At 60.2% G+C, this 55,690-nt stretch carries 55 protein-coding genes and 1 pseudogene (1 of these 56 only partly in view); 28 read left to right on the top strand and 28 right to left on the bottom strand.

Annotated elements, in window-relative coordinates; translation table 11 throughout:
* The 3 genes from MIC97_RS06055 to MIC97_RS06045 all read right to left on the bottom strand — a co-directional run.
* Positions 1 to 358, bottom strand: the 5' portion of a protein-coding gene (locus MIC97_RS06055) for a BA14K family protein (protein WP_239799279.1). It extends 92 nt beyond the left edge of the window; only the first 358 of its 450 coding nucleotides appear in the window; the start codon lies at positions 356 to 358; the stop codon falls past the left edge of the window.
* Positions 359 to 498: 140 nt separating this feature from the next.
* Positions 499 to 711, bottom strand: coding sequence for a cold-shock protein (locus MIC97_RS06050; RefSeq protein ID WP_056105658.1), 213 nt, complete (start codon positions 709 to 711; stop codon positions 499 to 501).
* A 199-nt stretch (positions 712 to 910) separates the two neighbouring features.
* Complete coding sequence (locus tag MIC97_RS06045; protein WP_183832580.1) at positions 911 to 1,123, bottom strand: cold-shock protein; 213 nt, start codon at positions 1,121 to 1,123, stop codon at positions 911 to 913.
* Positions 1,124 to 1,482: 359 nt separating this feature from the next.
* On the opposite strand from MIC97_RS06045, the gene MIC97_RS06040 reads away from it, so the two are divergent.
* A complete protein-coding gene (locus MIC97_RS06040) occupies positions 1,483 to 1,944 on the top strand; it encodes a Kazal-type serine protease inhibitor domain-containing protein (protein ID WP_239799278.1) in 462 nt (153 codons plus the stop codon).
* A 65-nt stretch (positions 1,945 to 2,009) separates the two neighbouring features.
* Here MIC97_RS06040 and MIC97_RS06035 read toward each other — a convergent pair whose 3' ends face one another.
* From MIC97_RS06035 to MIC97_RS06020, 4 genes and pseudogenes are all read right to left on the bottom strand, one after another.
* Entirely contained in the window at positions 2,010 to 2,597 is a 588-nt protein-coding gene (locus tag MIC97_RS06035; protein WP_239799277.1) for an IS630 family transposase, read from the bottom strand.
* Between the two features lie 358 nt (positions 2,598 to 2,955).
* Positions 2,956 to 3,336 (bottom strand): annotated as a pseudogene (locus MIC97_RS06030) (VOC family protein); the annotation flags it as partial.
* Positions 3,337 to 3,426: 90 nt separating this feature from the next.
* Positions 3,427 to 6,399 (bottom strand): excinuclease ABC subunit UvrB, encoded by a 2,973-nt coding sequence (uvrB, locus tag MIC97_RS06025; protein ID WP_239799276.1) that lies wholly within the window; start codon positions 6,397 to 6,399, stop codon positions 3,427 to 3,429.
* 97 nt (positions 6,400 to 6,496) lie between these two features.
* Positions 6,497 to 6,754, bottom strand: coding sequence for a SemiSWEET transporter (locus MIC97_RS06020; RefSeq protein ID WP_239799275.1), 258 nt, complete (start codon positions 6,752 to 6,754; stop codon positions 6,497 to 6,499).
* Between the two features lie 412 nt (positions 6,755 to 7,166).
* Between MIC97_RS06020 and MIC97_RS06015 the strand changes: the two genes are divergently transcribed.
* Both MIC97_RS06015 and MIC97_RS06010 read left to right on the top strand, forming a co-directional pair.
* Entirely contained in the window at positions 7,167 to 7,409 is a 243-nt protein-coding gene (locus MIC97_RS06015; protein ID WP_239799274.1) for a DUF1344 domain-containing protein, read from the top strand.
* Between the two features lie 294 nt (positions 7,410 to 7,703).
* On the top strand, positions 7,704 to 8,096 hold the full coding sequence (locus MIC97_RS06010; protein ID WP_183832575.1) for an acyl-CoA thioesterase: 393 nt from the start codon (positions 7,704 to 7,706) through the stop codon (positions 8,094 to 8,096).
* 14 nt (positions 8,097 to 8,110) lie between these two features.
* Here the strand turns inward: MIC97_RS06010 and MIC97_RS06005 are convergent, their stop codons facing one another.
* The gene (locus MIC97_RS06005) at positions 8,111 to 8,479 is read right to left on the bottom strand and encodes a helix-turn-helix domain-containing protein (RefSeq protein WP_239799273.1); all 369 of its coding nucleotides are present in this window, start codon (positions 8,477 to 8,479) and stop codon (positions 8,111 to 8,113) included.
* Positions 8,480 to 8,563: 84 nt separating this feature from the next.
* On the opposite strand from MIC97_RS06005, the gene MIC97_RS06000 reads away from it, so the two are divergent.
* The gene (locus MIC97_RS06000; protein ID WP_183832573.1) at positions 8,564 to 9,163 is read left to right on the top strand and encodes an NAD(P)H-dependent oxidoreductase; all 600 of its coding nucleotides are present in this window, start codon (positions 8,564 to 8,566) and stop codon (positions 9,161 to 9,163) included.
* Positions 9,164 to 9,219: 56 nt separating this feature from the next.
* Here the strand turns inward: MIC97_RS06000 and MIC97_RS05995 are convergent, their stop codons facing one another.
* The 4 genes from MIC97_RS05995 to MIC97_RS05980 all read right to left on the bottom strand — a co-directional run bounded on the left by MIC97_RS05995 (position 9,220) and on the right by MIC97_RS05980 (position 13,221).
* The gene (locus MIC97_RS05995) at positions 9,220 to 10,518 is read right to left on the bottom strand and encodes a hemolysin family protein (protein ID WP_239799272.1); all 1,299 of its coding nucleotides are present in this window, start codon (positions 10,516 to 10,518) and stop codon (positions 9,220 to 9,222) included.
* 81 nt (positions 10,519 to 10,599) lie between these two features.
* Positions 10,600 to 11,415, bottom strand: coding sequence for an extensin family protein (locus MIC97_RS05990; RefSeq protein ID WP_239799271.1), 816 nt, complete (start codon positions 11,413 to 11,415; stop codon positions 10,600 to 10,602).
* A gap of 101 nt (positions 11,416 to 11,516) precedes the next feature.
* Positions 11,517 to 12,368 (bottom strand): extensin family protein, encoded by an 852-nt coding sequence (locus MIC97_RS05985; protein ID WP_239799270.1) that lies wholly within the window; start codon positions 12,366 to 12,368, stop codon positions 11,517 to 11,519.
* Positions 12,369 to 12,528: 160 nt separating this feature from the next.
* Positions 12,529 to 13,221, bottom strand: coding sequence for an MOSC domain-containing protein (locus tag MIC97_RS05980; RefSeq protein WP_239799269.1), 693 nt, complete (start codon positions 13,219 to 13,221; stop codon positions 12,529 to 12,531).
* A gap of 274 nt (positions 13,222 to 13,495) precedes the next feature.
* Between MIC97_RS05980 and MIC97_RS05975 the strand changes: the two genes are divergently transcribed.
* The 9 genes from MIC97_RS05975 (at position 13,496) to MIC97_RS05935 (ending at position 21,561) form a co-directional block, all read left to right on the top strand.
* Positions 13,496 to 13,846, top strand: coding sequence for a DMT family protein (locus MIC97_RS05975; RefSeq protein ID WP_239801046.1), 351 nt, complete (start codon positions 13,496 to 13,498; stop codon positions 13,844 to 13,846).
* A gap of 167 nt (positions 13,847 to 14,013) precedes the next feature.
* Positions 14,014 to 14,487 carry a transcription elongation factor GreA gene (greA, locus tag MIC97_RS05970; protein ID WP_183832569.1) on the top strand — a complete coding sequence of 158 codons (474 nt, stop codon included), beginning with the start codon at positions 14,014 to 14,016 and terminating at the stop codon, positions 14,485 to 14,487.
* Between the two features lie 41 nt (positions 14,488 to 14,528).
* Positions 14,529 to 15,581: a glycosyltransferase family 4 protein gene (locus MIC97_RS05965; protein WP_239801045.1), complete on the top strand. Its 1,053-nt coding sequence runs from the start codon at positions 14,529 to 14,531 to the stop codon at positions 15,579 to 15,581.
* A 62-nt stretch (positions 15,582 to 15,643) separates the two neighbouring features.
* On the top strand, positions 15,644 to 16,465 hold the full coding sequence (locus MIC97_RS05960) for a glycosyltransferase (protein ID WP_239799268.1): 822 nt from the start codon (positions 15,644 to 15,646) through the stop codon (positions 16,463 to 16,465).
* Positions 16,466 to 17,281, top strand: a complete 816-nt coding sequence (locus MIC97_RS05955) for a glycosyltransferase family 25 protein (protein ID WP_239799267.1) — start codon at positions 16,466 to 16,468, stop codon at positions 17,279 to 17,281.
* A gap of 8 nt (positions 17,282 to 17,289) precedes the next feature.
* On the top strand, positions 17,290 to 18,135 hold the full coding sequence (locus tag MIC97_RS05950; RefSeq protein ID WP_239799266.1) for a glycosyltransferase family 25 protein: 846 nt from the start codon (positions 17,290 to 17,292) through the stop codon (positions 18,133 to 18,135).
* Between the two features lie 268 nt (positions 18,136 to 18,403).
* On the top strand, positions 18,404 to 19,207 hold the full coding sequence (locus MIC97_RS05945) for a hypothetical protein (protein WP_239799265.1): 804 nt from the start codon (positions 18,404 to 18,406) through the stop codon (positions 19,205 to 19,207).
* A complete protein-coding gene (locus MIC97_RS05940) occupies positions 19,204 to 20,328 on the top strand; it encodes a glycosyltransferase (RefSeq protein WP_239799264.1) in 1,125 nt (374 codons plus the stop codon). Before MIC97_RS05945 ends, MIC97_RS05940 begins: the two co-directional genes overlap by 4 nt.
* Before the next feature lie 133 nt (positions 20,329 to 20,461).
* Positions 20,462 to 21,561 (top strand): IS3 family transposase gene (locus MIC97_RS05935; RefSeq protein WP_239799263.1). Its coding sequence is split into 2 segments (ribosomal slippage): positions 20,462 to 20,714 and positions 20,714 to 21,561, totalling 1,101 coding nucleotides; the frame shifts between segments, so codons are not numbered across the junction.
* Positions 21,562 to 21,628: 67 nt separating this feature from the next.
* On the opposite strand, the gene MIC97_RS05930 is transcribed toward MIC97_RS05935, so the two are convergent.
* Positions 21,629 to 22,102: an Lrp/AsnC family transcriptional regulator gene (locus tag MIC97_RS05930; RefSeq protein ID WP_183832566.1), complete on the bottom strand. Its 474-nt coding sequence runs from the start codon at positions 22,100 to 22,102 to the stop codon at positions 21,629 to 21,631.
* Positions 22,103 to 22,333: 231 nt separating this feature from the next.
* Between MIC97_RS05930 and trxB the strand changes: the two genes are divergently transcribed.
* Both trxB and MIC97_RS05920 read left to right on the top strand, forming a co-directional pair.
* Positions 22,334 to 23,308, top strand: coding sequence for a thioredoxin-disulfide reductase (gene trxB, locus MIC97_RS05925; RefSeq protein ID WP_239799262.1), 975 nt, complete (start codon positions 22,334 to 22,336; stop codon positions 23,306 to 23,308).
* 52 nt (positions 23,309 to 23,360) lie between these two features.
* Complete coding sequence (locus tag MIC97_RS05920; RefSeq protein ID WP_183832564.1) at positions 23,361 to 24,257, top strand: LysR family transcriptional regulator; 897 nt, start codon at positions 23,361 to 23,363, stop codon at positions 24,255 to 24,257.
* An 855-nt stretch (positions 24,258 to 25,112) separates the two neighbouring features.
* Here the strand turns inward: MIC97_RS05920 and MIC97_RS05915 are convergent.
* Together MIC97_RS05915 and MIC97_RS05910 are read right to left on the bottom strand one after the other, a co-directional pair.
* Positions 25,113 to 27,167 (bottom strand): elongation factor G, encoded by a 2,055-nt coding sequence (locus MIC97_RS05915; protein WP_239799261.1) that lies wholly within the window; start codon positions 27,165 to 27,167, stop codon positions 25,113 to 25,115.
* A gap of 223 nt (positions 27,168 to 27,390) precedes the next feature.
* Positions 27,391 to 28,593: a pyridoxal phosphate-dependent aminotransferase gene (locus MIC97_RS05910; RefSeq protein WP_239799260.1), complete on the bottom strand. Its 1,203-nt coding sequence runs from the start codon at positions 28,591 to 28,593 to the stop codon at positions 27,391 to 27,393.
* Positions 28,594 to 28,798: 205 nt separating this feature from the next.
* Between MIC97_RS05910 and MIC97_RS05905 the strand changes: the two genes are divergently transcribed.
* From MIC97_RS05905 to MIC97_RS05895, 3 genes are all read left to right on the top strand, one after another.
* The gene (locus MIC97_RS05905) at positions 28,799 to 29,686 is read left to right on the top strand and encodes an EAL domain-containing protein (RefSeq protein ID WP_239799259.1); all 888 of its coding nucleotides are present in this window, start codon (positions 28,799 to 28,801) and stop codon (positions 29,684 to 29,686) included.
* Positions 29,683 to 30,540 (top strand): EAL domain-containing protein, encoded by an 858-nt coding sequence (locus MIC97_RS05900; protein ID WP_239799258.1) that lies wholly within the window; start codon positions 29,683 to 29,685, stop codon positions 30,538 to 30,540. Before MIC97_RS05905 ends, MIC97_RS05900 begins: the two co-directional genes overlap by 4 nt.
* A gap of 72 nt (positions 30,541 to 30,612) precedes the next feature.
* Entirely contained in the window at positions 30,613 to 31,230 is a 618-nt protein-coding gene (locus tag MIC97_RS05895) for a glutathione S-transferase family protein (protein ID WP_239799257.1), read from the top strand.
* Positions 31,231 to 31,248: 18 nt separating this feature from the next.
* Here the strand turns inward: MIC97_RS05895 and MIC97_RS05890 are convergent, their stop codons facing one another.
* Entirely contained in the window at positions 31,249 to 32,001 is a 753-nt protein-coding gene (locus tag MIC97_RS05890; protein ID WP_183832558.1) for a hypothetical protein, read from the bottom strand.
* A gap of 255 nt (positions 32,002 to 32,256) precedes the next feature.
* Entirely contained in the window at positions 32,257 to 32,466 is a 210-nt protein-coding gene (locus MIC97_RS05885) for a cold-shock protein (protein WP_183832557.1), read from the bottom strand.
* Between the two features lie 244 nt (positions 32,467 to 32,710).
* Between MIC97_RS05885 and MIC97_RS05880 the strand changes: the two genes are divergently transcribed.
* Positions 32,711 to 33,055: a hypothetical protein gene (locus tag MIC97_RS05880; protein WP_239799256.1), complete on the top strand. Its 345-nt coding sequence runs from the start codon at positions 32,711 to 32,713 to the stop codon at positions 33,053 to 33,055.
* Positions 33,056 to 33,082: 27 nt separating this feature from the next.
* Here the strand turns inward: MIC97_RS05880 and MIC97_RS05875 are convergent, their stop codons facing one another.
* Positions 33,083 to 33,670 (bottom strand): methylated-DNA--[protein]-cysteine S-methyltransferase, encoded by a 588-nt coding sequence (locus tag MIC97_RS05875; RefSeq protein ID WP_239799255.1) that lies wholly within the window; start codon positions 33,668 to 33,670, stop codon positions 33,083 to 33,085.
* A gap of 114 nt (positions 33,671 to 33,784) precedes the next feature.
* Between MIC97_RS05875 and MIC97_RS05870 the strand changes: the two genes are divergently transcribed.
* Positions 33,785 to 34,612, top strand: coding sequence for a lytic transglycosylase domain-containing protein (locus MIC97_RS05870; protein WP_239799254.1), 828 nt, complete (start codon positions 33,785 to 33,787; stop codon positions 34,610 to 34,612).
* Between the two features lie 826 nt (positions 34,613 to 35,438).
* On the top strand, positions 35,439 to 35,696 hold the full coding sequence (locus MIC97_RS05865; RefSeq protein ID WP_239799253.1) for a hypothetical protein: 258 nt from the start codon (positions 35,439 to 35,441) through the stop codon (positions 35,694 to 35,696).
* A 135-nt stretch (positions 35,697 to 35,831) separates the two neighbouring features.
* Here the strand turns inward: MIC97_RS05865 and sugE are convergent, their stop codons facing one another.
* The 5 genes from sugE to MIC97_RS05840 form a co-directional block, all read right to left on the bottom strand.
* Positions 35,832 to 36,155, bottom strand: coding sequence for a quaternary ammonium compound efflux SMR transporter SugE (gene sugE, locus MIC97_RS05860; protein ID WP_239799252.1), 324 nt, complete (start codon positions 36,153 to 36,155; stop codon positions 35,832 to 35,834).
* Between the two features lie 99 nt (positions 36,156 to 36,254).
* Positions 36,255 to 37,001, bottom strand: coding sequence for a F0F1 ATP synthase subunit A (locus tag MIC97_RS05855; RefSeq protein WP_239799251.1), 747 nt, complete (start codon positions 36,999 to 37,001; stop codon positions 36,255 to 36,257).
* A gap of 204 nt (positions 37,002 to 37,205) precedes the next feature.
* Positions 37,206 to 37,649: an SRPBCC family protein gene (locus MIC97_RS05850; protein ID WP_239799250.1), complete on the bottom strand. Its 444-nt coding sequence runs from the start codon at positions 37,647 to 37,649 to the stop codon at positions 37,206 to 37,208.
* 25 nt (positions 37,650 to 37,674) lie between these two features.
* The gene (locus MIC97_RS05845; RefSeq protein WP_239799249.1) at positions 37,675 to 38,301 is read right to left on the bottom strand and encodes a TetR/AcrR family transcriptional regulator; all 627 of its coding nucleotides are present in this window, start codon (positions 38,299 to 38,301) and stop codon (positions 37,675 to 37,677) included.
* Between the two features lie 796 nt (positions 38,302 to 39,097).
* A complete protein-coding gene (locus MIC97_RS05840; RefSeq protein WP_239799248.1) occupies positions 39,098 to 40,129 on the bottom strand; it encodes an AraC family transcriptional regulator in 1,032 nt (343 codons plus the stop codon).
* Positions 40,130 to 40,267: 138 nt separating this feature from the next.
* Here MIC97_RS05840 and MIC97_RS05835 point away from each other — a divergent pair, with 138 nt between their 5' ends.
* Both MIC97_RS05835 and MIC97_RS05830 read left to right on the top strand, forming a co-directional pair.
* Complete coding sequence (locus MIC97_RS05835) at positions 40,268 to 41,365, top strand: CocE/NonD family hydrolase (protein ID WP_239799247.1); 1,098 nt, start codon at positions 40,268 to 40,270, stop codon at positions 41,363 to 41,365.
* 232 nt (positions 41,366 to 41,597) lie between these two features.
* Entirely contained in the window at positions 41,598 to 41,981 is a 384-nt protein-coding gene (locus MIC97_RS05830; protein ID WP_239799246.1) for a glyoxalase superfamily protein, read from the top strand.
* Between the two features lie 67 nt (positions 41,982 to 42,048).
* On the opposite strand, the gene carB is transcribed toward MIC97_RS05830, so the two are convergent.
* Positions 42,049 to 45,534 (bottom strand): carbamoyl-phosphate synthase large subunit, encoded by a 3,486-nt coding sequence (carB, locus tag MIC97_RS05825; RefSeq protein WP_239799245.1) that lies wholly within the window; start codon positions 45,532 to 45,534, stop codon positions 42,049 to 42,051.
* A 352-nt stretch (positions 45,535 to 45,886) separates the two neighbouring features.
* On the opposite strand from carB, the gene MIC97_RS05820 reads away from it, so the two are divergent.
* The 3 genes from MIC97_RS05820 to MIC97_RS05810 all read left to right on the top strand — a co-directional run bounded on the left by MIC97_RS05820 (position 45,887) and on the right by MIC97_RS05810 (position 49,179).
* The gene (locus tag MIC97_RS05820; RefSeq protein ID WP_239799244.1) at positions 45,887 to 46,831 is read left to right on the top strand and encodes a neutral zinc metallopeptidase; all 945 of its coding nucleotides are present in this window, start codon (positions 45,887 to 45,889) and stop codon (positions 46,829 to 46,831) included.
* 203 nt (positions 46,832 to 47,034) lie between these two features.
* Positions 47,035 to 47,847, top strand: a complete 813-nt coding sequence (locus MIC97_RS05815) for a sulfite exporter TauE/SafE family protein (protein WP_239799243.1) — start codon at positions 47,035 to 47,037, stop codon at positions 47,845 to 47,847.
* Between the two features lie 78 nt (positions 47,848 to 47,925).
* A complete protein-coding gene (locus MIC97_RS05810) occupies positions 47,926 to 49,179 on the top strand; it encodes a TCR/Tet family MFS transporter (RefSeq protein ID WP_239799242.1) in 1,254 nt (417 codons plus the stop codon).
* 18 nt (positions 49,180 to 49,197) lie between these two features.
* On the opposite strand, the gene carA is transcribed toward MIC97_RS05810, so the two are convergent.
* Positions 49,198 to 50,400, bottom strand: a complete 1,203-nt coding sequence (gene carA / locus MIC97_RS05805) for a glutamine-hydrolyzing carbamoyl-phosphate synthase small subunit (protein WP_239799241.1) — start codon at positions 50,398 to 50,400, stop codon at positions 49,198 to 49,200.
* Positions 50,401 to 50,678: 278 nt separating this feature from the next.
* Here carA and MIC97_RS05800 point away from each other — a divergent pair, with 278 nt between their 5' ends.
* Positions 50,679 to 51,131: a GatB/YqeY domain-containing protein gene (locus tag MIC97_RS05800; RefSeq protein ID WP_183832639.1), complete on the top strand. Its 453-nt coding sequence runs from the start codon at positions 50,679 to 50,681 to the stop codon at positions 51,129 to 51,131.
* A gap of 20 nt (positions 51,132 to 51,151) precedes the next feature.
* Here MIC97_RS05800 and MIC97_RS05795 read toward each other — a convergent pair whose 3' ends face one another.
* The 3 genes from MIC97_RS05795 to MIC97_RS05785 form a co-directional block, all read right to left on the bottom strand.
* Positions 51,152 to 52,084 carry an NAD(P)/FAD-dependent oxidoreductase gene (locus MIC97_RS05795; protein WP_239799240.1) on the bottom strand — a complete coding sequence of 311 codons (933 nt, stop codon included), beginning with the start codon at positions 52,082 to 52,084 and terminating at the stop codon, positions 51,152 to 51,154.
* Positions 52,074 to 52,538 carry an Rrf2 family transcriptional regulator gene (locus MIC97_RS05790; protein ID WP_239799239.1) on the bottom strand — a complete coding sequence of 155 codons (465 nt, stop codon included), beginning with the start codon at positions 52,536 to 52,538 and terminating at the stop codon, positions 52,074 to 52,076. The genes MIC97_RS05795 and MIC97_RS05790 overlap by 11 nt, the downstream gene beginning before the upstream one ends.
* A 638-nt stretch (positions 52,539 to 53,176) precedes the next feature.
* Positions 53,177 to 54,838, bottom strand: a complete 1,662-nt coding sequence (locus tag MIC97_RS05785) for a Na/Pi cotransporter family protein (protein ID WP_239799238.1) — start codon at positions 54,836 to 54,838, stop codon at positions 53,177 to 53,179.
* 384 nt (positions 54,839 to 55,222) lie between these two features.
* Between MIC97_RS05785 and MIC97_RS05780 the strand changes: the two genes are divergently transcribed.
* Entirely contained in the window at positions 55,223 to 55,669 is a 447-nt protein-coding gene (locus MIC97_RS05780; protein ID WP_239799237.1) for an RcnB family protein, read from the top strand.
* Positions 55,670 to 55,690: the final 21 nt, after the last annotated feature.

Below are 55,690 nucleotides of genomic sequence, written 5' to 3'. Positions count from 1 at the left end.
TGTACCATTGCGGGCTCCAGGGCTCGTAGGATGCACGATAGGTGTCGTTACGATATGTGGTGCGGTACGGAGCCGGTCGCGGTTCGCGGATAACGTAGGTAGGTTCTGGCTCGTAGTAGCGAGGCTGTGAAGCCAGTGCACCACCGATCAGCGCGCCAGCGGCGAGCCCGATAACGCCAGCTGCTACAGCGTCACCCCTGGAGCGCTTGTGGTGGCGATTGTAGTCATGGCCATAATAGCCCCCGTGACCACCATAACCACCGCGCCGCCAGTCACGAGCCTCGGCGGCGGGCAGGGCGCTTAATGTGGTTGCGACAACTGCCGTCGACAGCACGCAAGCCTTGAAAAATCTGTTCATGACGGTCTCCTGTTCGAAGCCCACCGCCGTTACCGGTTCGATGTTGCCCCGAGAGATAAGGGACCGTGCCTGAACGGCGGCTGAACGAAACGGTGTATTGTCCGTTAAACGTAACCGCCGGCCAGATGTTCCGCCGTGTATCAGCCGACGGTAAGATTGACCGCCTTGGGTCCCTTGCCGCGCTTGTCCGGCTCGGTCTCGAAGGTAACTTTCTGTCCGTCCTCAAGACCGGGAAGGCCCGAAGCCTGAACGGCAGAGATGTGGACGAAGACGTCCTTGGCACCATCGTCAGGCGTGATGAAACCGAAGCCTTTGGCGTGATTGAAGAATTTTACGGTGCCGGTCTGCGGCATGGGATGCTCCCTTATAAGTCCCACAGTCTTTATATCGGGATTGTAAAATACCCGAGGACGGAATTTGTCCTTTATTTTCACTTCAACGGCAACAGAAACTTTGAGTCTTTCGCCTCTTCATCATAGTTTCCGGCCATGAAACAGAAAAGGCGCGACCTTTGTTGTCGCGCCTCTGTCTTAACTGCATTTGCAGCCGGAATCACGCAGCGCGAAGATTGACAGCCTTGGGGCCTTTGCCCATGCGGTCAGGCTCAACATCGAAAGTAACCTTCTGGCCATCAACCAGAGTACGCAAGCCGGAGGCCTCGATCGCAGAAATATGGACGAAAACGTCCTTGGCGCCGCCATCGGGCGTGATGAAGCCGAAGCCTTTGGTGCTGTTGAAGAATTTTACAGTTCCGGTCTGGGACATTGGGAGAACTCCTTCGCCCTATCGTCATTCAGAACCTCGTTTGCCAGGGCAGTCAGAGGTCCGGTGGTTGCTCGGCGGTCATGCATTCGCGCACGGGTAACCCCCCGCCAGAACGGGGTTGTCAGAGATTCACGATATCGGGAAAAGAGTCGTCCAAAACGTTCCATTCTCCGGGATGCAAATACCCGAACATTGAACTTATCGCACGGATTTGTGACTGTGGCAAGACCGCGCCTTTTCAAAGCCAGGGCAGGGCACTCTCAGGTTAATGGGATTCAACGGCTTGCGGGCAGCATCCGGAACTGTAAGCCTTGTCACGCGTTGTTGGCGCTGCCACTAGCACACAGGAGAGGGAATTGATGAGATTCAGAAGTGTTTTTCTGTCGGGAGCTGCAGTGTTGCTGGCGTCCGGCATGCTGGCGGCTTGTGTGGCTGTCGATGATGGGGCCGGCTACAGGCCTCCGCCACCACGCCCGCGCCCGCCGGCACAGGCATGTACCATGGAATACGCACCGGTTTGCGGCGTGCGTGGCTCTGAAAGCCGGACTTTCGGCAACAGCTGCCAGGCAAGAACCAACGGATACAGGATCAGCCATGAGGGCGCTTGCAGGTCCGGTGGAAACAGGCCCGGCTGGGATGGTCGCCCCGGTTCCGATCGGCCCGGGACGCGGCCAGAACGGCCCGGCCGTCCGCAAGGAGCCTGCACACGTGAATACGCTCCAGTGTGTGCATCCAGTCGCGGACAGCTGCGCACCTTCCCGAATGCCTGCGAAGCAAGGGCAGCAGATTGGCGGATCGTCGGCAACGGCAGCTGCCGTTGATCTTTTACGATTTGAAAGGGGCGGGTCAAAAAAGGTCCGCCCCTTTCTTCTAAAGCGTGTCGCACTTAATCATCCTCATACCCTGCCGCTTTGAAGAAGTTTCGACACTGGGTTGGGTCGAAGAGTTGGCAGATGTCGCCGAGCGCATCGCACAAGGTGTCGAAGGTTCTGGCTGCCTTCTTGCGCAGCAGCGCCTTGAGTTTTGAGAACGCCATCTCGATCGGGTTGAGGTCTGGTGAATATGGCGGCAGGAACAGCAACCATGCGCCGCGCTTTCGCACCAGTTCGGCGGCGCGCTCGCTCTTGTGGAAAGCGACATTGTCGAGGATGACGACGTCGCCGGGCTGAAGTTCAGGAGCCAGTTGCGTCTCGATCCAGGTCTCGAAGCGGCGGGCGTTCATCGGCGCATTGACGATCCACGGCGCGACCATCCCGTGGCAGCGCAGGCCGGCGATGAAGGTCTGGCTGTGCCATTGGCCAAAGGGGGCGTGCGTGCGGTAGCGCTCGCCCTTCGGTGACCAGCCGGTGCGCTTGGTCAGTTTGGCGTTGGTCGACGTCTCATCGATGAAGATCAGGCGCGGCAAGGCTTTGGCGAAGAAGCGCTTTCGCCTGCCCATCCACAACTGGCGCGCCTCACGGATGTCGGGACGCACCTGCTCGCTGGCTTGAAGCGTTTTTTTTGTGGCTGAGCCCAAGACGGTGCAGCAGGCGACAGACGCTGGAGCGGTGGACGATCACGTCGCGCGCCGCAAGCTCGATGCACAGTTCGTCCAGAGTCAGTTCGCCTGAAGCCGCCATCCGCTCGCGCACAAAGGCGCTGTGCGGCGCAAGCTTGCCCCAGCCCGGAGAATGACCCTGCCGGCGCGGCGCAAGCGAACCCGTCTCGCGACGAAGCTTCATCAACTCGTTCACGAAGCGAGGCGAAACCCGGAAATGCCGGGCCGCCTCCCGGTGGCCATGACCTTCGTCCACATACACGGCAACACGTTCGCGCAACGCAATCGGTAGCGGTTTGCCCCAGCGATCACCCCAGAACATCACGTCAAGCGGCATCACAACTTCGCACCCGGTGTCGACAGCACGCTTCCACCACGAGTCGATGTTTTCTGCCGTCAGATGAAGTTGCATGGTGCAGCCCTGAACCGGCTGATGCGGATGCCCGTGTTCCGGATAGGCGTCACACAGCATCAGGCTGGAGCCGTTGACGTAGAGATGAACGTGCATGGTCCGGCCCTGCTCGTCGGGTGGCACGGCATACACCAGTTCTGCGCCAAAGGCTCTCCGGTAGAATTCAGCGGCCTTCAGTGCCCCGTCCACCTGGAGGTAAGGGGTGAGGCCGCCGAGCGCCTTCGGCATGGGCGGGGTCTGGGTTTTCGCCTCTGCATCGTTCATGTGCTTCTCCCGGGTTTGACATTGCGAGCCCCCCACAGGACGTATGACGACGACGAGCTACGGGTGGCGGAGGTACCCGCCACCACGAGGTTATTTCCCCGGCTTCCCGGTCTTGGAAGGACGGCGCCGGCTTTTCGCGATATCGGCCGCGTCCTCGTATGAGCCGATGCCGATACGCTCTCGCCTGACGGGTTTCACATCATCCGGCTTTGCCGGTTTTCTGCCGTCAACGGGCTTTTCGGTGCGCCCTACCGTCATTTCGTCGAGCGTGTTCTTTCGGAACAGGGACTTGTCACCATCCGGGAGGCCGAAATCTGAACCATGAGCTTCCTGCGCCGACTGTTTCTTGAACAGAGACCGTGAAACTGCTCCTGCCGGGGTCGGCATGTCGGTTCCAGGCCCCATATCGTCCAGTGAAGGCTTGGAGAACAGGGAGGTGTTTTCAGGCCCATCTTCCACAGTCTTATGCCGCGCGCGCCCCTTGTTATGCTTGCCCTTTTCCCGCCCCGAGACCGGGCTCTCGGATTCGGCGTATTTCGCCAGCGGGTCGTCGGAAATCTGAAGCTCCAGCTCCGTGAGGCGCTTGACCTCGTCGCGAAGACGGGCTGCTTCCTCGAAATTGAGGTCGGCAGCGGCATCCCGCATTTTCTTCTGCAAATGCTCCAGATGCGCCTTGAGATTGTTGCCCATCATCTGGCCGGCATCGTCTGTGAACTGAGAGATGTCGGCGCGGACATGATCCTTCTCGTAGACCGATTCAAGAATATCCGCGATGCGCGACTTGACCGATTCCGGGGTGATGCCGTTTGCCTTGTTGTACTCGAGCTGCTTCTCGCGGCGGCGGTTTGTTTCCGCCATGGCGCGCTCCATCGAGCCGGTGATCTGGTCGGCGTAGAGAATGACCTTGCCGTCTACATTGCGCGCAGCGCGGCCGATGGTCTGGATCAATGAGGTTTCAGAGCGCAGGAAACCTTCCTTGTCCGCGTCGAGGATGGCCACGAATCCGCATTCGGGAATGTCGAGCCCTTCGCGCAGGAGGTTGATGCCGACCAGAACGTCAAAGGCTCCGAGGCGCAGGTCGCGCAGGATTTCGATGCGCTCCAGCGTATCGATGTCGGAATGCATGTAACGCACGCGAATGCCCTGCTCATGCAAATATTCCGTAAGGTCCTCGGCCATGCGCTTGGTCAGCACCGTCACCAGCGTGCGATAGCCTTTTTTCGTCGTCTCACGGATTTCTCCGAGAACGTCGTCGACCTGCGATTTTGCCGGACGAACCTCGACAGGCGGGTCGATCAGCCCGGTGGGGCGAATGACCTGCTCGGCGAATACACCGCCGGCCTGTTCCATTTCCCAACCGCCCGGCGTTGCCGACACCGCCACGCTGAGCGGGCGCATTGCATCCCATTCCTCGAAGCGCAGGGGCCGGTTATCCATGCAGGACGGCAAACGGAAGCCATACTCCGCCAGTGTTGCCTTGCGGCGGAAGTCGCCGCGGTACATGCCGCCGATCTGGGGGATGGTGACATGGCTCTCGTCGATGAAGACCAGCGCATTGTCCGGCACATATTCGAACAAGGTCGGCGGCGGGTCGCCCGGCGCACGGCCGGTAAGATAGCGCGAATAGTTCTCGATGCCGGCGCATGAACCCGTGGCTTCCAGCATTTCGAGGTCGAAGCGCGTGCGCTGCTCCAGCCTTTGCGCCTCCAGCAGACGCCCAGCCTTTTCAAGCTCTTGCAGGCGCTGCTGCAATTCTTCCTTGATGGACTTAATAGCCTGATTCAAGGTCGGGCGCGGCGTGACATAGTGCGAATTCGCATAGATTTTCACGCTCTTCAGGTCGCCGGTCTTGTTGCCGGTGAGCGGATCGAACTCGGTGATCGCGTCGATCTCGTCTCCGAACAGGGAGACGCGCCAGGCACGATCCTCAAGGTGAGCCGGGAAAATCTCGATTGTGTCGCCGCGCACCCGGAAGGAACCACGCACGAAATTCGCGTCCTGCCGCTTGTATTGCTGGGCGACAAGATCAGCCAGCAACTGTCGCTGGTCGAGCCGGTCGCCAACCTGCATCTGGAAGGTCATGGCCGTATAGGTTTCGACCGAGCCGATACCATAGATGCACGAAACCGAAGCGACGATGATGACGTCGTCGCGCTCCAGCAGCGACCGCGTGGCCGAGTGGCGCATGCGGTCGATCTGCTCGTTGATGGAGGATTCCTTTTCGATATAGGTGTCCGTGCGCGGCACATAGGCCTCGGGCTGGTAGTAGTCGTAGTACGAGACGAAATACTCCACCGCATTGTTCGGGAAGAATTTCCTGAACTCCGCATAGAGCTGGGCTGCCAGCGTCTTGTTGGGTGCCAGGATCAGGGCAGGGCGCTGCGTCTCCTCGATCACCTTCGCCATGGTGAAGGTCTTGCCGGAACCGGTCACGCCAAGCAGGACCTGCGTGCGGTCGTCGTTGGCAATGCCCTCGACCAGATCCCTGATAGCCGTCGGCTGGTCGCCGGCGGGCTGGAAGTCGGATTCCATGCTTATCGGAATGCCGCCTTCAGATTTTTCCGGCCGGGCAGGGCGGTGCGGGGTCCAGATCTTGCCGTTCTTGTGCAGCGGATTGCCGCTTTCGATCAGGTCGGACAAGGCCTGTACCGTTGCGGTAACCGCGGACTTGGGCAGGGAAGCGGCATCTTCCAGCGAGATGTCGAGGCCCGCCACGGGGTTCAGACCCGCTGCAGCGCGATCTTTAGCGGAAGCCGCCCCACCCATCGAGGTGCCACGCGCAGTGCGCGTAGGCGAGGCGGAGCGCGGTGCGACTTTCTTCGCTGGTTTGCCAGAGGCTTTATCGGTACCGTTGCCTTGAGTTGCAGATAATCGCTGCTGTTCGGCTTCCTGCGAAATCTGCTCCGCCCAATCCGCTATTGAGCCAGACAGAGGCGCTCCCGAAAAATCGCTCTGCGGTGCTTCGGCGAAGCCGCCGTCGCGCAGCGGTTCGCTGGCGTCATGAAAGTCGGTAAGCGGGCTGCGCCGCTGGGGCTGCGCCGGTTTCGGGGAGGATTTGGACATAGGCCGAATATGGGTGGACTCACCGCAAATGGAAAGGGGCAGCGGAACACAAGTCCGCTGTCCGGATGATCTGCTGACAGCAGGTTGTCAGCAGACTTCAACCAAAGCGCAATTTCATGAGCACGATGGCGCCGACGAAAAGAAGCGTGAGTATGTTGGCGATAATAACCGGCCAGGAGCCGATGAGAACGCCGTAGACGGCCCAAAGGGCGACACCTGCGGCTATGGCGCTCGTGGCTGCCAGCGAAATATCGTCCGCCTTGCGCTCGCGGGCAAGCTTGACGACCTGCGGAACCCAGCCGAGCGTCGTGATGAGCGCGGCACACGCGCCTATGGCTTCGATCCAGTAAAACAAGGTGAAGGCTCCGATAAGCGCCACTGCCGATATGGCAGATTTGCTTCTCGCTGGAAAGCTGGTTCAGCGGCTGGACCAATGAAACAAAATGTGTTCGCAGGCGTTTTTTCGCCAGCGCGCTGTGATCGGCTCGGGCTCTGCAATCGGGCACCGGTGCGGCTGTTATGTTTTGTGTCCGGTGGGGTGCAACCGATTCCTTTTGAAGGCAAAGACCTGTCACACGTAGCCGATGGGCAAGATGCTGAATGCCCGGCAAAGGCGCCAATGTGTCAGAATTAAGTCGCTGATAATGTTTGGAAAAGTTATCTTTCGTGATTTGAAATCGGGATCGGGTCACATAGCTTCCGGGTGTCGCAGGGCAGTTCGCATGCCGGGTTGCCTGAGGAAAACCGCCAAAAACGGAGTATCCGACATGAAAAAGACACTCGCCACCGCCGCTGCCCTTCTCGCACTTCTTAGCACCGCTTACGCGGCAACCGTGCAGGGCACGATCCAGGCGGTCGACCCGGAAACCAAATCGATCACGCTGGATGACGGCAAGATCTATCAGTTGCCACCGGAAGCCGCGGTCGACCAGTTGTCGGTGGGCGCCAATGTCGTGGTGACCGTAGACGATACGACAGGGTTGGTGACGTCGATCGAATCTGCTTCGTAAGAAACCAGTTCAGACAACGAGTTTCAGCCGGTCCCCGCAGGGGCCGGCTTTTTCATTACCTGCATGATGAGCGTGTTCAATGTGGAAAGGAATTGCTGCCGTCACGGCCGTAGTCCGGTGACGGCGGGTGAAGCAGCTTGTGATACGCAGGCTGAGACATCGATACGCTCTTCTGGCAAATCGATTCCGGAAAATACTGCAATCACTTGATTTTGCGCAGGGTTTTCTTCCGACTGTTGACGTGTCGCCGTTGGATGGCTACGCCATGAAAGCGAAAAATTCCGGAGGTCAGGCATGGTGCAATATGTGAACGGCGCGCCGCAGGGGGAGCTCACGCTGCGCACGTTGGCCATGCCCGCCGACGCCAATGCGGCCGGCGATATCTTCGGCGGCTGGGTGATGGCACAGATGGATCTTGCCTGCGGCATCAGAGCAGCCGAACGCGCGCGTGGCCGTGTGGTGACGGCGGCTGTGAAGGAAATGTCCTTCGCAAAGCCGGTCAAGATCGGCGATACGCTGTGCATCTATACTCGCATAGAGCGCGTTGGACGCAGTTCCATGACGCTGAAAGTGGAGGCCTGGGCCCAGCGCTACCTGTCCGAACTCATGGAAATGGTCACGCATGCCGATTTCGTCATGGTGGCGCTGGATGACGAAGGCAAGCCGACCCGTGTTCCGGGCGAGTAACTCGCCTCCACCTGTCATTTAACGGTTGTATCGAAGCGCACCCGGGCCTTGTTGATCCGCTCGGTGTTGGCGCGGGCCCATTCGCTGAGTGCGGTTACGGGAACCAGGAGCTCGCGACCCAGATCCGTCAGCTCATAATCCACCCTCGGCGGTATGGTGGGAAAAACGGTGCGCGTGGCGAAGCCGTCGCGTTCCAGGCTGCGCAGAGTGGTCGTCAGCATCTTCTGCGAAATGCCGCCAATTGCATGTCTCAGCTCGCTGAAGCGCATCGGTCCTTTGCCGAGTGTCGTCACGACCAGCACAGTCCATTTGTCGCCGACACGTTGCAGGAGCGCGCTGATGGCGCGGCAATCCTCACTGCGGTGATCGTGCCTTGGTTTCAAAAAAGTGCCTCCTTGCGTTGATGCTCCAAGGTTACATAAATAGTGTCGGTTTCTTTTTTATACCATTCTTAACGGAGAATATGCATGCCGTCTTCCAAAGTCAGGCTCGCCGTCGTCATCGGCTCCATCCGGGAAAAGCGCTTTGCCGAAAAGCCTGCTCGCTGGATCGCCGATCTCATCAATCAGAGGGACGATGCAGAAGCCGAAATCGTCGACCTCAGGGATTATCCGATGGCATTGTTCGCGGAGGATGCGTCACCGCTGTGGGCGCCTTCGAAGGACGAGCATGCCCGCCGCTGGCAGGAAAAGCTGGAAGAGTTCGATGGCTATGTTTTCACGGCAGCCGAATACAACCATGCGCCGACTGGTGTGCTCAAGAACGCCTTCGACTATGCCGGGGCGCAGGTGTTTCGCAAGCCTGCCGGTTTCGTCGGCTATGGCGGCGTGGGTGGGGCGAGGGCGGTGGAGCACCTGCGGCAGATCGCAGTCGAGATGCAGATGGCTCCCGTCCGCGCGGCCGTCCATATCCTGCGCAACGATTTCGTCGCAATCCTGCAGGGACAGGACATTGCGGATCTGGCCCATCTGAAGGAAGGCGCGGATGCGCTTCTGGAGGATATGGTATGGTGGGCCAGGGCGTTGCGCGCCGCGCGCGTGGCCGAAGCGCAGGTCAAGGCAGCCTGACGGTATCGGCAGGAAAAAGAGGGCCTCGGTTGTTTCCGGGGCCCTTTTCTTCGGTTTCAGCTCGCAGCTTGCAGTTTGGTAGCCAGAACCTTGTCTATGCGGCGGCCGTCGAGATCGACCACCTCGAAACGCCAGCCCTGTGCATCGACCGTTTCGCCCGTGGCCGGCAAATGATGCATATGTGACAGAACATATCCGGCAACGGTTTCGTAGTCGCGATTTTCCGGCAGATCGATACCGATCATGTCAGCCATTTCATCGGCCTGCATGTAGCCGGCCAGAAGCCATGAGCCGTCCTCACGCTGGAACGCGGTTTCGTCGGAATCGTCCTCATCCAGATCGGAGCGGAAGACGCCGGTGATTGCTTCCAGAATATCCGCTGGCGTCACCACGCCTTCAAAGTGGCCGTATTCATCATGCACGAGCGCCATCGGCATGTCGGCTTCCTTGAGCTTTGCAAGCACATCGAGCGCGTCGGCCTGATCGTGGACGATTGGCGCCTGCTGCACATGCTTGCGCGTATCGAGCGGTTTGCCGGCGAGCAGAGTCGCGAGGATATCGCGTGTCTGCACCACGCCTATCATGTCGTCGACATTGCCGTCGGCGGCGGGGAGGCGCGAGTGCGGACTTTCCATCAGCACCCGGCGAATCGTGGCCTCGTCAGACTGGACGTTAAGCCAGTCGACATCCGTGCGTGGGGTCATGACCGCGCGCACCGCCCGGTCACCCAATCGCATCACACCGGCGATCATGCGCCGCTCGTCGGATTCGATGGTGCCCTGATGCTCGGCCTCGGCGACGATCATCTTGATCTCTTCGTCGGTGACCTTCTCCTCGCTTTCGCCACGCTGGCCAAGCAGCCACAGCACCGACCGTCCTGAAAGGTCCAGCAGCCATACCAGAGGAGCGCAAACCGTCGCCAGAACGGACATCGGCCCGGCGACCTTCGAAGCGATGCGCTCGGGATCGCGAAGCGCGATCTGCTTCGGCACGAGCTCGCCGATGATGAGCGAGGCATAGGTGATGAGCGCTACCACGATGCCGACGCCGAGCGGCTGCGCAACTCCGGCCGACATGCCTGAAGCAGCAAGAAGCTTGGAGAGGCGGTCGCCCAAAGTGGCACCGGAGAAGGCACCCGAGAGCACGCCCACGAGCGTAATGCCGATCTGGACGGTCGACAGGAACTTGCCCGGGTTGGCGCCCAGTTCCAGCGCGCGCGCTGCGCCGCGGATATTTCGGTCGACCATCGTCTTGAGGCGCGCCGGGCGAGACGAGACGATCGCCAGTTCCGACATGGCCAGCAGGCCGTTCACGCAGATGAGGACGACCACGATGGCGATTTCAGTGTATAGCATGAATGCTCATTAGCACCCAGGAGCCCCTCTAGAAAAGAGAGCAAATCAGCCGCACTGATTGTTATGCGCATCAACGATGCGTTATCTGCAGGCCCGGTAGCCGTTTCTGCGGTTTTTTATGTCGAAATGAAAATGGTCGCGGTGATCGTAGTTGTAGCCGGGACCAAGAACCGTGGTGAAATACGAACAACCGTCGGCGCGCACGGTGTTGAGCAGGCCGCGCTCGCGGAACGCGAACAGACCAGGTTTGCGGACGTCGATGAGCTTGCCATTGTTCAGCTCGATCGCCATCACGTCGAGCGCGTTGCCTTTGCCATGCTCGGAAAGAACCCCTTCGCCGCGTATCTTGCGGCAGGAATAGCTGGAGCCCTGCCGTATCGACTTGACTCCCGAAAGATAGCGCCAGCGTGCGGCAGGTGTCAGTTCGTTTCGGGTCCAGCTGGCGAAGCTTGCGGCCATGGCACAGGTCAGCGTCGCGGCTGGTTTCATTTCCACGCCGCCGATTGCCGTTACTTTCACGGGGTGATCAATGCCGCATTGGCCACCGTCATTGATGGGCGCGAGATCGGTGTAGGCCACGCGCAGCCGTTTCAATTCCTTGCGGCATTCCACCTCTTCCTGTGGAAGCTGGGTGGTCTGCGGCATGGGCCGGTCGAAGCGAGGATAGGCTGCCGTCAGATAGGGGTTTGATGGTACCAATGCCTGCATGCCGACCCCTGCCTGCACGGCAGACGTCTGTGTTCCAACGTCTACGGCAGGCTGAAGATCGAGAACGCTGCCGGTGTTGCAGGCCGACAAGCCGGTGATTGCGGCAAAGATGGCGATGCCGGTGGAGAGCCGGACAAGGCGCCGCAAAAAAGGGGCGCCGGGTGCTGCGCTGGGGGATTTCCCGGCCATGACGAACCAAACTCTGTTCCCTTGGAATGCAAAGCTTAGCTGTGAAGGGTAAAGGAAAGATCAGCAGCGGCGTTCATGCCTGTGGCGGCATTGGGGCGGGCTTACTGGCAAAAAACGGATCCGTTGCGGCGGGGGGCCAGATCGAGATGCAGATGCGTTTCATGATCGGGGTCGCTGCCGGGTCCGAGAACGGTCCTGAAAGGTCCGCAGGCGGCCTTTCTGACATGGTCGAGAAACTGGCGCTGTTTTGCAGCGGGCGAAGGCTGGACTTCGATCCTGCTGCCATCTTTCATGGTGAACGCCGCTATATCGAGCGCATTGCCAAATGCGTGCTCGGACAGTTTCGAACCATTGTGGCGCGGGCGGCAGACATAGGCCGAAGCCTGACTAATACCTGCAAGATCGGCGCCCGCGATGTCGCGTGCCGCAGGCTCGACAATGTCGGCGGTGAAACGCGCGGCAGTCTCGGCGAGATCGCAATTGAGTTCGGCTTCGGGCGACAGCTCCACGTTTGTGGCCAATCTGGTGACGACAATGGGGTAGGGCAGAGCACAGCCAGCTTCCGGATCCCGCTCGGCAGGCTTTTCCCTGAAAACGACACCCATCGTGCGAAGCCTTGCCCGACATGCAAGTTCACCCGCGGGCATCTCTTTTGCCGCAGTTGCAGCCGAACGCGGATCTGGTGGACGTGTGGGCTTCTCATCAGGCGTTTTCTGCGACTGGTCAGGCGGTGCAGGCTTTGCCTCGGGGGTGGGTGCGCGGTCCGGCGGGGAGATTGCTTCCGGCGCATCATCAGGCCGGTTTTGGGGGAGCGGTGTCTGCTGTTGTTCCGCCTGTTCTGGAACCGGTGCGTTCCGGGGAAGTTGGGGCGGCTTTTGTGTGGCTAAAGCAGGTGCTGCCATCAGGCATATGGCAGTCATCAAGGAAAGCAGGGTGAAGCGGATATGGATCATCCAGCGACAACGATGAAAGTGCAGGGGCAGTTGCCGCAGGCATGATCACCTTCGGTAACCGATTGTCTCGATGGGCCAGTCCGCGCCGTCGTGCATTCGCGCGAAGATTCCGAAAAGGTGCGTACTTCATTGAAAGAAGAGTCTTTTCGGTCGGATTACGTCAGGTCTGGCTGTCGTGCAGTCGGCGATTCCAGTCTTCAACCTTACGGCTGGCTATTCGTCTTTCGGCAAGCTCACACCACGAGGATGCGAGTTCCGGCAATGAAGCGAGATCGCGCAGAGAATCGAAATCCATGGTCCGCGTGTAAAGAAGTTCGATGATGCGGGCCAGGGACCAGCAAGGCTGTGGCCGTTCCAGCAGAACGAGGCTGTCGCCCGCGGCCGCATGACCTTCCTCAAGAACCCGATAATACCATCCCGTCCGGCCGCTTTTCTGAACTCTCAGCGCCATGTCCGACCGATCGAAGCGCGCATTCAGCCGCCAGCAAGGCTGGCGTCCCTGGCTGACCTGAAGCAGGGCGGAGCCGAACCGGTATATATCTCCTATGCAGACATTCGCTTCCGACAGGCCAAGCGTCGTGATGTTCTCGCCGAACGCGGGAGCGTTGGCCACGATCCCGTCCTCGCTCCAGGCCGCATAGTGGTCGGCGGGATAGTGATGGACCGCCTTTTCCGGGCCGCCATGGTGACGCGTGTCGCCTTGATTGTCGCCCTGCAACCCGGTGGCCGTTATGGCGATCCGGCCACAAACCGACTTCTTGTCTATGCCGCTCGGCACCTGCCGGGGACCCAGCGGCGCCAACTCGCCGATGAAGAGCGCTTCAACGACAGCAATGGCTGGCTCCTGTGCCAATGGGGTATTTCTCAGCGAAAGCACTACTCTGTCCTCATCGAACGCCAGCTCGAGAAAGGCAGCAGGCCGACCAGATGTCGAACGGCTCCCCGGGATTTTCTTGCCGTGCGAAAATCAAAATTCTTTCCTGCTTGCTTCATGCCTCTTTCAACAGCGGTGCGGTTTGGCGTCCCTGTTTCCCTGACGTTGAGCTTTGGCCAGTTCACGTGGGATTGACAGGGCCAGCAATGCAATTGAAATGGCGCAATCTCTTCTGCTTCACTGGATTATCCCGTTGGCTTCGCTCCTGTCTCCCAAGGTTCTGCCCATCCTGATGCTGCTTGCCTCGAATGTCTTCATGACCTTCGCATGGTACGGACATCTGAAATTCAAAGGTGCAGCGATCTATACGGTCGTGCTGGTGAGCTGGGGAATTGCTTTCTTCGAATATTGGCTGGCGGTGCCGGCCAACCGGATTGGTGCGGAGGTTTATTCAACCGCAGAATTGAAGACGATTCAGGAAGTCATCACGCTTGGCGTGTTCGCTGTGTTCTCGGTGGTTTACCTGAAGGAGGCTTTGACATGGAACCATCTTGCAGGGTTTGCGCTGATTGCCTGTGGCGCTGCGTTGATTTTTAGAGCCTGAGCATTAGCCGGGAAAACGCCCTCCATTTTTAGCACGTGAAAAACCTTCAGCACTTGCTATATTGTGACGAGAATCCAAAATTTGACGGTTCCGTCGGTTTCCTGACGGACCGTTTTCTTTTTGTCGAAAACCCGCGGAAAAGTGCGGACGGCAGGAAAGGTGAAGCTATGAACAAGGTGCCGATGACAGGCGGTGGTTTTGAGGCTCTCAAGGAGGAGCTGCGTTGGCGTCAGCAGGATGAACGGCCTCGCATCATCGAAGCGATTTCTGAGGCCCGCGCACATGGTGACCTTTCAGAGAACGCCGAATATCATTCTGCCAAGGAAGCGCAGAGCCTTAACGAGGGTCGCATCGGCGAGCTCGAGGATCTGATCGCACGTGCCGAAGTCATCGACATCAGCAAGCTGAGCGGCGACAAGATCAAGTTCGGAGCTACCGTGGTTCTGGTGGATGAGGACACCGAGGAAGAAAAGACTTATCAGATCGTCGGCGATCAGGAAGCGGATGTGAAGGCGGGTCGCATTTCCATTTCTTCTCCGATCGCACGTGCGCTGATCGGCAAGGCGGTTGGCGATGCGATCGAGGTCAATGCACCGGGTGGCGCGCGTGGTTATGAGATCGTCGAGCTGCGCTGGGCGTGAGCCTGCTGCCGGATAGGAAATCCCAGATCATGGGCAAAACGCTGGTCGATGTTGCGCAGATCCATGTGGTCGTGCCCAATTTCAAGCAGCGCCTCTCCGGTGTTACGAGCACAATCATCCAGCTCGTGCCATTGCAGGCCCGGGAGATCGGCATCGCAACGCTGGGGCCGGGCTTGCCCGACCATCTCCCCAAGCTGCGATGGTGGCAGGTGCCCGGGCTTCTGCGCCGACCGAAGAATGCGCGGGTTCGCGTGTGGCATGCGCGCCGCAATCCGGAAATGCTGGCCGGAGTGGTGTTGAGAGATATATTCCGCGCACCACTGAAGCTTGTCTTCACCTCAGCATCGCAGCGCCATCACAAGCGCTGGACGAAGTTCCTCATCCGCCGCATGGATGCAGTGATTGCGACCAGTCGCAAGACCGCTGCTTATCTGGAAGTTCCAAATACCGTGATCATGCACGGCATCGACACCGAACGCTTTCACCCGCCCGTGGACCGCAGAGAGGTTGCGAGTGAACTCGGTCTGGACCCGAAGCAGCTCTATACTGGCTGCTTTGGCCGTGTGCGGCATCAGAAAGGTACCGACCTTTTCGTCGATGCCATGATCGGTTTGCTGCTGAAGTATCCCCAATGGTCGGCAATTGTTGCCGGCCGTTCGACTGCTGAACATGCAGGGTTTGAGGCTGATTTACGCGCGCGCGTGGATAAAGCCGGGCTTTCCGACCGGATCCTTTTTGTGGGAGAGCACAAGGACATCGAACGCTGGTATCGCGCTTTGTCGCTGTTCATCGCTCCGCAGCGCTGGGAAGGTTTTGGCCTCACGCCGCTGGAAGCCATGGCCAGCGGCGTGCCGGTGGTCGCCACCGACGTCGGCGCATTCTCCGAACTGATCGAGGATGGCGTGACAGGAACGCTCATACCCCGCGACGATGCCGATGCGATGATGGCGGCCGCGGCCCAATGGATGGGCGACGATGTCCGACGAAACGCTGCGGCAATCGAAAGCCGTGCGCATGTTGCATCGCGTTTCAGCATAGAACGGGAAGTGGGATCACTCGGTGGCGTCTATGGATCCGTTGTACGTGACCTCTGAATTTTTGCGATATGTTGCGAAAGCAACGGCATATCCGGCATTTCGTTGATGCGGAATCTTCCATGACCACAGAAGCCAATATCCGTCCGACCGTCACCGCTGTCATTACCAGTTGTCGACGGTTCGATCTTCTTGAAAAGACGCTTCAGAGTTTTCTCGAGCACAACGACTATCCGCTTGAGGAACTGATAATCATCGAAGATTCGAATGATCGCGGCATCTATGAGGTGCAGCCCTTATTGGCCGGGCTTTCTCATCGCATTATCTTCAACGAGGGGAATATCGGGCAGATCGCGTCCATCGACAAAGCCTATTCTCAGGTCAAGTCCGAGTATGTTTTTCATATAGAGGATGATTGGATTTTTACTTCGCGAGGGGTTATCGGCCGCGCTATCGAGGTGCTCCAAAAAGAGCCTCACGCCAGTATGGTAACAGTCCGGGATGATGCTGATATGCCTCGATATGTACGTAGCCTCAAGACGCGCCAAGCCGGAACGGCAATCTACAAGCTGGCCTTTCCAGAGTTACATTTCCGATGGTATAGTTTTACTTTTAACCCCGGCTTGCGGCGAATGAAGGAATACCGCGCGTTATCGGGCGGTTACTCAGCCATCGGGGATGAGATGGCCATCAGTCATTACTATAAGCTGCATAAGTGGGATATGGCTTGGATGATCGGCGGTGGTGTAAAGCACGCCGGTGATACGCGATCCGTCTACGGAAATGGAGTTGGTTATCGCAAGTCGACCGCCTCTGGGTGGCTGTCGCGCTTGTTTAAGACCGAAAATTTGCGCAAGTGGCGCGAATCTCTGGGGCGCCATTTCTGGCACAGGTTGCGCGTGATGGGGATTGATACCGAACCACTCCAACGTAGGAAATGGTAAATGACGAAAGGATCGATCCGCACTTACGTGATCAATCTGGACGGTGGTACCGAGCGCCTCAAGTCCGTCAGCCGGATGCTTAGTTCATTCGGCATGGATTTCGAGCGTGTTCCTGCGTTCGATGGCCGCAAGCTCGATCTGAGTGAAGTTGCCGACTACGATGTGGGCCGTGCGGAACGCTATATGGGACGAAGCCTGGTTGGTGCGGAAATTGGATGCTACCGCAGCCATCTCGCGGCCGCAGCGCAGTTCCTGCGGTCGGATGCCGAGTATGGATTGGTCTTCGAGGACGATGTGCTTTTGCGTTGCGATCCCATTGCGCTTCTTGATGAGGCGCTTCCCGTCTTGGAGCGCGCGGACAAGGATTGGCTCCTACTCAATATCGGCGCCAACAAGTCCAAGATCACCAGCCTGATTTCGGACCATGACATTGGCGGTTATCGATGCGGTCTCGTTGCCGCGCATTATTTTCCCATGATGGCATGCGCGATCGTCTGGTCTCGGGAAGGAGCTAGGCAATTCGTCGAAAACCACGACAAGATATTTGCCCCTGTCGATAATTACTTTCGCTATTGGCTGACCCGCTCCGGGCATGGATATGCTTTCTGGCCTGCACCGGTCACAACCACCGATGCGGAAAGCCAGATTGCCGCATCGGATGGCTGCAAGCGCAGCAGATATGGCCGCAAATGGTATTACGGTTTCTCCAAGCAGAGGAGGCTTATTGAAGATAAGCTGATTGCCCTTGGTCGTCTGTATCGCTTCAGGGCAAAAGCCGGGAAGCCCTCAACCTTAGGCATGCCCCAGCGTAGGTGAGCTTATCAATGAAGGTCTATTACATAAACCTGGACAGGTCGCCCGAGCGTCGCGCGTGGTTTACAAAGCAGGCCGAAGCGCTCGGCCTCGATCTCGTGCGGGTTCCTGCGGTCGATGGCAGAGAACTGCCGGCGGCGGAACTGGATCGTTGGCGGCAGTTGTCCGAAGGGAACAAGATTCTCTCGCCTGGCGAAATCGGCTGCTTTCTCAGCCACAGAAAAGCATGGGAGATGGTGCTCGCCGGTCAGGAAAAGTGGGCCTTCATTGCAGAGGACGACATTCATTTTTCGGAAAGAACAAAAATCTTTTTCCAAGATATTATTTGGTTGCCGCGAAATACTGATTTGGTGAAGGCAGAGACAGATCTTAGGCGACACCAATTCTCACGCAAATATTTACCTTTGACGGGGCCATATAATTTGAGAAAGCTTCATTCAAATCACCTTAACGCCGGAGGGTATTTTATATCTAAGAATTCGTGTAAGATATTATTAAGTTATACAGAAAATAAATGTGAAGCAGTGGACGGATTGTTGTTCGCAAAGATTTTTATGAAAGAGCATAAACTTAAGATATATCAGCTCGATCCTGCCATATGTATCCAAAGCAGGTTTTTAGATGAATTTGATGGGATTTTAAGTTTTAGTAGCGATCTCGAGAAGGATCGCATAAAATATCGAAAGATCCTTAAAAATGAGGTTTCTCTATTTCTGAACAAAATATATCGTGAGATTAATAGGATTTTTAATCAGATTGAAAATTTTTATATTATTTTGTTTTCTGTAATTTTTAGAATTTCTGTATATAAATCTATTGAATTTTATTCAGATAATAATATTAAAAGAAAAAAATAATAAATTATATCTAAAAATTTTCTGTTTCTCATGGTGTCGATATTTGCCAATCGGTTCAATACTGTAGGTGCTCGTTGGTCGAACGGATGCGCATGGCTTTCTCCGTATCCCGGAAGCTCTTTGATATTGGCGCAACTTTAGTAATTCGCTATTTGGTTGGCGGGGCTCGTTTGAACTGCAGTTTAGTGGTTCCAAAAATCGCCACGCTGGTGGCGAAGCTTGTTATGCGCGAGCCAGCAAGGTAACGCGGGCGCTTATGGAGGTCCATTTGGGCAGGAAGAAGATTATCGAGGCGATCCTTCGGCCACTTGGTTTTGGCGTATATCGACTGAAGCCAGAGGCGTATGAGAGCAATTTCCTAAGCGCTGCGCTTCGGTATAAGAAATCTATAGCTCATAGTTTGGCAGAAAAAGCTAATTATACCGTTATAAGGGGGCCTTTTAGTGGATTAAAGCTCCCTGAAACCGGCGCTTGGAGTGATGCTGACGTTCTATCCAAGATCATTGGCTCGTATGAAGCTGAGATTTTTCCTTTTCTAGAGAGTGAGATCAGACGCAAACCAAATGTGATTGTGAATGTTGGTGCATCTGAGGGTTACTATGCAATCGGCTTGAAGAGAAGGCTTCCTAGCTCAGACGTCTACACATATGATATTGATATTAAATCATTCTTTGCTCTTGAGTATTGTAAGAAAATTAATGGTGTGGATATTACGAGACTTGATAGATTTGATTATAATGACCCTTTAAGGGGAATTTCAAATTCTAATAAAACTATCCCTCTATTCATATTTGATTGCGAAGGTTTTGAGAAAAATATTATTAATTTTCCAAAAAATATTTTGAATATGTCTGGATTTATTATTGAACTTCATGATCTATTTGTGCCAAATATCAGCAAATCTCTGATAGAATATCTCTCCGGTAGCCATGTCGTGACGGTCGTCACCCAAAGGGGAAGGTGTCTGGAAGACTATCCCGAACTGGCAGGTGTCCGTGGTCCAATAGGGGCTCTTCTTCTGGATGAATTTCGTGGCGACACCATGCAATGGCTCTATGCGGTGCCAAAGTGAGTACGCGGCAAGCCTTCTACTATGTCGTTGACGAGAGGTTGGAGGGGGTCGCCTCTGTGCTGGCTTGCCGCCTCGTAAGTTTGTGGGGCCGCGACGTCCACATTTTTGTTGAGGGCAGCAAAGGCAAGCAGGTCGCACATTCCCGTAGTCGGGTTTCGCATCCGCGAATCTTCTACCATGAACGTCAGCTGGAGCCTTGCCTTCCCAAGGGGCTGCCGGAAAGCACGAAGTGGCCGGCAATAGTCTATTCGAGAATGTTCGCGCCCCGTTTTCTTCGGGAATATGACCGTGTCATCTACCTAGATGCGGATATACTGCCTATTCGGCGGGACGATCAGATTTGGACATTGTCGCTGCCTCATGGGTTGGGCGCAGTTCACGACTATGCGGTTACACACGACTCGCCCTTTACAGGCAAGACAAGGGCGGAATGGCTGACGTCGATCGGCGTCAGTAGCGGCCGATACTTCAATTCCGGGGTCCTTATCATAGACGTTAAGCCATGGCTTGAGATCGATTTTCCTGTCCTCCTATGTCGATACGTGGAAAGTCATGGCGATAGTATGAGGATGTTTGACCAAGATTTTCTGAATAATTTATTTCAAAATACGTGGAGTGAACTTAGCCCTTCTTGGAATTTTCAAGCAGTAATATTTGATATTGATGTTGATAAGATATTTATTCCGATATTTATTCATTTTTCTAAGGTAGATAAGCCATGGATGGGCCGATTTGATAAAAATATTCAGGATATTGATAACTTATCGCATGATTATTTGATGTTTTATTCGAGATTTCATAATATAGATATTGGACATCTTTTTTCCGAAAGAAGGATTGGTCGGTATTCTGCGATGAGATATTATCTTAGAAAAAAGATATCAAATTTTGGAATAATGTTGCCCAAAGAATTAAAGTATCGACGTAAATTAGATATTATTAGGGAAAATTTCCTGCAGTATCTGAAAGATGTTCGATCCAAAAATGGGTTTGTAGATATCGAGGAGTGGGCGGCTTCGGATGAATTCAGGCTGCCGCTGTATGATGGAAAATTCCTGCGTCTTCCTGCCTCGGAAGCTATTAAGTCACAGCTTACGGCAGGTACTCCCAACAAGTCATAGTGGAAGGTGACCACTTGCGAGGATCAGGAGCTTACAAGTCAACAATCTGCAGTTCCCCGAAGATGCTGGTGACCTGCGCCCCTGAACTTCCTCCAGATTTTGGTAGAGTCCGTCGCAATGAGGAGACGGACGAATGAAGCGTTCACGGTTCACGGAAGAACAAATTATCGGGATACTGAAGGAGCAGGAGGCGGGCGCGAAGACAGTCGATGTCTGCCGCAAGCACGGCATCTCGGACGCAACCTTCTACAAATATAAAGCAAAGTATGGCGGCATGGACGTGTCGGATGCCCGCAAACTGAAGGCGCTTGAGGACGAGAACGCCAGGCTGAAGAAGCTGCTCGCCGAGGCCGTGCTGGACAATGCGATCCTGAAGGATGTTGCTGCAAAAAAATGGTGACGCCCGATGTGAAGCGGGATGCGGTGGCTCACGTCTGTGCGCAGCACGGGGTGAGCCAGCGTCGGGCGTGCGAGGTTCTGTCGGTGGATCGGTCGAGCATGCGATATCGCAGCGTGCGGCCTGACGATGCATCCATCCGCGAGGCCATGAAGAAGCTGGCGTCCGAACGGCGGCGCTTCGGTTATCGCCGTCTCCACGTCATGCTCGACCGGCAGGGGATCGTCATGAACCTGAAGAAGCTTCGGCGTCTCTACCGGGAGGAGAAGCTGACGGTGCGCAAGCGTGGCGGCCGAAAGCGGGCCTTGGGCACGAGACGTCCTCTGGCTTTGCCGTCGCGTCCGGGCGAGCGCTGGAGCCTGGACTTCGTCAGCGATGCCTTCACCGACGGTCGCCGCTTTCGGGTCCTGGCCGTCGTCGACGACTTCACCCGAGAATGCCTATGCCTGGTTGCCGATACATCCCTGTCAGGCGCAAGGCTTGCCCGCGAACTGGACAGTCTCATCGCCAGACGCGGAAAACCGAGGACGATTGTCTCGGACAACGGGACGGAGATGACCAGCATGGCCATCCTCAAATGGTGCCAGGAGGCCAAGGTGGAATGGCATTACATCGCCCCCGGCAAGCCGATGCAAAACGGCTTCGTCGAAAGCTTCAACGGCAGCTTCCGCGATGAGTGCCTGAACGAGACGCTGTTCTCGTCGCTCGCTCAGGCCCGCGCCGCAATCACTGCATGGAAGGAGGATTACAACAGAAACAGACCGCACTCGTCGCTGGGCAACATCACCCCCAACGAGTTCGCAATGAAAATAGCTATGGAAAAACAGGCCGCATGACGCCAGATTGAAAACCCAAGACTCTCCTGAAAACCGGAGGGAAGATGGGTCTCAGGTCACTGGCGGTCTATCCAATCCTCACCGGCACCTCGTCTTTCACTTTGCGGATGGTAAGTGCCGTGCGCACCGTGTCCACGTTGGGTGACGAGGTTAAATCTTCAATCACGAAGGTCTGGAAAGTACCGATGTCGCTGGTGACGCAGTGGAGCAGGAAGTCGGATTCGCCTGATACCATCCACGCCTCGCGCACGATGGGCCAGTTGCGGGTGCGCTCGGCAAAAGCCTTGAGTTCTGTTTCGGCCTGATGCTTCAGGCCCACGAGGCAGAAAGCTACCACCTCCATGCCCAGAGACGGGGCGTCGAGCAGGGCGCGGTAGCCGCGGATAATGCCGCTTTCTTCCAGGCGTCGTACACGGCGGAGGCAGGGAGGAGCGGAAATGCCTACCCGTTGCGAAAGTTCGACATTGGTCATGCGACCATCTTGCTGCAATTCGCGCAGGATTTTCCAGTCAATGGCGTCGAGGTCGGCCTTCAGGGTCATGCGATCATCTCTGCGCAAGAATCTATCGTCATCTGGTAATTAAACAACTTTTTATGATGCGCCAGCGGTTTGTCGTTACCCTGCGAATTCCGTCAGTTTCTGGCCAAGCTTTCCGGGGACACTTTGTCGTTTGCCTTGCTGGCTTGGCTGCAAGCACTTACATTGGCGGCATATTTCGATTTGCGTATCTGTCGGGCCGTCTTGGCGGTCCATCATCTGCAAGGCAACGCCATGACCGTCAAGCATGCTCCCGTTCTCATCATCGGCTCCGGTCCGGCTGGCTATACGGCTGCCATCTATGCGGCGCGCGCCATGCTGAAACCCATGCTCGTCGCCGGCCTGCAGCAGGGCGGCCAGCTCACCATTACGACGGAGGTGGAGAATTACCCCGGTTTTGCCGAGCCGGTACAAGGTCCATGGCTGATGGAGCAGATGCTGAAGCAGGCCGAGCATGTCGGGGCTGAAATCGTCAATGACATCATCATCGAGGTGGATCTCGATGCGCGCCCCTTCGTGGCCAAAGGTGATTCAGGCACCGTTTATACGGCCGATGCCCTGGTTATTGCGACGGGTGCTCAGGCAAAGTGGCTGGGAATCCCTTCCGAGCAGACCTTCATGGGCTTCGGTGTATCCGCATGTGCCACCTGTGACGGGTTCTTCTATCGTGGCAAGGATGTTGCCGTCGTTGGTGGCGGCAATTCGGCCGTCGAGGAAGCTCTCTATCTTTCGAACCTTGCCCGCACCGTCACCGTCATTCATCGCCGCAACGATTTCCGCGCCGAACGCATTCTGCGCGAGCGGCTTCTTGCCAAGGACAACATCAAGGTGATCTGGGATACGGTTGTTGACGAGATCACGGGTCGTCCCGGGCAGGCGCCACTTCCACCTTCCGTGGATGGACTGAAGCTGCGCAATGTCGTGACTGGCGAAGAAAGCCGGTTGCCTGTCGATGGCGTGTTTGTGGCCATAGGCCACGCGCCGGCCGTAGAACTGTTCGCCGGCAAGCTGAAGCAGAAGCCAAACGGCTATTTGTGGACAGAGCCGGACTCGACCCGCACCAACATTCCAGGTGTGTTTGCTGCCGGTGATGTCACCGACGACATCTACCGTCAGGCCGTAACGGCAGCCGGAATGGGCTGCATGGCTGCGCTGGAAGCGGAAAAGTATCTGGCAGGCATCGAAGCGCACAGGGACGCGGCGGAATAGCCGTAAAAAATCCCAACTCTTCCTTCAGACGCCGACATACACGAGGGGAATCATGGCGTTGGATTGGGACAAGCTCAGGGTATTTCATGCAGCCGCGCAGGCAGGGTCGTTTACCCATGCCGCCGAGACGTTACATCTGTCGCAATCCGCTATTTCGCGGCAGGTGAGCGCGCTGGAGCATGATGTCGGCGTGCCGTTGTTTCACCGCCATGCGCGCGGGCTTGTGCTGACCGAGCAGGGTGAGATGCTGTTCCGCACGGCGCACGACGTGCTGATGAAGCTGGAATCCATCCGCTCGCGTCTGCTCGAAACAAAGGATCACCCGACCGGTGTTCTGCGGGTGACGACAACCGTTGGTCTGGGCACCGGCTGGCTTACCGACCGGACCAAAGAATTTCTGGAGCTTTATCCGGAAATCAACCTGCAACTCGTCTTTACCAATGAGGAACTCGACCTGACCATGCGACAGGCCGATTGCGCAGTGCGCCTTCGGCAGCCTCAACAGCCGGACCTCATTCAGCGGCGCCTGTTCACCGTGCACCTGCATGTGTTCGCATCGCAGGAATATCTCGACCGCCATGGTGTGCCGAAATCCGCTGCCGACCTCGACCGCCATCGGATCATCACATTCGGAGAACCGGTGCCGAGTTATCTGGCAGGGCTGAACACTCTTGAGACCGTCGGGCGGCCCGATGGTGAGAAACGACCAAGTGTTCTTCAGATCAATGATCTGATGTCGATCCGCAAGGCCGTGAAGCGAGGGGTCGGTATCGCCATGCTGCCGGATTACATGTCCGGCAAGGATTCAGGGCTCGTTTCCATCCTCGAAGAGCTTGAGGGCCCATCCTTCGATACATTCTTCGTGTATCCCGAGGCGATGAAGAACCAGGCTAAGCTCAAGGCGTTTCGTGACTTCATGTTCTCAAAGGCCCGTAACTGGTCCTATTGATTCATTTCTGCAGTTCGGCCTGATTGTTCCACCCCGACACGGCGCGTCTGGCGGTTGCTGTCAGCAAACCTGTCTTCGGATCCTGCCCGCATAAACAGCAATGCCCTTTTTGAAAGCGAACCGGGATCCGGAAGCCTCCGCTTTGGGAGCACATCTGCTCGCGAAGCGGGCAGGCGGGGCTCGTGGCTGCCGCTGTCTTGGTCTTATTGCATCGATGCGGGCATTGGACCACAGGTCGCGTGTTTTTGCATGTGTGCGTTGCAAAATAGTTGCTTGTTCATTGTGCAGTCGTGGCTCATATATAAGCCATCTCCTGAGCGCGTTCTCCTCCCATTAGCGCTCACGAGTGTTCCCCTCTGGAGGTTTAGCCTTATAGGCACTTCCAACAAACTCAGCCGGATCTTATGATCCGGCTTTTTTGTTTTAGCCAACCTGATCGCGCTTCTGCTTATGTTCGCATGAGTACGTTGTTGCCGTCCGTTGTCTGTACATTTTGCTCTGCTTTCCCGGCATGTTGCTCCTCAGGGAGATGGTCAGCTGATGCTTTTTCGCAGGCATTGAAGCGCGTCACGCAGGTTCTAGTGGCGCGTAACGGTCATGTAACCCCTGTAACGTGACGGGACCGGCGGAACTTCTGTAGTCATATCCTGAGGGCGCGGCCGGCTTTCAGGGGATGGGGGCATCTTCCGGAAAGCCGGGTCTCAGGCGACGGCCGCGTCCGTCTTATTCTTGCTGGCAGATGCCGGCACCCTCCCTGCGGCGGACCTGCCGTTTCCTCCCCCGGAGACGGTCCGCAACAAACGGCGACAGGCTCTCCCTGTCGCCGTTTGTTTAAGCATAGCTTATTTCAGCCTGTCATGCCGCCTTGCCGGCTGCGTTCATGACCACATCTGCCAGGCGACCTGTCAGCTCCGCCATGTGGCTGAAACTCGCAACATAGTTGCCGACGCCGGAAGTTGCCGATCGCAACTCGATGATGAGATCTCCCATTTCGGCTTGCGGCATGGTTGCTCTCACCACATCCCATCCCGGCCATCCGCTGCGGGCGTCGTAACCCAGGATCTGGCCCCGCCGCTGGGGAATGATGGCGATGATGCGTGCAGTCGCCTCGGATGGTGTAAAGATTTCCACCTCCATGATCGGCTCCAGCAGAACGGGAGAGCATGCAGCCATTCCCTCCTTCATGGCCAGGCGTGCCGCCATCTGGAATGCCATGTCGGAAGAATCGACGGTATGATACGAGCCGTCGCTGAGGTTGACCGCTATGTCGACAACCGGAAAGCCCAGCGGGCCGCATTTCAGATAGTCGCGAACGCCGGTCTCCACGGAGGGAATATATTGTTTCGGAACCACGCCGCCGCTGATGGTGTCGGTGAATTCGAAGCCGCTTCCACGCGGGAGCGGTCTGATTTCGATGACGACATCCCCGAATTGCCCATGGCCACCTGATTGCTTCTTGTGACGACCGCGCTGTTGCGTTCCCTTCCGGATGGTCTCCCGATAAGGAACTGCCGGAGCGTGGCCTTCGACGGCAATCTGGTTGCGACCCTCCAGGCGCTCGCGCACCACACGAAGATGCATCTCGCCGTGACCTGAAAGCACCGTTTCTGCGGAATCCTGATTGTGAGCGAGGCTGAGGGAGGGGTCCTCTTCTGCCAGCCGCTGCACGGCTGCGGACAGTTTCACATCATCCTTGCGTTCTTTTGGCCGCAACGCGAAGGCGTAAACCGGTTTTGGCGGAACCAGTTCGATCAGGGATTCCCGCCCGCCCTTTGCGGAAGTGAGGGTCGCCCCGGTGCGGACGCCCTCGAGCTTGCCAAGCGCGACAGTATCGCCGGTTGCGGCATCTGCGATTTTCGTCTGGTCCTTTCCAAACATCCGGTTGAGGCCGGACACTTTGGCAGCTTCGCCATTCGGCAGAAAAAGCTCGACGCCGTCCGACAACTGACCTGCCAGTATTCGCGAGACGGAAAGCTTTCCGCCGTGCGGTGTGTGGATCGTTTTCATGATCTGCACGAGCGTGGCGCTTTCGTCATCTGCCACGCCCAACCGGCGTCGCGTTGTCTCGACGTCCGGCGCATCGTGGCGGATCGCCTTCAGCAACCGCAGAACCCCGTTGCCCTTTTCGGCGGTACCGATGAGCACGGGCGTCACCCGCCCTTCGCGTAAATCGGCGACAAGATCGTCGAATACGGCATCGCGAGGTGGCTCGATCTCTTCCAGCAACTGCTCCATGAGGGCGTCGTCATGATCGGCCAGCGTTTCCAGCATGGAGAAACGCGCCTCGATCTCGCGTGCCTTATCGTCGCCGGGAATATCGGCAACTTCGCTCGCCGCGTATTCACGGTAGATGTAAGCGCGCTCCAGCGCCAGATCGATCGAGCCGATGACGACCCCGTCCTTGCGCAACGGGATCTGGCGCAGAAGCAAGGGCACTGAACTTGACGGCTGCAGGGTTTTGAGAGTTTCGCGCACTCCCGCTGCGGCTTTGTCCACTTTGTTGAGGAACAGGATGCGGGGTATGCCGAGCTCATCCAGCCTGCGCATGATGAGCTGCAGGGCCGGGATTTTCTTTTCGTCAGGCTCGGCAACCACGACGGCAAGATCGCAGGCAGCCAGAATGGGCTCGGCCTCAAAGGCGAATTCGATCGAGCCGGGGCAATCGACGAAGGTTAGGGTGTCGCCCATGAATTCGACTGTTGCGAAGGTCGCTTCCACGCTCATTGCGTGTTCACGAGCTTCGGGGGAGTGGTCGGAAACCGTGTTTCCTGAGGCGATTGGATTTTGGCGGGCAATTGCGCCCGTGCGGGCAAGAATGGCTTCGAGAAGAGTCGACTTGCCGCTTGAAAAGGGACCGACGATGGCGATGCACTTCGGTCCCGTGCGTCTTCCTCCGGCGCGATTACCCATGGTTGACCTCCGCTCAGGCATTTTGACGGGAGCGGCGGCCGGCCTGAAGACCGTCGCGCGGAGGCACTATCGACGTCTATCGTGGAGAGCTGCCTTCCGTAAGGACATGGTCACATGGCTTGGCGGATGGGGCAAGGGGTATGAGACAGCGTCATGGAACTGCAAAAGAAAAGCCCGGCCTAAAGCCGGGCTTTTCTTGAGTCTTCTGAATCGCTTGCGATGGTCAACTCAGGCTTGCCGTGAAGCGCTGAATGCGTGTGCAGGCTTCTTCAAGAAGCGTGTCCGAGGTGGCGTAGGAGATGCGGAAATTCGGTCCAAGGCCGAAGGCCGTGCCGAACACAACTGCCACGCCTTCCGCTTCCAGCAGTTCGGAAGCGAAAATTTCGTCGTTCTCGATCACCTTTCCGTCTTTCGTCTTCCTGCCGATCAGGTCGGCACAGGAGGGATAGACGTAGAACGCGCCTTCCGGCGAAGGGCAGGAAATGCCGCGCGCCTGATTGAGCATCGAGACAACGAGGTCGCGACGAGCCTGGAAGATCGCCTTATTCGTGCCGATGAAATCCTGCGGCCCGTTCAGCGCCTCAACCGACGCCCATTGAGCGATGGTACAGGCACCTGAGGTCTGCTGACCCTGGATCATGTCCATGGCCTTGATGAGCTGCAGCGGGCCAGCGGCATAGCCGATGCGCCAGCCGGTCATGGCGTAGGCCTTGGACACGCCATTCATGGTCAGCGTGCGTTCGTACAGGTTGGGCTCCACCTCGGCAATGGTCCTGAACACGAAGTCACCGTAGGTGAGGTGCTCATACATGTCGTCGGTGAGCACCCACACTTGCGGATGCTTCAGGAGAACATCTGCCAGAGCCCTGAGCTCGGCTTCCGTGTAGGCGGCGCCCGAGGGGTTGGACGGCGAGTTCATCACCAGCCATTTGGTCCTTGACGTAATCGCCTTCTCAAGGGCCTCTGCGGTCAGCTTGAAACCATTGTCGATCGAGGTTTCTGCGAAAGCGGGCGTGCCGCCGCACAGCGCCACCATTTCCGGATAGCTGACCCAGTAGGGGCGGGGGATGATAACTTCGTCGCCGGGGTTCAGCGTCGCCATGAAGGCGTTGAACAGGATCTGCTTTCCGCCCGTGCCGACGATGGTCTGCTCAGGCTTGTAGTCGAGATTGTTCTCGCGCCGGAACTTGGCGGCGATGGCTTCGCGCAGCGGCGCGATGCCGGATACCGGCGGGTACTTGGTCTCGCCGCGGCGAATGGCCTCGATCGCGGCATTCTTGATGTTGTCAGGCGTGTCGAAATCCGGCTCGCCGGCGCCCAGTCCGATCACATCCCGGCCCGCGTTTTTCAGCTCGCGCGCTTTCTGCGTTACCGCGATGGTCGCGGAAGGCTTCACGCGGGAAAGGGCGTCGGCAAGAAAGGCCATTGGAACGTCTCCGATATATGGCTTGAACGGGGAAATTTCTGCACGTCTCTAATGTCGCATTGCGTTACTCAGCGCAAGTATCCTTCGCTTGCCGAGTTGATGGGCGGTGTGTTTCGCCGGAACGGCCAAAGGGTGATTAAGTGGCTCTTAAGCGTTTGCTGACAATCTGATGGAATGCCGAAAAAGTGAGCGGAAGACTGCAAAAGTGGGGCGCAGAACCGGTCTGGACCACATAGAGCGCGAGGAAAACGGAACCGCTGTCGGACAGTGGGGTATGTTCACGCTCAGAAGCGCCTTCCAGCCCATCTTCGGATTCCGCCAGGGGAAGTTGCGCATCGAGGCTTTCGAGGCTCTCATCAGACCGTTCCGAGACGGCGAGCCGGAAACCCCATCAGCCTTCTTCGCGACCTGCAATGCCGAAGACAGATTGCAGGTGGAAGGATTGACCCGGACGCTGCACTTTCTCAACGCAGCAAGATGCCTGCCCGACGATGCCACTCTTTTCATCAATATCGATCCGTCGGTATTTACCGCGCAGGACATAGGCGACGGTACGCTGCGCGACATAAGGCTGGTTCTGAACAGCGTCGGTATCGAACCTGCACGCGTGGTCTGCGAGGTCACGGAAAATCCCACTGGATCGCAGCAGGCCTTTCACAGCTTCGTGTCGGGCTTGCGTGCCAACGGCTTCCGTATCGCGGTGGATGACTATGGTGCCGATGAGTCCGACATAAAGCGCATCAGGGAACTGATGCCCGATATCGTCAAGTTCGATGCGGTGTGGATCAACCGACTGATGGAATCCGATGCAGGCTTCGTCCTGCTTTCTAACATGGTCAAATCCTTCGAGGATCAGGGAATAAGAACCGTTTTCGAGGGAATAGAGGAGGACTGGCAGATCGATCTGGCCGAGAAATCCCGTGCTTCCATGGTGCAGGGCTTTGTACTGGCACGCCCGCAGATAGCCTGCCCGGAATTGAAGACCATGGGTATGGCGCCAGCTCCTGCATCTGAACAGGGCTCGCCGGAAAAACCGGCAGGCGCAAGGCCCGCCCATTCTCCCAGGGCCTTTGGACGGCGGGTGGTGAAATGACATCCAAGGACAGGCGGCGGAAGCAGGTTGCGGATGCCATATTCGCAGACGAAATCGGCCTCGAATATGCGATCCATGAGGACTTTCGTCTGCGCAGCACCTACCAGCCCATTTTCGAACCGCGCGGCAGGTTGTTGCGCATGGTGGCGGTCGAGGCCGCCGTTGAAGCGCATCGGCGAGGCTGTGCCGTTTCCGCAGCTGAGTTCCTCGATACGGTCGCCCCTTGCGAAAGGCTGTATGTGGATGCCCTGTGCCGGATGCTGCATCTGCGCAACTACCGGCATGTGGGCGTTGAAGGGGTGAAGCTGTTCTTCAACTTCGACTTTGCCGCAAACGACCTTGACGGCCGCATGGTGGCAGAGCTGCGCCAGATGGCGGGAAGGCTCGATGAGCTCGGGCTGCATCCCGCCCGGCTGATGTGCGAGATCGTGGTGTCGTGCAGCGACGACAGCGAGACGCTTGACGTTCTGGTGCAGGAAATGCGGGCAGGTGGGCTTGGCGTGGCGCTTGCCAGTTTTGGAACCGGCAACGACACGGAGCGGCTGCTGAATATGGTCCGTCCGGATCTGGTGCGTGTCGATGGCGCTCTCTTCGCGCTCCTGTGTTCCTATCCCGCAGCAGGCTACTTGTTCGGCCGGCTCGTTTCCGTGGTGCAGGACAGCGGGGTTAAGGTGCTTGTCGAGGGCATTGCCACGCCCCGGCAATTGCAGGTTGCTCTGGAAGCTGGATGCGATCTTCTGCAAGGTTCGTTGCTGGCCAGACCACTTTCGGCCGGGGCATTCTTCGATGACGGGCCCCTGGCGATCCAGCATTTCCTGCCGTCGGCCCGCGAGGCGTCCGAGCAGGCATTTTGATCTTCCCAGCAAATTAACTCATTGGAAGCGGTAACGTGGCTGCGCAATATGCGGGGCCACGGAGAGTTTTCGATGACTGTGCTTTACGGAATGACCGACAGCGGCAACTGCTACAAGCCGCGTCTGCTGCTGGCGAAGCTGGGCCGGCCCTTCACCCATGTCGAAGTGAGTTCCCGCGACGGGTCAACCCGCACGCCAGAATTCCTCACACGCAATCCGAATGCCATGGTTCCGGTGCTTTTGCTGGAGGACGGCCGGCCGCTTGCCGAATCGAATGCCATGCTGCTGCATCTCGCCGAGGGCACGCGCTTTCTTCCCCATGACAGCTATGAACGGGCGCTGGCCTATCAATGGCTGTTCTTCGAGCAGTACAGCCACGAACCCTATATCGCTGTTCGCAGGGCGTTGCTGACTTATCCCGAGCGCGCGGCAGCCGCCACGCCGGAACGTCTGGCGCTGACGCTGGAGCGCGGCAACAAGGCGCTCAGTGTCATGGAGGCGCATCTCACAGGACATGATTTCTTTGCAGGCAATGCGCTGAGCGTGGCGGACATTGCGCTCTATGCCTACACCCACACGGCGGACGAGGGCGGCTTTACCCTGAACGACTATCCGCAGGTGTCGGCGTGGCTGCGACGGGTCGAGCAGGATCCGGGACATGTGCCGCTTGCCTGGGTACCGGACGCCTGATCCGAAGCCTGCCTTTGGTCAGCGGGACGATGTGCTTGCGAACAGGGTGACGGGCATGCCCTTATAGGGGTTGGTGTGCATGGCCAATATCCAGAGGCACACGCAGACCACGACGCTGAAGATCGCCAGAGCGTTTCTGCCGGCCTTCGGCACTTCGGCGTGAACCATGGCGATGGTGATCATCGCCATGACGGTCAGGCAAAGCACGAGATACCATTTGGTCAGGTCAACGGCAGTCTGGCCAATGGCGAGGCGTTCGTTGCGGGCATCCTGCAACTCGTCGAAATCATTCACGGCCTTGCTGACGAGAGGGGAGGCGATGCCTCTTTTGACCATGTCCACGATGCCGATGCGTATCTCCTGCAGGGCGTCGTCGACCAGCGGATTGGGGACGCGGTTCAGCGTCTCCTGCCATTCGGTGGTGCGCGCCAGATCTGCATAGTTGCGCACTGCCTCGTTCATGGCGGGCAGGTTCAATGCCGATTCATCCGACACGCCGATCAGACGCATGACGGCGGACCGCTCGGCTGTTGCTGCGCTGTCGGCGCGGGCATCGAGCGACCACACGTCGGAGGCGGCGAAGCCCATGGAGAGCGCCCAGGCCGTGGAGACGACGCCCATGAAGGCCGGCGTGGGAACCTGACCCGGCATACCCTTGAAGAGCCGCGAGGCGATATTAAGAAATGAAAGGCCTATGGCCAGTGCGCCGATGCAGAAGCCTGCAATGACAAGGAAAAGAACCGGCGAGGACTGGGCGAGCAAAGTGTGCATCGCTCAATTCCAGCACGACACTCTTAAAATGGGGTCAATGCGCTGTGCTTATCACCCGAAACCAGAAAGGCGGGCAAAGCCCGCCTTTCCGGATCGGTAGCCTGACGGGAAGCTTTCTGTCCGGGCCGGCAGACAATCCGCTGCTCGGCTGGTCGGGTCTTCAAGCTTCGGCGCGCTTCCAGCGCGACCGCCAGTACATCCGTGGCTTGTCGCGCAGTCCGGGTCTTTTCAGACCCGGCGCGCGCTCACGCTGGGTCAGGCTGCTTCGAGCGATCCAGCGGACGACTTGCCGGTGCGGCGGTCCTGCTCGATTTCGAAGCTTACCTTCTGGCCGTCAGCAAGCGAGGTGAGACCTGCGCGCTGCACGGCGGAGATGTGGACGAAAATGTCCGGGCCGCCATTGTCGGGCTGGATGAAGCCGTAGCCCTTGGTGGCGTTGAACCACTTGACGGTTCCAGTTGCCATATGCGTATTCCTTCAACTTCTGCTTTGTCTAAGACCGGAAATACATCCGGCCGGTGGTATCGAGATTTTGGAGATAGACGGCAGCAAGCTCTTAGGAACGCGCGGCCCGGATCGATCGGCCGAAATATCAACGGCACCAATATAAACTGTGCTTGTGATGCTTTCAAGAGGCTGCAATAAGCCTAATTTACGGAACAATGCAGGCACAACAGCGTTTCTGATGCCTTGCATTGCGGAGGATGCCATGCGGATTTCCAGATTGATCGGACTGGCCATCGTGGGGGCTGGCTGCCTCGTCGCGGCAGGGCAGGCCCATGCCATATCCCGCTACGATCCGACGCGCATGAGCTGCGGTGCGATCCAGGACAGGGTGGCGCGCGAGGGCGCGGTGATCCTGCGCTATACATCGAAGCGCAATCCCAACCTGCCGATCTATGATCGCTATGTGCTCAACAACCGGTTCTGCCCGGCTGGACAGGTGCGCGAGAGGGCCTATGTGCCGAGCGCCGATGCTTCTTCGTGTCCGGTCTACAAATGCGTGCAACCGGAATTCGAGCGCCGGGGCCGCATCTGGCGATTCGGGCACTGACATTTCTGAAGTCATAATGCCCTCTGCTCAGAAACCGAAGGATTGCTGGGCCGACGGCGGCGGCCCGATCTGCACGCCCTCCAGCTCCAGCATCTTCTGCTTGGTTGCCGAGCCGCCCGGCGCCGAAAAGCCACCGATCCGCCCGCCAGCCGCGACGATGCGGTGGCAGGGCACCACCAGCGGCACCGGATTTGCACCGAGAGCGACACCGGTTTCGCGGGCCAGGCCCTCATGCCCGGCGCGGCGGGCAAGCTCGCCATAGGTGACGGCTTCGCCGAAACGCAGGCGCCGCGCGGCCGCGTAGATGTCGAGGCGGAAGGCCTCCATTCCGGCGAGATCAACCTCGACATCGGAAAAGTCGATCGTGTTTCCGTCGAAATAAGCTTCGATGCGGGCGACCAGTTCCGCGGCCTGCGCGCGTGGCGAATCAACGGCCGCGCCGTGGTCCGACAATCGTCGTTCCACAGCCGTCCTGCTTCTTTCCGGCAGGCACAGCCGCGTGATGCCGGCATGCCCCCACGCAAAGCCGGCAAAGCCCATCTTTGTCTGGAAAACGGTATGCCCGGCAGTCTTCATGGCGCTGGCGTCTTCGTCCGGAATGTTACGCACTGACATATTATCTCATCTGTCCGGCTCGCCCACCACCCGAAAACCGCGCCGGTGCAGGTTGCTCCGCCGAATCGGCTGGTGTAATGACCGCTTAACCGAACAACGGACTTTGAACGTCTCTTGCCAGCGAAGCTCAAAATCGTCGCCCTTGGCATGGTGCTGGCCGCAACCGGTCTTTCCGGCTGCACCACCACCTCGCAGACCAGCCAGAGCTTTGCCGAGACGACCGAAGCCGATGGCGGCGATGCCGGTTTCGCGCTGGCGCTGCCGGACATGGTCGCCGTTCTTCCCGAGAGCGCTTTTGCCGGGACGACGGTGAATGCCGATGTCGCTTCGCTTCAGCCGCAATTGCCTGCCCCGATGCAGCCGGGCGAGACGTCTGTCGCCGCGCTGGCGCTGGCTGCCCAGCCTGCCGCTTCCCCGATCCAGCTCGCTTCCGCAGCCGCGCTGCCACGCGCGGAGCCTGCCGTGCTGACCACGGCCGAAGATTCGGCGCCGGCTTCGCGCGGCCATGTCGACGGGCTGATCGCCAAATATGCCAATGTCTACGGCCTGCCCGAACCGTTCGTGCGCCGCGTGGTGAACCGCGAGAGCACGTTCAACCCGAGCGCCTACAACAACGGCCATTGGGGCCTGATGCAGATCAAGCACGCGACGGCGCGGGGTATGGGCTATGAAGGGCCTGCCAAGGGCCTTCTCGATGCCGAAACCAACCTGAAATATGCCGTGAAATATCTGCGCGGCGCCTGGCTGGTTGCCGATGGCGACGAGAAGCGGGCCGACCGGCTCTATCAGACCGGATATTACTACCACGCCAAAGAGCGCGGCATGCTGGGCATCACCGGGCTCGGCAAGGACCGCAAGCGCCGCCGTGAACCGGCTGCCGCAACGCCGGCGGTTCTGGTCGAGACGCCGCAGCAGGTCGACCTGCCGATCGCGCTGAACTGATCTTTTCATCGTTTTTTCTTCCTGCGCATGATGCGCTGCATACGCCGCGTGATTTTGGCCGCGCAATGCTGGCCGCGCGGGGGCACCGCCACGCCCGGAAAACCGTCTGGCCATTGATCGCATCAGGATGACGGGCGGCCGTCAGGTCGCTCGTAAGATGTTTTTGGGTGCGGCCTTGCGACCGCCCGTCCGGCGTCCTACCGGGCCCGGCTGGCACGCAGCGCTCGAAGCCCGCGTGAGGCCGTTGCCGACACGCACGCGGAATGGACCGACCCGTTCCCGTTTCCGGGATGGTCTGAGCCGGACTGCCGCATTACCAAGCAGCCCAGCCTGCGGCGAACTATCGGTCCCTTCGCCAGGCACTCCCGGTCGGCGACCCGCCCTCACGTTCAGGGTTCGCCACCGCGCCGTCCCATCCCAGGCCTGCCATCGTCATGACCGGCTTTCCCGCAGGAAGGGCAAGGGACATGATAGGCGAGGCGCAGAGAGTGGGGATAAAATAAGGGGCCGGCGCAAGAGGGGGAGGCGGCGCGCCTGCTTCAATTGATCACGATCGTTCTGACGGATTGCCGCGTCTTCATCCAAACGCAGGGAGCGGTGCGAGAGGTCGATCGAGCATCGCGCCAATCGTAAGCCGGTTATCGTTTTTTGCCTCTACTATAGGCATGAAGGCGAGGAATTTCCATTATTTAGCGTTCAGCATTCGTGAACAAAGTGGACATAAACCGAGCCTTTCAGCGAGCGGAAAGGAGACCTATCTCCCTGATATCAAGGCAGGCAAGAAGCTGCCTCGAGACAAATCGAAACCCGATCCAAGGAGTTTATCATGATCAGGATTATCGCTTCCGCAGCCGCTCTCGCACTGGTGTCCGGCTCTGCTTTCGCCGCCTCGATCAGCGGGCCGGTGGCTTCCTATGACGCACAGGCACGCACCATCCATTTCGAGAATGGCGAGACCGCGTCGATCCCTGTTCATGTTGCCGTACCGGCCGATCTGGCCGCTGGCTCGAATGCCACGGTCCAGATCAATGACAATACGGGCCTGATCGGTGCCGTGTTCTCCCGCACCCTGCTCGGCAGCTAAGCGTCAGCGACCGTTAAAAAAAAGGCCCCGCAACGAGCGGGGCTTTTTTATTGTGCCCTGCGGGATTTGGCTGATTTTGCACCGGCAGATCATGGCCGCTGATCATGGATCGGACAGAGACCGCATTACCCGGTTTCAGGTGCCGGAGCTGGAAAGCTTCATCAGAACCAGACCCGAAACGATCAGCGCTGCGGCCGCGACACGCATCGGGGTGATCGCCTCACCGAGCACGACGATGCCAACGACGAAAGCGCCGACCGCGCCGATGCCGGTCCACACCGTGTAGGCGGTTCCGAGCGGCAGCGACCTCATCGACACCGACAGGAGCGCGAAGCTTGCGATCATGGCAATGATGGTGATGACGCTCGGTATCAGCAGGCTGAAGCCTTCCGACTTCTTCATGTAGAACGCCCAAACGATTTCGAGCAGACCGGCGACCGCCAGATAAATCCAGGCCATGGTACGGCCCTCCTTTGATTGCCGGGCCGTCCCGGTTTTCGATGGTTTTGAAGAGAGGCCGTCCTCACTCCGGATAATTGGTACGATTGTGGCCTCCGGTCAATGACCGGGATGCAACGCATCGTTCAGATACATGCAGGTGAGCATCGTGAAAATATAGGCCTGTATGACCGACATCAGCAGTTCCAGCCCTGTCAGGCCGACGGTCATGGCAAGCGGGAGAACGGCGCCGGCGATGCCGAGCGCGCCCTGTTCGCCCAGCGAAACCACAAAGCCCGCGAACACCTTCAGCGTGATGTGCCCGGCCAGCATGACCGCGAACAGGCGCACCGAATGGCTGACGGGGCGGGAGATGTAGGATACCACCTCGATCGGCACGAGGATGGGCGCCAGCACCAGCGGCACGCCGGGCGGCATGAACAGGCGCAGGAAGCCCAGTCCGTTGCGGATCAGCCCGTAGACGGTGACGGTCAAAAACACCAGCATGGCCAGCGCAAAGGTGACGATGATGTGGCTGGTGACCGTGAAGGCATAGGGGAACATGCCGATCAGATTGGCGACGAGCACGAACATGAAGAGGGAAAAGACCAGCGGGAAGAAGCGCATGCCTTCTTCGCCGGCATTGTCGCGCAGGGTTTTTCCGATGAACTCAAACAGCAGCTCGGCGCAGGATTGCAGCCGGCCCGGCACGATGGAGCGGCGGCGCGTGGCCAGCAGCAGAAAGCCTGCGCCAAGCGCCACGGTGAGCACCATATAGGCCGACGCATTGGTGAAGCTGAGATCGAGCCCGCCGATTTCGAGCGGGACAATCCGCGAAATCTCAAACTGTTCGATTGGTCCGGCCATGGCGCGGCCCTCCTTCGAGTGGCCGGGCCGTCCCGGAATTCTTCAGCTGAGGCGAGGGTCGTCCCCCGCGAGGCTTCCCCTAGCCAACGCCACGGCTTTCGTCAATGGAAGGGCGTTGGCCGGGGTCTGAGCCGGGGCAGGCGGGGCGGATGCCGCAGAAGATCGGCACCCGCAGGCGCGGCCGCCTGGCCGATATGCGGGCTGCTACTGGTTGATTTCGGGTTCGACCAGTCTCGCCAGCTTATGCAGGGAATCCTGCCAGCCCAGATAGCAGGCATCCGGCGGGATGATGTCGGGCACGCCCTGCTGCTCGATATGAATCTCGGTTCCCATGGAAACGGCCTTCAGAGTAACGGTAACGCGCATTTCGCCCGGCAGATTGGGATCGTCGAAGGTGTCGGTGTAGACGAGGCGCTCGCCGGGCACGAGTTCGACATAGGTGCCGCCGAAGGAATGGCTCTGGCCGGTCGTGAAGTTGCGGAACGACATTCTGTGCCGGCCGCCGACCTTCGCATCCATTTCATGCACGGTGCAGAGAAATCCGTAGGGCGGGAGCCAGCTTGCAATGGCATCGGCCTCGGTGAAGGCGCGGTAAACCTTTTCGGGGCCGGTTGCGAGCACACGGTGAAGTCGGATTGTAGCGGGCATGTGACGGTCTCCTCCTGATGTGGCGTTACGGTTGGTGGTCTTTGGCCCCCGGCCCGAAAAGCAGACGCAGATAGCGAATGAGGTGGTCGATGCTGTCGGCGGCGATTTCAGCGCCGCCTCTGGCCTTGGCGAGAATGAAGGCCCCCTGAAGGACGGCCTGCGTGTGCATCGCCAGCGAAGCAGCACTCCACTCCGCCAAGAGGCCGCGCGCCTGGATGGCAGCTTCTATGTCGGCTTCAAGGGTTGCCGCGTGGGCGCTGATGCTGGCGTTGCAGGCCTCGCGGATGGCGGGCGCGGTCTCGTAGCTCTCCTGCACCATGGTGCCGACAAGGCAGGTGAATTCCGGCACGCCGCCCCGCAGCAGCGCCTTGCGGAATTCCAGATAGCCGATGATGCGCGCGAACGGATCGGCATGGGCGTGATAGGGGGAAGCCGCGAACAGGGCGCCGGTGACCTGCGACCAGTGGTTCGCAGCCGCGACGCCAAGCTCTTCCTTGCTTTTGAAATGATGGAAGAAGGCCCCCTTGGTGACGCCGGCCGTCGCGCACAACTCATCGACGCTGGTGGCCGTATAGCCTTTCGCACGGATCACCGACAAAGCGGCATCCAGCAGCTTCAGCCTGGCATCCGGTCTGGCAGCGGGTTTCGGCATCGGGGTCCACCTTTCACAAATATCATACCGACTGGTTGGTATGTTGTCAACGGAAGGGCAAGCGGAAGGCAAGATGCTGGTGGGGTTCGCTGAGAGCGGGGAGGCCGGGGCGGGATGGCCGGGGAGGGATCGCCGACGACTTGGGAGTAAGAGGCACCCCCGGCGTGGCACGCGTTGAGCTTGGCGTGGGGGGCGGTGAGAGTGGCGCGAACACTTTACGGAAAGGGCGTGTGGCGGGCCGGATGGATGGGGGCTGGAGAGCGGAAAGGGGCGGGGAGAGGCGTGCGCGAGCGATGGGGAACGGCGGGAGGACGAGAAGACGCGGGTGAGAAGGAGTTGGGGCGGGCGGGGTGGATGGGGGTTGGAGCGTTGGAAAGGGGGAGAAAAATGCGCCGGAGGGGGCAGAGGGTCGCGGACGAGAAGGAGGGAAGGGGCAACGAGGATGCCCATACGGCAACCCGGAACTGGTGTTCGCGATCCTTGATGCCAGACCGCCCGGAAGGGTGTGGGCATCAATGAAGGCCGGGGAAAGGTCACAGCAGATGACGGTCTGTGGCCTTGGGTCAGTTCCTGCCAATGTCGTTCCGGCTCTCAGCCGGCATGGGTAGTTGTTCAGGTTCAGGGTGGGGCGGAAGGGATCCTTGTATCCTGAAGGCTGCGTACCCTTGAGGGAACGGACCCCCGTCACATCCCCGGTCTGCCACAAATCAAACAGGCAGGGTGTCCGGGGCGGGCCGGATGGATTGGGGGGGGCAGGAAGCGTGGAAGTGGGGCGCGGGGAGATGGAGGGCTGATGTCAGGCTTCTGTGGGATTGTCCTGCCGGTTGCGGTCTCGCCATGTTGCTGGGCTCAGGGAGGTGACGCGGCGGAATTCGCGGTTGAAGTTGGACTTGGTCTGGAAGCCCGATTCCAGCATGGCGGCGGTCACGGAGATGTCAGTCTGGCGCAGCAGCCGGCAGGCTTCGGCGATGCGATAATCGTTGATGTACTGGGAGACGTTCCTGCCGGCGAGGCGGTTGATGGCACCGGAAATCTGTCGGGCGGGAACGCCGGCGCGGCGCGCCAGCCGTGAAAGCGTCAGGTTCTCGTCGAGAAACAGTTTCTGGCCGGCGAGCAGGGCCTCGACACGACTGAGGATCTCCCGGTCCTGCTCGGGAGAGGCTGTCTGCACGGCGTCCTGTGCGGGCTCCGGGACAGCTTTGGCGCTCGCGGCGACAAGGGTGGTCGCACCGATCATCAGCAGACCGAGCAGGCTGCCATTGCCGGCGATCAGGGCGGCATGATCGCCGCGCGTCCATTCGAAATCCAGCCAGATCACCAGATCGAACAGCGCGGAGATGCAAAGTGCTGCGGCCGCGATGACAAGGGCGCGATGGGCCGCGACGGCTTTGTCGAAGCGAGCCTCGTCAAGGGCGTCCGGGCCGCGTTTTCCGAGCTGGAGCAGGGCGACGGCATAGCCGAGGAACAGCGCCACCAGCACGATGTCGATGGACTGGGGCGCCGCGACGAGAAGCAGGGCGATGGCCACGGGAGGCAGCCAGTGGATCCATGAACTCCCGCCCTGATCCGCATCGCTGCGCGCGATCAGGCAGCGGAAGCTCGCCAGCGTGAGCGGCGGCACACAGGCGGCCAGAACCGGCAGCACATAGCGCAGAGCGGTCAGGTCATAGCCCCAGCGCAGCCCGACCAGAAAGGTCTGCAAGGCGCACAGGGCAATGAGGGCCAGAAACGGCCGGTTGACCTTGGCCTGATCGGTGGTGCGCAGCAATGCCGCCAAAAGGATCAGCAGCAGCAAGGCGACGACGAAAGGCAGAGGTACGAAGATCATCGGTGCTTCATGAGGTTGGATGGCGGACGCAGATCATGGCCCGGATCGCGATCGGGTACGACCTCAATCGCGATCGAGGAGGCATCAAACGCACGGTTCCAGCACTGTCGTGCCGTCCTTCCAACACAGGAAACCGTGATGTTCAAATTCCAAAAGCTCTGCGCCGCCGCATTTGCCGTCGCGGTGGCCACGCCCTCTTTCGCGGCGGAGGTCGGCGTGCGCCAGATTTCCATCGCCGCCGCTCCGACCGATCACGGACGCGACCTGCATGTGACCGTCTGGTATCCGGCCAAGGACGGTGGCGAGCCGGTCATGATCGGCGCCAACAGGGTATTCGCAGGAGCCCCGGCCGTACCCGACGCGGCACCGGCACAGGGCCGGTTTCCGCTGGTGGTGCTGTCTCACGGCTCGGGCAGCCGCGTTCAGGGCATGAGCTGGCTGGCGACGGAACTCGCCAAGGCGGGCTTCGTCGTGGCCGGTCCGAACCATCCCGGCACGACCAGCGGCTATTCGACACCGGGCGACACGCCGAAACTGTGGCAACGGGCGGCGGACCTGTCCGCCGTGATCGACAGGCTGACAGGCGAGGGAATGGCGGGCGAGGGGATGGCGGGCGACGGGCAATGGCAGGGTCTTGTCGATGCCGACAGGATCGGCGTCGTGGGCTTTTCGCTTGGCGGGGCGGCGGCGATGCTGAGCGCCGGCGCGCGCGCCGATCTGGAGGCCTATGCGCGCTATTGCGACACTTATGACAAATGGGACTGCGCCTGGTATGCGGGCGGGATCGGCTATGTGAACGAAGCGCAGGTCAAGGTCGGCAAGGTGGATCTGCGCGCCATCGACAAGGCGCTGTTCGAGCAGTCGAACCTCGATCGCCGCGTCAGATCCGCCGTGCTTGTCGATCCGGGGCTTGCACAAGCCTATGATGCACAGAGCCTGAAGGACATTTCCATTCCGATGAGCTTCATCAATCTGGGAGGCGCAGGCACCGTTCCACCCGGTGTGATCGCCAACGAACTGGCTGCGCTGACGCCGAACGGGACCTACGCCGCCGTCGCGGACTCCGTCCACTACAGCTTCCTGCCGGAATGCAGGGAAGGGGTCGCCGAGATTCTGCGGTCGTCCGGGGAGGACGAACCGATCTGCGAGGATGGCGGCGCCCGGTCCCGCGCCGATATTCATGCCGAACTGGTGCGGCTGATACGCGACGATCTGGAACGTACGCTTGCACGCTGACGGGGACGCGTCCTGATGAATGTCTGCCTGCGGAGCGGCGCTCCGCTTCGCGAAGAGATCGCACATGAGGACGCTCGAAAAAGTTGCGGGCAGGGCCTGAAGCGGACCGGCCCGGTTTCCCGGACCGGCTGTCTTTATTTTTCCTGCGCGCCATGCGATTCTAACAAAAGGGACACCGCTCCTGACCGGTCATGCGCACTGCCGCCTCTGCCCACATTTTCAGGTGCATGCGATGGGTTCTTCCCCGGTTCATACCATTACGTTCGTCCGCGTGGCCCCATGTCTGCCGGTTTGTGACATTCAGGCAGCCTTTGCTTTCTACTCCGGCGTTCCCGGCTTTCAGAAAGTTTTCGAGAACGGCGATCCTGTCGGGTTCATGGTGCTGAAGAAGGATGCCGCCGAGATACATCTCAGCCAGAACCGGGCGCATGTCGCAACGACGGTCAATGTGTTTCACATGTTCGTCAGCGACATCGACGCATTTCATGCGATCTGCAAAGCGGCGGGTGTGCGGATCATCAAGGCGTTGAAGGACAAGGATTTCGGCCAGAGGGCCTTCGTTCTTGCCGATCCTGACGGCAACCGCATCGATGTTGGGGAACGACGTCCGGCCTGATCGCTAGGCGGCAGCACCAACAAAAAAGCCGGGTCGAAACCCGGCTTTTTTAGGGAGTTCGCGCCGCTCAGAAATAATCCTGCAACGGGCGCACTTCGAGGGAGCCGGCCTTGAGGGCGGCGATGGCTTCCGCCACGGCGGCCATGCCGGCCAGCGTGGTGTAATAGGGCACCTTCTGCATCAGCGTGGCGCGGCGCAGCGACTTGGAGTCCGACACCGCCTTCTGGCCGTCCGTGGTGTTGAAGACGATCTGCACCTGACGGTTGCGGATGGCGTCCTCGATGTGCGGGCGACCTTCGAGCACCTTGTTGATCTTCTCCGCCGCGACGCCGTTCTCGGCGAGGAAGCGCTGCGTGCCGCCGGTGGCGAGCACGCGAAAACCCTGTTCGGCGAGGCGGCGCACGGGCTCAAGCACGCCCTGCTTGTCGTCGTCGCGGACCGAGACGAACAACGTGCCGGAACGCGGCAGGTCGACGCCCGCGCCAAGCTGCGCCTTGGCGAAGGCCAGCGCATAGTCGCGGTCGAGGCCCATGACCTCGCCGGTCGATTTCATCTCCGGCCCGAGCAGGATGTCGACGCCGGGGAAGCGCGAGAACGGGAACACGGCTTCCTTGACCGCGATGTGGCCGGGATTGCGCGCGTTGGGCTTGTCGCCATAGTGGGCGAAGGCGGCGTCCAGCGTTTCGCCGGCCATGATGCGGGCGGCGACCTTGGCGATCGGCTTGCCGACCGTCTTGGCGACGAACGGCACGGTGCGGCTGGCGCGCGGGTTCACCTCCAGCACATAGATGGTGCCGTCCTTGATGGCGTATTGCACGTTCATCAGGCCGCCGACATTGAGCGCCTTCGCGAGTGCGGCCGTCTGTCGCTCCAGCTCGTCGACGATCTCATCGGAGAGGGAGTGGACCGGCAGCGAGCAGGCCGAGTCGCCCGAATGGATGCCGGCTTCCTCAATGTGCTCCATGATGCCCGAGACATAGACGTTGTCTCCCCCATGGGCGGCGTCGCACAGGCAGTCGACATCGACCTCGATGGCGCCCGACAGATAGGTGTCGAACAGCAGCGGGTTCTTGCCGAGCAGCGTGTTGATCTGGCCGGTCTTGTCGTTCGGGTATTTCTGCTTGATGTCTTCCGGCACCAGCTCGGGCACGGTGTCGAGCAGGTAGGTCTGCAGCATCGTCTCGTCGTGGATGATCTGCATGGCGCGGCCGCCCAGCACGTAGGAGGGGCGCACCACCAGCGGGAAGCCAAGCTCGCCGGCCACGGTGCGGGCCTGCTCGACCGAATAGGCGATGCCGTTTTCGGGCTGGGTCAGGTCGAGCTTCTGCAAGAGCTTCTGGAAGCGGTCGCGGTCTTCGGCGAGGTCGATCATGTCGGGCGAGGTGCCGAGGATCGGAATGCCGTTCTTCTCAAGCGCCTCGGCGAGCTTCAGCGGAGTCTGGCCGCCGAACTGGACGATGACGCCGACGAGTTCGCCGCGCGACTGCTCCATTTTGAGGATCTCGATGACATCCTCGGCGGTGAGCGGCTCGAAATAGAGACGGTCGGAGGTGTCGTAGTCGGTCGAGACCGTCTCCGGATTGCAGTTGATCATGATCGATTCATAGCCGGCCTCGGCCAGCGCGAAGCAGGCATGGCAGCAGCAATAGTCGAACTCGATGCCCTGTCCGATGCGGTTGGGGCCGCCGCCAAGGATGACCACCTTCTTTCGGTCCGAAACGCCGGCCTCGTTGGCGGGCGCGCCGGCAAAGGGCTGCTCATAGGTGGAATACATATAGGCGGTGGGCGAGGCGAATTCGGCGGCGCAGGTGTCGATGCGCTTGTAGACCGGGTGGACGGCCAGCGAATTGCGCAGATGCGCGACTTCCTTCGGCTTGGTGCCGGTGAGCGAAGCGAGGCGGGCATCGGAAAAGCCCATGGCCTTGACCATGCGCATATTGGCGGCATCGCCGGGAAGGCCATGCTCGCGGATACGGGCTTCCATGGCGATGATGCCGGCGATCTGCTCCAGGAACCAAGGGTCGATCTTGCACATGGCGTGCACGTCTTCCAGCGAGGTGCCCATGCGGATGGCCTGCGCCACCATGCGCAGACGGTCGGGCGTCGGGGTGCCGAGGGCGGCGCGGATGGCGTTCTTATCATCGCCGTGACCGACGCCGGGGATCTCGATCTCGTCGAGGCCGGTGAGGCCGGTTTCCATGCCGCGCAGCGCCTTCTGCAGCGATTCCTGGAAGGTGCGGCCGATGGCCATGACCTCGCCGACCGACTTCATGGCGGTGGTCAAAGTCGGCTCCGCGCCGGGGAACTTCTCGAAGGCGAAGCGCGGGATCTTGGTGACGACATAGTCGATGGTCGGCTCGAAGGAGGCGGGCGTCGCGCCGCCGGTGATGTCGTTGTCCAGCTCGTCCAGCGTGTAGCCGACGGCGAGCTTGGCCGCGATCTTGGCGATGGGGAAGCCGGTTGCCTTGGAGGCGAGCGCGGAGGAGCGCGACACGCGCGGGTTCATCTCGATGACGACGAGGCGGCCATCGGCCGGGTTGACGGCGAACTGGACGTTGGAGCCGCCGGTCTCGACGCCGATCTCGCGCAGCACCGCGATCGAGGCGTTGCGCATGATCTGGTATTCCTTGTCGGTCAGCGTCAGCGCCGGCGCGACGGTGATGGAATCGCCCGTGTGGACGCCCATCGGATCGATGTTCTCGATGGAGCAGATGATGATGCAGTTGTCCGCCTTGTCGCGGACGACCTCCATCTCATACTCCTTCCAGCCGAGCACGCTTTCCTCGATCAGCACCTCGGTGGTGGGGGAGGCGTCGAGGCCGGACTGGACGATGGCGAAAAATTCCTCGCGGTTGAAGGCGATGCCGCCGCCAGTGCCGCCGAGCGTGAAGGAGGGGCGGATGATGGCGGGCAGGCCGACCGCGTCGAGCGCCTGCGCGGCCACGCCCATGGCGTGCGAGACATAGCGCTGCTTGCGGTCGCCTTCGCCGAGGTTCCAGCTGGTTTCGAGGGCGTCGAGCTCCTTGTCGGACGCGCCGGAGGCCTTGAGCGCGGCGCGCTCGGCCTCGTGCTTCTTGCGGTCGGCGTCCTTGACCTCGGTGGCGTTGGCCAGCATCGACTTCGGCGTTTCCAGGCCGATCTTCGCCATCGCCTCGCGGAACAGGGCGCGGTCCTCGGCCTTGTCGATGGCGTGCGCGTCGGCGCCGATCATCTCGACATTGTAGCGCTCCAGAACGCCCATGCGGCGCAGCGACAGGGCTGTGTTGAGCGCGGTCTGGCCGCCCATGGTGGGCAGCAGCGCATCCGGGCGCTCGCGGGCGATGATCTTGGCCACGACTTCCGGGGTGATCGGCTCGATATAGGTGGCATCGGCCAGATCCGGGTCTGTCATGATGGTGGCCGGGTTGGAGTTGACCAGAATGACGCGGAAGCCTTCCTCGCGCAGCGCCTTGCAGGCCTGCGTGCCGGAATAGTCGAACTCGCACGCCTGCCCGATGACGATAGGGCCTGCACCGATGATCAGGATGGATTTGATATCGGTGCGTTTTGGCATGGCGGGGTCCGTTATGGCTGTGCATGCGAAGCACCGGCGCCGGTTTTCCGGGTCGGTTCACGCTGCGTGGATTCTTGGTTCAGGCTAAGGGGGCCTTATAGGGGAGAGTTTCCGCCGATGTAACCCCGAAAAATGCATGTTTGCCCAGCGAATACGCATAGGCCGGCAAATTGCCGGTGCCGTGAGGCTGCGGAGCGGCGGGCGGAACGACCGGCGAGGCCGGGCGTTGTTGCCATGACCGGAACCGGCGGCCGAGATTGGTCATGACTCGGTCCCATGGATACGGTATCTATCGAAGCCGAAGGGACAAGGCGGCCTGCGGGGTTGCCATGAGAATGAGGACGACAAGCGCATGCGCTGGAGAGGCCGTCGCCAGAGCGACAACATTGACGATCAGCGCGGGCAGGGCGGTTTCGGCCGGCCCGGAAACATTGGCAGCGGCCCCGGCCGTATGCGCATACCGATCGGCGGGCGCGCCGGCGGTGGCGGATTGTCCACGATCGTCATTCTGGTGGTGTTGTTCTTCGGGCTGAAGGCCTGCGGCATCGACCCGATGCAGGTGCTGACCGGCGGTGGCGGCGGATTGCTGCCGGGCGAGGACAGCGGCCGCACGACGTCGAGCGAATCCGGCCCGGGCTCCAGTTCAGGCTCGGCCCGCAACGACGAGATGAAGCAGTTCGTGGCCACGGTTCTGGCCGAAACGGAAGATGTGTGGAACGGCATCTTCCAGGCGAACGGCCTGACCTATGAGGAGCCGAAGCTGACGCTGTTCGAGGGACAGATCCGCTCGGCCTGCGGCTTCGCGTCATCGGCTTCCGGCCTGTTCTACTGCCCGGCCGACAAGAAGGTGTATCTCGACACCTCCTTCTTCCGCCAGCTTTCCGAGCAGTTCGGCGCGTCCGGCGATTTCGCAGAAGCCTATGTGGTCGCGCATGAGGTGGGCCACCATGTTCAGAACCTGATCGGCGTGCTGCCGAAGTTCAACCAGATGCGCCAGCGCATGAGCGAGTCGGAAGCCAACCACATGTCGATGCAGGTCGAGTTGCAGGCCGACTGCTTCGCCGGCGTGTGGGGACACTACACGGCGCAGAAGGGCATTCTTGAAGAGGGCGATCTTGAGGAGGCGCTGAACGCCGCCCAGCAGATCGGCGACGACACGCTGCAAAAGCGCACGCAGGGCTATGTGGTTCCCGAAACCTTCAACCATGGCACCTCGGCACAGCGCCAGAAATGGTTCGCCCGCGGTTACAAGAGCGGCAAGCTCTCCGACTGCGATACGTTCAACAACCCGATCTGACGCGGGAAAACTCTCCATCCTGCCGCCATTGCCTGAAGGTGGGGCCTGACGGTGGGGGCCTGAAGGTGAAGGGCGGCGGGATGCGGGGCCTGTGATGCCCCGGCGCGAATGGGGTTTCCCGACCGGCTCTCCGCCGGGCTTTTCCTTCCGGGAGAAGCGCGGGGAGCCGACACAGGTCATACCAGCCGGATACTATGTGGAATATGTCGTCACTGCCGGTCGATTTGCCCGTGCTGGCCTTTCTGGCGCTGGTTGCGGCCCTGTCCGGACTTGCGCGCGGGTTTTCCGGTTTCGGCGCGGCGCTGGTGTTCGTGCCGCTGGCCAGTACCGCGGTGCCGCCGGCGGTCGCCGTGCCGCTGCTGCTGGTGATGGACGCCCTGCTGGCGTGGGGCTTCATCCCAAAGGCGGTGCGGCTGGCGAACCACCGCGACGTGGCGCTGATGACGCTCGGGGCCATCGCGGGCATTCCCGCCGGCGTCTACCTGCTGAGCACTCTCGACCCGCTGACCATCAGATGGTCGATCGTGGCCATCGTGGTTCTGCTGCTGGCGCTGCTGATGTCGAGATGGCGCTATGACGGCGAGCCGGCCAGCCCGCTGACCGTTCTGGTCGGAGCCGTTTCGGGCGTGCTGGCGGGCGCCGCGCAGATCGGCGGGCCGCCCGTGGTCGCCTATTGGCTCGGCGGCCGCTCCAGCGCCAGCGTCGTGCGGGCCAACATCATCCTGTTCTTCGCCATTTCCACCGTGCTCTCGGCCATCAGCTACATATGGGGCGGGCTGATCACCGTTCACGTGCTCATGCTGGCGGTGCTGCTGGCGCTGTTCTACGGCGCCGGCCTGTGGCTGGGCAGCCGGATGTTCGGGCTGGCGAACGAGCGCACCTTCCGCCGCATCTGCCTCGCCATGATCGCGGTCTCGGCCCTGATCAGCATGCCGATCCTCGACGGGCTGCTGCGGCCGCAGGCGGACGCGGAAATCTCCGCTGCGCCGGCCGATGTCAGCATCATGGAACGCTGATCCGTTCTTCTATTGTTCCGCAGTCGTGGCTGGAATATAAGAAGCGGCCGCCGCGTTGGCGCAGGAGGACAGGCCGGAATGGTCGAAGCCGGAACAGCACGGCGCGGGCTTGCCCTCGTCTTCACCATATTGCTGCTCGACATCGTCGGCTTCGGCATCATCATGCCGGTGCTGCCGGCTTTCCTGCAGGAACTGTCGGGGGTCGACGTGAGCGCAGCGGCGCGCGAGGGCGGATGGCTGCTGTTCGTCTATGCCGCCATGCAGTTCGTGTTCGCGCCGGTGATCGGCAATCTCTCGGACCGCTTCGGACGCCGCCCGGTGCTGCTGGCCTCGGTGTTCACCTTCGCCATCGACAATCTGATCTGCGCCATCGCGTGGTCCTATCCCATGCTGTTCATCGGCCGGGTGCTGGCCGGCATCAGCGGCGGCAGCCATTCGACGGCCTCTGCCTTCATCGCCGACATCAGCACCGACGAGAACCGGGCGCGCAATTTCGGGTTGCTTGGCATCGCCTTCGGCGTCGGTTTCGTCATCGGGCCGGTGCTGGGCGGCATTCTTGGCGAATTCGGCCCCCGCGTTCCCTTCTTTTTCGCGGCGGGGCTGGCCTTCGCCAATTTCATCGTCGCCTTCTTCTTCCTGCCCGAAACGCTGGAGGCGAAGCATCGCCGGCCTTTCGAGTGGCGGCGGGCGAGCCCGCTCGGCGCGCTGCGGCAGATGCGCAACTATCCGGGCATCGGCTGGCTGGGGCTGGTGTTCTTCCTGATGATGCTCGGCCACATGGTCTACCCTTCGGTGTGGGCCTTCGTCAGCGACTATCGCTATGGCTGGAGCGAACGCCAGATCGGCCTGTCGCTGGGACTGTTCGGCCTGTGCGGGGCGGTGATCATGGCGACCGTGCTGCCGCGCGTGGTGCCTGTGCTGGGCGAATGGCGCACCGCCGCCATCGGGCTTGCCTTCACGGCGATCGCCGCGTTCGGCTATGCGGCTGCCTGGCAGGGCTGGATGATCTATGCGGTGATCGTGGCGACCTGCATGGAGGCGCTGTCGGAGCCGCCGCTGCGCAGCCTTGCCGCCGCACAGGTGCCGCCATCCTCGCAGGGCGAGTTGCAGGGCGCGATCACCAGCCTGTTCTCGCTCACGGCCATCATCGCGCCGCTCATCTACACCAACATCTTTTCGTGGTTCACCGGGCCGTCCGCGCCGGTGGAATTCGGCGGGGCTTCCTATGTGGTGGCCGGCCTGTTCCTGAGCGGGGCGCTGCTGGTGCTGGTGACGAAGGTGCGCGCGCCGCAAAGCAAAACGGCGGCCATGAAGGCCGCCGCCGAAAACTGAATGCGCCCCTGAAAGGGTTCAGGCCCGCTCGGCCAGAGCCGGCTCACCCTTGCGCTCGCGAATGAGATTGGCGAAGCGGCGGAAGAGGTAGTGCGAATCCTGCGAGCCGGGCGAGGCTTCCGGGTGGTGCTGCACCGAGAAGACCGGCTTGCCGACGAGGGTGATGCCGCAGTTCGAGCCGTCGAACAGCGAGACATGGGTTTCCTTCACGCCTTCCGGCAGCGAGGCGGTGTCGACGGCGAAACCGTGGTTCATCGACACGATCTCGACCTTGCCGGTGGTGTGATCCTTGACAGGATGGTTGGCGCCGTGATGGCCCTGATGCATCTTGACCGTGTTGCCGCCGGCGGCGAGCGCCAGGATCTGGTGGCCGAGGCAGATGCCGAAGATCGGAATGTCGGTCTTCAGCAGCTCACGCAGCGTCGGCACCGCATAGTCGCCGGTGGCGGCCGGATCGCCGGGGCCGTTGGAGAGGAAGATGCCATCAGGCTGAAGGGCGAGGATGTCCTGCGCCGACGCGGTGGCGGGCACCACCGTGACCTTTGCGCCAAGGCCGGCCAGCAGGCGCAGGATGTTGCGCTTGACGCCGAAGTCGACGGCGACGATGTGCATGGAGGGCTCACCCTGCTCGCCATAGCCTTCGTTCCACACCCACGGCGTTTCTTCCCACAGGCTGGACTGGCCGCTGGTGACGTCCTTTGCAAGGTCGAGGCCGACGAGGCCCGACCAGCCGGCGGCCTTCTTCTTCAGTGTCTCTACGTCGAAATTGCCGTCCGGCGCATGGGCGATGACGGCATCGGCCACGCCCTTGTCGCGCAGCAGCGCGGTGAGCGCGCGGGTATCGATGCCCGACATGGCGACGATGCCGCGCTTTTCCAGCCATTCGTTGAGGCCGCCGGTGGAGCGGTAGTTCGACGGGGTGGAGATGTCGGCCTTGAAGATGGCGCCGACGGCGCCGGCGCGCGAGATGGGCGCCAGGCTTTCCTCGTCCTCGTCATTGACGCCTACATTGCCGATATGGGGGAAGGTGAAGGTGACGATCTGGCCGGCATAGGAGGGATCGGTGAGGATTTCCTGATAGCCGGTGAGGGCGGTGTTGAAGCAGACTTCGCCGATCGCTTCGCCCGAAGCGCCGAGGCCGCGGCCCTCGATCACCGTTCCGTCGGCGAGGACGAGCAGGGCGGTCGGCTTTTCCGAAACCCAGGGGGCAGTGCTGGCCATGGCGGCGCTCCATCGTGAAGTTGCACGGATGCGCGGCCGGCCGGCCGAATATCCGCGGCAAAAGGCACGGGGCCTGCGAAAATCACGCCGCCGCCGCACATCTGATGCTCAGTTCATGCTAAGGCTCACGAAATAGGGGAAGCGGCAGGCCCGGTCAACACCATGCGCCGCCAAGTCGCAGCTTTTCTGCGCCGCCCCGATATTTCATGCAGGATGCGGCCCGAAACCGCTTTTCAGCGCCGGGCGACATGCTTATCTGGGCCATTCAAGGAGAAACGATCATGCGCGAACGGCTGATGGACGAAGTGAAAACGGCGATGAAGGCGGGCGACAAGTTCCGCCTGACGACGCTGCGGCTGATTCAGGCGGCAATCAAGGACCGCGACATCGCCAATCGCGGCGTCGGCAAGGAAGCCGCAGGCGCGGACGAACTGGCGCAGCTTCTGGCCAAGATGGTCAAGCAGCGCGAGGACTCGGCAAAAGCCTTCGACGATGGCGGCCGGCCGGAACTGGCGGCCAAGGAGCGCGAGGAGATCGTGGTGATCCGCGATTTCATGCCCCGCCAGATGGACGAGGCTGAGACCGAGGCCGCGATCCGCGCGGCAATCGCCGAAACGGGGGCCGCAAGCGTCAAGGACATGGGCAAGGTAATGGCCGCCTTGCGCGAAAACTATGCTGGCCAGATGGATTTCGGCAAGGCGAGCGGAACGATCAAGAGCCTGCTTGGCTGAACCCGATCAGCCGAACACAATCATCCGAACACAAGCGAACGGTGCGTGGCCACGCCGGCCATGACACCATCGCCGCAGGCCCAGGCGACGGAGTGCGCGCCGCGCGCGATGTCGCCTGCGGCATAGACGCCGGGCACCATGGTTTCCTTCAGGGAATCGGTGCGGATGAAGGCCCCGGCGGCATGTTCCTCGACGGCGCAGCCGAGTTTTTGCGCGATGTCGCTGTTGAAGCGGGTGCGTGGGCCGACATAGAGCGCGTCGAGCGGATCGATGCGCCCGTTTGCGAGTTCGATACCGGACAGATGCGGCAGGTCACCGTGCAGGGCTCTGATCGCGGCGGGTTCGATGGCGACGCCGCGCTTTTCCAGTTCGGCGAGTTCCTGTGGGTCCGGGGCGGGCTGGCCGTTGAGATAGAAGGTCACCGGGCCCCATTCAGCCACCAGTATGGCCTGATGCGCCGACATGGGCGTGGAGGCGAGAACGCCGAGGCGCTGGCCTGAAAACTCATAGCCATGGCAATAGGGGCAATGGATGACGGACGCGCCCCAGCGCTCCGCCAGTCCGGGAATAGCTGGCAGGTCGTCGCTCAGGCCGTAGGCGAGGACCAGTTTGCGGCCATGGAGCGTGGTGCCATCGGCCACATCGACGCGGAAACCGTCTTTTTCGCTGCTGGCATCGGTGGCGCGGGCGCTGATGAAGCGCACCGTAGGGTAGGCGCTGACCTGCGCGCGGGCGGTGGCGAGGATGGCGGCGGGGTTGCTGCCGTCCTGCGCCAGAAAGCCGTGCGAGTGGGCGGCGAAGCGGTTGCGCGGCGCGCCGGCATCGATGATGCAGACGGAGCGGCGGGCACGGGCGATATAGGTGGCTGCGGACAGGCCGGCAAAGCTGCCGCCGATGATGATGGCGTCGTATTGCGCGGGAGCGTCGGCGCGGATGGCTGTGTCAGGGAGCATGAGCGGTCTCCAGATCGTGGGCGCCGCCATGGACGGCAAAACGGCGGTGAAAATCTTCGCTGAGCATGGCCAGCGTCACCTCGCCAAAACGGGCTAGCAGGCGCGCCTCGGCGTCGTCGAAGGCGGCGCCGAGTGCTGCGTTGACGGCCTGCTCGACCAGGCAGCCCGGGGTTTCCGTGCGGTTGCCCATGGCAAGCAGGGCCGGTTGGCCGATCGCGTCATAAATGTCGCGCAGGGTGATGCGGGAGAGGTCGCAGGCCAGCGCCCAACCGCCGCCATGGCCCTTTTCTGAGCGCACATAGCCTTGCTCGCGCAGGCCGGCCATGATGCGGCGGATGACCACCGGGTTGGTGTTCATGGCCCGCGCCAGCACTTCGGAGGTGACGGGCTCCCTGTGTTCGGCCATGTGCAGGAGAACGTGGAGGATGCCGGAAAGTCTGCTGTCTCTTTTCATGTAACTTTATATGTTACGTGATGGCCCTGGCGTCAAGATGCGCTCGTGGCCTGTTCGCGAACTGATTCAGCTTTTTCCGGTTATCCTGTTGTTTTCGGCTAGAAAAATTTATTGCCCGGGCGCTCTGAGGCGTGTCGAGATCTTTCAGATGCGCCCCTTGCGCATGCTGTTGTCCCGGAACCGGCTCCCGCTTTTCGGGCGATATGTTTTAGCCGCGAGGTGGCGCTCGAGGGGCATACAGGCATCGGAGGCAGAGGCGCGGGCGAATGTGGGGCCTCCGACATGGTGCGGCGGGGGTGCGTTGCTGTCGGGGATCAGAATTGACGGGCGGTGCCGGGCGGAAGTTGTGGGTAAGGTGGGAGAGTTTCGCTGCCCGCCATGGTGGCGAGACGCTTCCTGCCGGGACGTGCAGCGGTAGTTGCCGCGAAGAGATCTGTTGTCAGGCAGCTCTGCGCTGCGAACTTTGGTGCGGTGCCGGAGGACAGCTTCACCGGCATGAGGAAGATAGGATGCATGACCAAGAAAAGGCTGTTCAGGCGGACATCGGAATGCACGCCTGTCATGCCAAAGCCGTCATGACATATCCGCCGGATGGTGGGCGCTAAGGCAGGGCGGACGAGGGCTTTGCAGCCTTGCCTTCAGCTTGCGCGCAGGCGCGAGCCGCGCAGCAGACCGCGCTCTTCCAGCACGGGATAGACGATCGACGTCAGCAGCGAGTTGATCTGCTTGAGGTCGCGCAGCGTGTCGAGGTGGATGGAGCTCGTTTCGATGGACTTCAGCGTGCCATCGCGCAGGCGCAGGAAATGGTTGTTGCTGATGTCGCGCTCCATGTCGCGCAGCCGGTCCTTTTCCTGAACGAGCTGGCGCGCGGTTTCGGTGTCGCGCGACACCAGAACGTTGAAGGTGAGGCGGGCATTGGCCAGAACGGCGCTGTGGAAGGCGGTGATTTCCTGCCAGCCTTCCGGGGTGAATTCCAGATTGAGCGCCATCTTCTTGCGCACATGGACCAGCATGTTGCGCACGATGATGTCGCCGACCTGCTCCAGCTTGACACAGGCGCCGATCAGTTCCTGGCAGCGCAGCGCCTGGTCCTCGGTGAGCGGATTGCGGATCAGCTTCGCCAGATAGATTTTTATGGCGGCATGGCGCTCGTCGACGCGGTCGTCGAGGGCCGCCAGCGCGTTGATCTTGTCCTCGTCGGCATTCTCGTAAAGCTCGATGATGCGCTTGAGCATGATCTCGACGGTCTCGCACACGCGCACCACCTCGCGTGTGGCGTTGGCCAGCGCCTGCGGCGGGCTGGACAGCGCCGTCTCCGACAGGGCCGACAGTTCCGTGATCTGCACCGGTTCTGCCGCCTGCTTTGCGCCGAGCGCCACGATCTTTTCCGAGGCGCGGTAGACGAGACCAGCCAGCGGCAGCCCGGCGATCAGGATGATGACGTTGAACAGGATGTGCGCGTTGACGATCTGGTCCGATGCGGTGGCGCCCAGAAAACCGATCTGCGGCTTGAACGTCATGACCAGAACCAGCATGACGATGGAGCCCATGCCGCGCATCAGAAGATTGCCGACCGGCACGATGCGCACGCCGGGCTCTGAATTGCGGGTCAGCATCGGTGCGATGATGGAGGAACCGAGATTGACGCCCAGCACCAGAACCACGCCGAGCTCCGGCGTGATCAGGCCGCGCCCGGCCATGGTCGCCATCAAAAGCACCGAGGCGATGGAGGACTGGAACAGCCATGTGATCAGTGCCGCCAGAAGATAGGCGGTGATCGGGTCGCTCGAGAAATAGTTGATGATCATCGGCATCAGCGGGCTTTCGCGCAGCGGTTCCGATGCCTGGCCGATCATTTCAAGCGAGAGGATGAGCAGGCCGACGCCGACCAGAATGCGGCCCTTCTGGCGCCAGTCGCGGCTTTCAGTGGCCATGAATAGGAAGGTGCCGATGATGAGGCAGAGCGGCACCAGCAAGGTCAGATCATAGGTCAGAAGCTTGGCCACCAGCGCCGAGCCGATCTCGGCACCGCGCACGGCAAGCTGGCCGGCGAGCCCGGACACGATGCCCGCACCGGCAAACGAGCCGACGAGCAGGGTGACGGCGGTGGAGCTTTGCAGGGCGATGGCAAGGCCGGTGCCCGCCAGCACGGCCATGATCGGGTTCTGCAAAGTCGCACGCAGCTTGTGGCGCAGCACGTCGCCATAGGCGCGCTCGACGCCCGTCTTAACCAGCCGGGTGGCATAGAGCATCAGCGCGACGGCGCCAGCCAGATGGATGAGGACGACGGATCCGGTCATGCACACCTTCCCGCACGGCCTGCCACCACGGAGGCTGTGTGCAGCCGCCACGGTGAACGGGGAGCGCGACCAACGCGCAAACGAAGGCGAATCATTTTCATAGCGGGAGTATCCATCTGGAGCTTATATATTAGCCGGGTAATCAATATTGTCCAGCCCTCACAGGACCTTGTCCTATATATATGGCTGTATGGAGGCGCTTTCACAGGCAGCTTGCCGGGAGGACGAAAAACGGGGTCCTGCGCGATGCGCGGCTTTACGGCATGAATCAGGTGGGCGGCATAAGATACGGATTTCATTACGGTATTGTAATGCGCCTGTTCAGTTTCGGTTCATCGTCCGGGTTCTATTCCTGTGGCCATCGACAAAACAGGAGCGCTTTCCATGAAACGCATCATTCTTTCGCTGATGGCCATCTCGATGCTGGCTGCGACTTCGCTTCAGGGGCAGGCCGCTCCGATCAACAGGCCGGCAGCACCGCAGGCCGAGCTGGTTCAGGTGGATTACCGCAAGCCGGCGCACGGGCAGAACCACCAGAAGCCTGTCTACAACAATGCCAAGAAGAAGCCGGCGCCCAAGTACGACAACCGCCGCGACCATGGCCGTTACGGAAACCACCACACCGCGAAGAAGCCGAATTATGCGAAGCATCATGACTGGAAGCGCGGCCAGCGCTATTCCGACTGGCGCCGTCATGCGCCGGTGCGTGACTACAAGAGGCATGGGCTGAAGCGCCCGGCACCGGGCCAGCAGTGGATCAAGGTCGACAACGACTATCTGCTGGTCGGGCTCGCCACGGGGCTGATCGCCGGAGTGATCGCAGCGCGGTAAAACGCCTTCGCAAATTCGGAA

Source organism: Aquamicrobium sp. NLF2-7, from assembly GCF_022359935.1.
GTDB classification, from domain to species: Bacteria; Pseudomonadota; Alphaproteobacteria; order Rhizobiales; family Rhizobiaceae; genus Mesorhizobium; species Mesorhizobium lusatiense.
Note: the sequence above shows the minus strand (reverse complement) of the source record. Positions and strands in the feature narration are given on the sequence as shown.

Excerpts from the sequence above, each read along its gene's own strand:
- carA (WP_239799241.1), bottom strand. The coding sequence starts at position 50,400 with ATGGCCAGCACTGCCCCCTGGGTTTCGGAAAAGCCGACCGCCCTGCTC.
- MIC97_RS05920 (WP_183832564.1), top strand. The coding sequence starts at position 23,361 with ATGGCGTTGGATTGGGACAAGCTCAGGGTATTTCATGCAGCCGCGCAG.
- MIC97_RS05895 (WP_239799257.1), top strand. The coding sequence starts at position 30,613 with ATGACTGTGCTTTACGGAATGACCGACAGCGGCAACTGCTACAAGCCG.
- MIC97_RS06040 (WP_239799278.1), top strand. The coding sequence starts at position 1,483 with ATGAGATTCAGAAGTGTTTTTCTGTCGGGAGCTGCAGTGTTGCTGGCG.
- MIC97_RS05910 (WP_239799260.1), bottom strand. The coding sequence starts at position 28,593 with ATGGCCTTTCTTGCCGACGCCCTTTCCCGCGTGAAGCCTTCCGCGACC.
- MIC97_RS05830 (WP_239799246.1), top strand. The coding sequence starts at position 41,598 with ATGGGTTCTTCCCCGGTTCATACCATTACGTTCGTCCGCGTGGCCCCA.
- MIC97_RS05930 (WP_183832566.1), bottom strand. The coding sequence starts at position 22,102 with ATGACCCTGAAGGCCGACCTCGACGCCATTGACTGGAAAATCCTGCGC.
- MIC97_RS05955 (WP_239799267.1), top strand. The coding sequence starts at position 16,466 with ATGACGAAAGGATCGATCCGCACTTACGTGATCAATCTGGACGGTGGT.
- MIC97_RS06045 (WP_183832580.1), bottom strand. The coding sequence starts at position 1,123 with ATGTCCCAGACCGGAACTGTAAAATTCTTCAACAGCACCAAAGGCTTC.
- MIC97_RS05795 (WP_239799240.1), bottom strand. The coding sequence starts at position 52,084 with ATGCTCCCTGACACAGCCATCCGCGCCGACGCTCCCGCGCAATACGAC.
- MIC97_RS05915 (WP_239799261.1), bottom strand. The coding sequence starts at position 27,167 with ATGGGTAATCGCGCCGGAGGAAGACGCACGGGACCGAAGTGCATCGCC.
- uvrB (WP_239799276.1), bottom strand. The coding sequence starts at position 6,399 with ATGTCCAAATCCTCCCCGAAACCGGCGCAGCCCCAGCGGCGCAGCCCG.
- trxB (WP_239799262.1), top strand. The coding sequence starts at position 22,334 with ATGACCGTCAAGCATGCTCCCGTTCTCATCATCGGCTCCGGTCCGGCT.
- MIC97_RS05855 (WP_239799251.1), bottom strand. The coding sequence starts at position 37,001 with ATGGCCGGACCAATCGAACAGTTTGAGATTTCGCGGATTGTCCCGCTC.
- sugE (WP_239799252.1), bottom strand. The coding sequence starts at position 36,155 with ATGGCCTGGATTTATCTGGCGGTCGCCGGTCTGCTCGAAATCGTTTGG.
- MIC97_RS05835 (WP_239799247.1), top strand. The coding sequence starts at position 40,268 with ATGTTCAAATTCCAAAAGCTCTGCGCCGCCGCATTTGCCGTCGCGGTG.
- MIC97_RS05815 (WP_239799243.1), top strand. The coding sequence starts at position 47,035 with ATGTCGTCACTGCCGGTCGATTTGCCCGTGCTGGCCTTTCTGGCGCTG.
- MIC97_RS05865 (WP_239799253.1), top strand. The coding sequence starts at position 35,439 with ATGATCAGGATTATCGCTTCCGCAGCCGCTCTCGCACTGGTGTCCGGC.
- MIC97_RS05875 (WP_239799255.1), bottom strand. The coding sequence starts at position 33,670 with ATGTCAGTGCGTAACATTCCGGACGAAGACGCCAGCGCCATGAAGACT.
- MIC97_RS05990 (WP_239799271.1), bottom strand. The coding sequence starts at position 11,415 with ATGGCCGGGAAATCCCCCAGCGCAGCACCCGGCGCCCCTTTTTTGCGG.
- MIC97_RS05820 (WP_239799244.1), top strand. The coding sequence starts at position 45,887 with ATGCGCTGGAGAGGCCGTCGCCAGAGCGACAACATTGACGATCAGCGC.
- greA (WP_183832569.1), top strand. The coding sequence starts at position 14,014 with ATGAACAAGGTGCCGATGACAGGCGGTGGTTTTGAGGCTCTCAAGGAG.
- MIC97_RS06050 (WP_056105658.1), bottom strand. The coding sequence starts at position 711 with ATGCCGCAGACCGGCACCGTAAAATTCTTCAATCACGCCAAAGGCTTC.
- MIC97_RS05785 (WP_239799238.1), bottom strand. The coding sequence starts at position 54,838 with ATGACCGGATCCGTCGTCCTCATCCATCTGGCTGGCGCCGTCGCGCTG.
- MIC97_RS05985 (WP_239799270.1), bottom strand. The coding sequence starts at position 12,368 with ATGATCCATATCCGCTTCACCCTGCTTTCCTTGATGACTGCCATATGC.
- carB (WP_239799245.1), bottom strand. The coding sequence starts at position 45,534 with ATGCCAAAACGCACCGATATCAAATCCATCCTGATCATCGGTGCAGGC.
- MIC97_RS05790 (WP_239799239.1), bottom strand. The coding sequence starts at position 52,538 with ATGAAAAGAGACAGCAGACTTTCCGGCATCCTCCACGTTCTCCTGCAC.
- MIC97_RS05810 (WP_239799242.1), top strand. The coding sequence starts at position 47,926 with ATGGTCGAAGCCGGAACAGCACGGCGCGGGCTTGCCCTCGTCTTCACC.
- MIC97_RS05890 (WP_183832558.1), bottom strand. The coding sequence starts at position 32,001 with ATGCACACTTTGCTCGCCCAGTCCTCGCCGGTTCTTTTCCTTGTCATT.
- MIC97_RS05880 (WP_239799256.1), top strand. The coding sequence starts at position 32,711 with ATGCGGATTTCCAGATTGATCGGACTGGCCATCGTGGGGGCTGGCTGC.
- MIC97_RS05885 (WP_183832557.1), bottom strand. The coding sequence starts at position 32,466 with ATGGCAACTGGAACCGTCAAGTGGTTCAACGCCACCAAGGGCTACGGC.
- MIC97_RS06010 (WP_183832575.1), top strand. The coding sequence starts at position 7,704 with ATGGTGCAATATGTGAACGGCGCGCCGCAGGGGGAGCTCACGCTGCGC.
- MIC97_RS05995 (WP_239799272.1), bottom strand. The coding sequence starts at position 10,518 with ATGCTATACACTGAAATCGCCATCGTGGTCGTCCTCATCTGCGTGAAC.
- MIC97_RS06000 (WP_183832573.1), top strand. The coding sequence starts at position 8,564 with ATGCCGTCTTCCAAAGTCAGGCTCGCCGTCGTCATCGGCTCCATCCGG.
- MIC97_RS05900 (WP_239799258.1), top strand. The coding sequence starts at position 29,683 with ATGACATCCAAGGACAGGCGGCGGAAGCAGGTTGCGGATGCCATATTC.
- MIC97_RS05850 (WP_239799250.1), bottom strand. The coding sequence starts at position 37,649 with ATGCCCGCTACAATCCGACTTCACCGTGTGCTCGCAACCGGCCCCGAA.
- MIC97_RS06015 (WP_239799274.1), top strand. The coding sequence starts at position 7,167 with ATGAAAAAGACACTCGCCACCGCCGCTGCCCTTCTCGCACTTCTTAGC.
- MIC97_RS05960 (WP_239799268.1), top strand. The coding sequence starts at position 15,644 with ATGACCACAGAAGCCAATATCCGTCCGACCGTCACCGCTGTCATTACC.
- MIC97_RS05950 (WP_239799266.1), top strand. The coding sequence starts at position 17,290 with ATGAAGGTCTATTACATAAACCTGGACAGGTCGCCCGAGCGTCGCGCG.
- MIC97_RS05780 (WP_239799237.1), top strand. The coding sequence starts at position 55,223 with ATGAAACGCATCATTCTTTCGCTGATGGCCATCTCGATGCTGGCTGCG.
- MIC97_RS05845 (WP_239799249.1), bottom strand. The coding sequence starts at position 38,301 with ATGCCGAAACCCGCTGCCAGACCGGATGCCAGGCTGAAGCTGCTGGAT.
- MIC97_RS05840 (WP_239799248.1), bottom strand. The coding sequence starts at position 40,129 with ATGATCTTCGTACCTCTGCCTTTCGTCGTCGCCTTGCTGCTGCTGATC.